We start from the raw sequence: 57,671 nt of genomic DNA on the forward strand, positions 1-57,671 counted from the left end.
CTATTACAGTTTTTCCACTCAAATTATATTTACTTGTAAATACTTCTTTTTTTTCATCTTTAGCTTTATTTTCCCAAGTCACAAGTTTTCTTTCCCCTGTCAAACTTCTAATTCTTGTAACATCCTGCATCATTTCCAGAACACCTTTAAACACACCATTTTCGTCCCTTACAGCCACATAATAGATGTAAATGAATTTTCCACGCATTTCCAGCCAGAAGTCAATCTCATCCTGTTCCCCTTTTCTAAAAGCATCTATTATTTCCAGCACCGAACTCACACTTTCCCTCGGATGACAATTTTTAACATCACGCCCAATAACTCCCGCACTTCTTGGGAAAACTCTATGTTTAGTGTCCGTATAAAATTTCACAATTTCATTTTCGTCAACAAATGACAAGTCCACAGGCATATGCTGAAAAATAAGATTAATTTGCTCAATCGTCAATTTCCCCTGCTTCACATCAAAAACTTCATTTTTCTTATTTTCATTTTGATTTCCCATATTATATTTTGCCATAAGGCTTGCAAGATCATTCATAAAGTTTCCAGCATTTTGATTATTCTGAACATTAGTTTCTGATTTTACAGTTTCCTCTTTTACAGACTGATTACTGTTGTCATCTTGTTTTTCTATGTTTTCAGAATAAAATCCAGTTGGTTTATCAATCAGGAAATATCCAATTTCATCATCTCCAGCACGCATTTGCTTAAATTCTTCTTCACTAATCATTTTCATCGAAGTTGGAAAAAGCACTTCTTCTTCCTTATGCATAATATCAAGCGTCAATTCCCATACATTTTCCTGTTTTTCCAAAAATTCTTCAATTTTATCATTTTCAAGCAATTTATATGCTTCACTTATGCTATCTCTCACATTATTATCAAAGCTCCACATTATTCTTGATGGACGGTCAAACCCTTTTTTCTCTAATATTGAAAATAATTGATGCTGTTTTCTTGCAAGATGGGTAGGATTAAATTGAGATAATTTTTCATAAAGTTCAAGCCATCTGTTCTTTATAAATTTTTTCCCAAACTCCTCTTTCATTTCCGCAATCAGCTTTCTAGCCGCTTCATTTTCCAAAATATACGTATTTATCGGATGCCCCTCAGGCAAGTCAAATTCATCCTTCACAATAATATCCTCAAAAAGCCCTAACACATCATTCATCTTATCATGAACCGTATTGTCATCAAATCCAAGTTCTTTAATTTTTTGCTCTGAATAAGCAAATTCGCTCGCTGTCATCTTGTCAAAGTTTTCTTTTATCAATTTTTTAGTAGTCTCAAAATCAGTCTTTCCTTCAATATAATCTTTTTTTATTTGAGTCATTTTCTCAATTTTCTCAAGATCTAATTTTAGATAATTTTTCATATCCTGTGCCATAATAACCACCTTCTATTTTTTATAATCTTTTTTCAACCAAATAAAATTTCTTTATTAAAATTTTAAAACCAAATTTTATATGATTTTATTGCTTAAATAATATACACTAGTAACATTTTATGCCAAATTTTTAAATTATAGCTATTTTTCTCAACTCTTAGAAATATTTAATTTTGTTAATTTATACTCAAACCTATTTAAAATTAAACTACTAAAATTATATAGATTTAGGGTTTGAGTAAAATAGTCATAGCCTTTTGAGTTTATTTTTAAAGCAGTTTTACTATAACATAAAAAAGTTCAATTATATTTTGATTCTCAAACCTATTTTAACATATTTTCATAAAAAAAAGTGTGATAAACAACACACTTTTACAAATATAAATCAAATTATTATTAATTTTCTCCCCATACTTCATCTGAAATTTCCTTAATAAATCTAAGTTTTGCCCATTGCTCTTCTTCTGTAAGCCTATTTCCTTCCTCTGTTGAAGCAAATCCGCACTGTGGACTCAAATAAAGCCTGTCAAGCGGCACATATTTTGAAGCCTCTTTTATACGTGCAATTACACTTTCCTTTTCCTCTAATGTTGGATTTTTAGAAGTTATTAATCCCAAAACAACTTTTTTATCTCCAGAAACTTTTGCAAGTGATTCAAAAGTACCTGCTCTTTCTGTATCAAATTCCAAATAATAGGCATTTACATCTTCTTTCCCAAAAAGCTCATCTGCAATTTTATCGTATCCGCCTTTTCCAAACCAGGTAGAAGCATAATTTCCACGGCAAACATGCGTATTAATTATCAAATCTTCTGGATTATTTTGAAATACCCTGTTGTTTATATTTAGAAATTTTTCTGCAAATTCTTGCCTAATAATTTCTTTATCCCTATCACTTTTTTCAATAAACGAAGCAATAAAGTCATCGTCTACAAGACAACCCCAAGTACAGTCATCAATTTGCAAAGTTCTAAGTCCTTCGTTATACAAGTCATTTATAACAGTTTTGTAGGCACTGACAATATCGTCTTCCAATCCTATAAAATCAGGATAAACTTTAAGAAGTGCCGCCACATGTTTATCTTCCCTTACTAATTCTGCATAAAATTGTGCTGGAGCAGGTATCGTAAATCTAGCTTCCACACCTTTTTTATCTTTTACTAAATCTCGCAAAAATGTATAATGTTTCACAAATGGATGATTTTCCCCACTAATTTTTCCAGTAACAATCGCAGTATCATCACGGGTAACAACACCATTAAATTCGTAACCTTTATCAGCATGCACATGCCCAATTCCATTGAATCCCCAGAAAAAGTCCAAATGCCAGTAACTACGTCTAAATTCCCCATCCGTAACACTTGTATATCCTAGTTCAATCTGCTTATTCACAATTTTTTTAATTTCTTCATCTTCAACTTTCGTCAATTCTTCTCTGTCAATTTTTCCCTTTTCAAAATCATTTCTAGCTTTTTTCAATCTTTCAGGTCTTAAAAAACTTCCTACTGTATCGTGTCTGTGAGGTGCATTTATTGTACACATATTTATCAACTCCCTTATTTTTCATTTTATAAAATTATCAAAAATTCTGTTAAAAGTATACTTGGCAACACTTTTATAATCTGCTTTTCACAATTTCCGTAGCTTTCACAAGATTTTCCAAACTTTTTACCGTTTCTACAATTCCTCTTGTCTTTAATCCGCAATCAGGATTTACCCATAATTTTTCTTTTCCAATTTTTTCAATCATTATTTCCAAAGCTACTACAATTTCTTCAACTGAAGGTACTCTAGGAGAATGAATATCGTAAACTCCAGGCCCTACTTCTGTTTCAAAATTATTTTCTTTCAAGAAATCGAGAATTGTCAATTTTGATCTTGAGGCTTCAAAAGTTATAACATCAGCATCCATATTATCAATATCTTTTATTATGTCTTCAAACTGGCTGTAGCACATATGTGTATGAATCTGTGTATCCACTTTTACTCCGCTATGGCAAAGTCTAAATGCCTTCAATCCCCAATCAAGATATTCCTTATGCCAATCTTCTTTTCTTAACGGTAATTTTTCCCTAAGTGCAGCTTCATCTATCTGAATTATTTTTATTCCTGCTTTTTCTAAATCCAATACTTCTTCTCGTATGGCAAGTCCAATTTGAAATGCCATTTCGCTTAATGAAATATCTTCTCTTGGGAATGACCAGTTTAGTATTGTTACAGGCCCTGTAAGCATTCCTTTAACAGGTTTTTCAGTTAATTTTTGAGCATATTCTGAATATAGAACTGAAATTGGTTTAGTTCTTTTCACATCTCCAAAAATTATTGGCGGTTTTACACATCTTGTTCCATAAGACTGAACCCACGCTTTTTCTGTAAATATATATCCTGCCAGATTTTCTCCAAAAAATTCAACCATGTCATTTCTTTCATATTCTCCATGCACAAGCACATCAAGCCCTATTTCTTCCTGTAATTCAATACATTCTTTTATGAAACTGAATACATTTTTATCATATTCTTCCTTATTAATTTCGCCTTTTCTAAATTTACTTCTATTTAGCTTCACTTCCTTTGTCTGTGGAAAAGATCCTATTGTAGTTGTTGCAAGTAAAGGAATATTCAACTTTTCTCTTTGTATTATCTGTCTTTCCTTTCTTGTACCTTTTCTTACAAAATCATTATCCGTCAATTTTTCAACTTTATCCCTGACTTCCTTGTCTTCCATGCCTCTTTCAGAAGTTATGATTTCCTGATTTTTTATATAAAATTCATTTTCCTGTGCTTTTTCCAATGAACTTTCCCAAAGAATTTGACTCAATTCTCCCAATTCTTTTAATTCTGATAATTTTTCCTCAGCAAACGAGAAATGTCTTAATATATTTTCTGATAATTTTTTTTCATTTCTCAAAGTATAAGGCACATGAAGCAATGAACAAGATGTCGTTATTACTACATTTTTAACCTTTTCCTTTAAATTATTCAATATATTTAAAACTTTTTTATAGTCACATTTCCAAATATTTTTCCCATTTACAACTCCTGCAAATAAAACTTTATCTTTTGGAAATCCCTTTTCAGCTATTAATTTCTCAGTTTGTCTTCCCTCAGCAAAATCAAGACCTATCCCATCAAAATCAAGTTCTGTTATTGTCTTGTAGCAATCTCTCACATCTCCAAAATATGTTTGAAGTAATACTTTTACATCTTTCTTATTTTTCAAAATCTCCATATAAATTTCTTCAAACAAATTAATATCTTCCTCTGTCTGATCTGTTACCAATTGCGGTTCTTCAATTTGAATCCACTCGATATTTTTTTTGTTACACTTTCTCAACAATTCTACATAAGCATTGACAATATCATCTAAATAATCTTTTTTATCTTTATTTCCAGTTGTTTTAGCCAATTTATAAAATGTAAATGGTCCAATCACTGACGGATGAGTATTCACTCCTAATTTCTCAGCTTCCTCAAGTTCATTAAATATTTTATCTGAATTTAACTTAATTTCTGCATAATCATCCAGTTCAGGCACTATATAATGATAATTTGTGTTATACCATTTTCTCATTGAAAGAGCCTTTACATCTCCTTTTTCCCCTTGATAACCTCTAGCAATTGCAAAATATGTATTCAGTTCATTTAACCCTAAATCTCTATAATGCTTTGGAATCGCATTCAATAAAATTATTGTATCCAATATTCCATCATAAAATGAAAATGTATTTCCTGAAATAAATGAAATTTTCTCTTCCTTCTGTTTTAACCATTGATTTTTTCTAAGCTCTTTCGCTATTTTCAAAAGTTCATTTTCTGTAATTTCATTTCTCCAATATTTTTCTATTGCAAATTTTAATTCTCTATTTTCCCCAATTCTAGGGTATCCAACAATTGCTGTTTTCATAATCTCATCTCCTTTATTATAGTAATATCTGTCCTTTTCAAAAGTTTATAAAATTATATCAGCATAACACCTTTCAATTTTAAAATTCTAATTTAATATTACTAACTATTTTTGATGAAATTATTATATACAAATATTTAATTTCTGTAAAATATATTTATTTTTCAGTTTGTTATAACTTTAGTTTATAACAATCTATTTAAATTTATGGAATTTCTGTATATTTCAAATGCTCCTTCAAAGCCTCAACATAAACTTTCCCATAAACACTCAGTTCAATATTTTTCTGCATTATAATTCCAACTTTCATATACTCGTCCACTTCCAGTGGTTTTGCAATAATATTTTCCCCATTCAGCTCTTTACTGATTATTCCTGTACTTACCGTATACCCATTAAGCCCAACTGCCAAATTAAACAAAGTCGCTCTGTCTCTCACTTTTATATTTTTATCCCTGTCAAGTGTACTCAATATTTCTTCTGAAAAATAAAAAGAATTATAATCTCCCTGTTCAAACGACAAATATGGATATTCCTTCAAATCCTCAAGGCTAATGCTTTCCTTTTTTGCTAACGGATGATTAAAGCTGATGAAAACATGTGGTTTTGCTGTAAACAGTTCGACAAATTTCAAGTTATTTCTTTTTATCATTTTCTCAATCACAGTTTTATTCGCTCCCGAAGTGTACAAAATTCCAATCTCACTTTTCCTCTTGCTCACATCCTCAATAATCTCATTAGTCTGCGTTTCCCGAAGCGTAAAATCATACTTATTCTCTCCAAACTTCTTAATCACATCCACAAAAGCATTCACTGCAAAGGAATAATGCTGAGTTGATACCGAAAATCTCCGAGTTATCTTATTCCCCTTCTTATACTCTTCCTCCATCAAATTTGTCTGCTCTAGAACCTGCCTTGCATACCCAAGAAACCTATCTCCCTCAAGAGAAACAATTACTCCCTTATTTGTTCTGTTAAAAATAGTTATATTCATTTCATCTTCCAGCTCTTTTATAGCTTTAGTCAATGCTGGCTGTGAAATAAACAGCTCTTTTGCCGCATCACTTAATGTTCCTTTTTCAGCGACTGTAACTACATACTTTAACTGTTGCAATGTCATTTTAACCTCCTTCTTAAATACAATAAAAAGCCAGCTTTAATGCCGACTTTTCATTATCTATTTACGTAGTTTGATTTGTCAAATTAATACTAAAATTCCATTTAAAAAATAATGTTTATTTATCCAAAACTGAATCAATCCTTTACTAAAAATAGTATGTTATTCAAGATTTATAACAATTCTGCTACTTAAACAAGGAATAGTATAAATTGCAAAAATTTATTAAATTATTTTATTATTTTTTTAACTACAATTGTTTCAAATATTCCATCAATGAAGTCGCCTTACGTCCCAAAACTTTTTCAATATCATTTGAAATTCCAGCTTGTTCACCTTCAGCGATTGCCGTATAAGTTGAAACCCACGAATCGTATTCCCATTGTTCGGCTTTCCAGATTTTACGTGACTCATAAGCCTCATCTACTGTTTCAGGAATATACTTAATTTCTTTACCTAAATATTTACTTACAAGTTTTGTAATTTCCTCCATAGTCAATTCCTCAGGCCCTGTCATATTCAAAGCCTGATTTTCCCATTTTTCTGGATTTTCCAAAATTTTAGCAGCCACTTCTGACACATCCGAACGTACCACAACCGAAACTTTCCCATTTCCAGCAGGCCCTTTTATTTCTCCATATTCTCTATATAGATTTACAAAGAAATCCGCATAAAAATTATCCCTCAAAAATGTATATTTGAAACCATTTTCCTTAATATACTCTTCTGTTGCAAAATGATCCCTAGCCAACGTGAATACAGAATTTTTTGAAGCATTATAAAACGAAAGATAAATAATGTGCGAAACTCCTGCTATTTTAGCCACATCAATAAAATCCTTATGCTGCTGAATACGATTAGGATTTTCTGAACCCGACACCATAAAAAGCACATCAATTCCTTCAAGCGATTTTATAGTATCTTCTGACTTGTCGTAACTTGATTTAAAAACATCAGAAAATCCCATTTTTTCAGCTTTTTCCTTATTTCTAGCCAAGTTTCTCACTTTTATGCCATTTTCTTTGCATAATCTTGAAACCATTCCACCTAAATTCCCTGTCACTCCAGTTACTGCGATTTTAGCCATTTTATTTTCTCCTCTTTTTCCATTTATCCCTTTACAACAATATTAACCAGCTTATTAGGCACAACAATTACCTTAACAACTTCCTTCTCATCAGTAAATTTCTGAACTTTTTCCGAAGAAAATGCTAATTTTTCAGCATCATCTTTTGAAATTCCAATTTGTGCAGGAATCATATCCCTAACTTTTCCATTTACTTGTAAAACCAAGTTAAAGTTGTTTTCCACAGTTAATTTTTCATCAAATGTTGGCCATTCTTCCTCAAAAGTAAGAGTTGTATTTCCTAAATCACTCCATAATTCATCCGCCACGTGCGGTGCAAAAGGTGCAATTAGTAAAATCACTTTTTCAAGAACTTCATGCCATACTTTTTTACTTTCTGATGAAATATCATTTTTATCAATTACATTTTGCTTGTAAGTTGTCATATCGTTTAGAAGTTCCATTATTGCGGCGATTGCTGTGTTAAAGTGGAAATCGTCCTCAATGCTGTCTGTAACTTTTTTTACAGTCTGATGTAATTTTTTCTGAATTTCCTTATCTTTTTCACTTCTCGCATCTAAATTAATTCCATAATTATCTTCCTTTGATGCATTTTTATCAGCAAAATCAGCTGTTGATGAAATTAACAGATAAAGTCTGTTTATGAATCTGTAAGCCCCTGCAAGTCCATTCATATTCCATTCCAATTCTTTTTCAGGCGGTGCAGCAAATAATGTGAAGACTCTTGAAGAGTCAGCTCCATATTCCTTCACGATTTCTTCAGGATCTACTCCGTTGTTTTTAGATTTACTCATTTTTTCAACTTTTGTTGCCAATTCTTCTCCAGTTTCCTTAGAAACAGGTTTTCCATCCTTCATCTCTACTTCTCTTGGGAACAAGTATCTTCTTTCATTTTGAGAATAATAAGAAGGCCCTAAAACCATTCCTTGTGTCAATAAACGCTTAAATGGCTCATTTGTGTCAACATATCCTAAATCTCTTAATGATTTGTGGAAAAATCTTGCATAAAGCAAGTGCATTACTGCATGCTCAATTCCACCTATATATTGATGAACTGGTGTCCAGTTATCTGCATCTTCCTTTTTAAACGGCTCTTTATCATTGTGAGAATCCAAATATCTCAAGTAATACCATGAAGAATCAACGAAAGTATCCATTGTGTCAGTTTCTCTTCTACCTTTTTTCCCATTTGGCAAAATTACATTTTTAAATTCCTCAGAAGTTTCAAGCGGATTTCCTTTTCCGCTAAACTCAATATCTGTAGGTAGTTTCACAGGCAAGTTTGCTTCCTCTTCCAAGTAAATATTTTCATCTTCATCATAAATCACAGGAATCGGAGTTCCCCAATATCTTTGTCTACTAATCAACCAGTCATGAAGTCTATAATTCACAGTTTTCTTACCAAGTCCAATTTTTTCCAATTTTTCAGTAATTTTCTCTTTTGCTTCATTACTATTTAATCCATTAAATTCTTCTGAATTTACTAATACTCCAGAATTTGTCAACGCATTTTCCATTTTTTCAACAGAAACTTCTTCCAAATTACCATTTTTATCAACAGGATTTACAACAATTTGCAAATCTAAATTATATTTTTTAGAAAACTGAAAATCTCTTTCATCATGTGCCGGCACTGCCATTACTGCTCCAGTCCCATAATCCATTAACACATAATTTGCAATCCATAACTGCACTTTTTCACCATTCACAGGATTAATCACATACAATCCAGAAAATACTCCTTCTTTTTCCTTATCTTCCGCTGTACGTGCAATTTTATCTTCATTTATCATTCTTTCAACAGCTTCTCTTATCGAAGGATTTTCTTTCAGAATAACTTCCTCAACCAACGGATGTTCTGGTGCAACAGTTGCATACGTAACCCCATAAAGCGTGTCAGGCCTTGTCGTAAACACAGAAATTACAACTTCTCCCTTGTCATTCAATTTTAAATGTGAATTTCCATCATTTTCAAATTTATAATCTAAAATAAAGTCAACTTCAGATCCTGTTGATTTTCCAATCCAGTTTTTCTGCATTGTCAATACTTGCTCTGGCCAATGTCCTCTAAGTTCTTCATGCCCTTGCAGTAATTCTTCTGCATATTCTGTAATTTTGAAATACCATTGTGAAAGTTCCTTTTGAATTACGTCAGTTTTACTGTGACGCCAACATTTTCCACCTTCAACCTGCTCATTCGCAAGCACTGTATTACAGTCAGGACACCAGTTTACATAAGATTTTTTCTTGTAAACAAGCCCTTTTTTATACATTTCAATAAAAAACTTCTGATTCCACTTATAGTATTCTGGAGTATAAGTGCTAAGTTCCCTGTTCCAGTCATAAGAAAGTCCCATAAGCTTCATCTGTCTTCTCATATTGTCAATATTCGCTTTAGTCCATTTCCCAGGATGAGCCCCATGATCAATCGCCGCATTTTCCGCAGGTAACCCAAAACTATCCCATCCAAACGGATGCAACACATTAAACCCTTTCATCTTCTTATATCTAGCAATCGCATCACCAATCGCATAATTTCTCAAATGTCCAACATGTAATTTCCCTGACGGATACGCAAACATCTCAAGCACATAATAATTCTCTTTCCCCTCAATCTTATTTTCCGATTTAAAAACATCTTTTTGTGCCCATTTGTCTTGCCATTTTTTTTCAATTTCATTAGGATTATATTCCTTAATCATTATTTTTTCTCCTTCATTTTTCAGTATTTATAATTTTGATTTTTTATTCATTTTACAAATCTGTAACTAAACTCCGTTGTTTTAACAGTACATAATGCAAATTACTACTTCAATTCATTTCACAATTCTATTCTCCTAATTATTAATGAATAAAATAATTTTTAAAATTTAAAGCATATGTATTTCCTATTTTTACCTAATAATTGTACTATATTTTGAAATTTTTGACAATTATTTTTCAATTATTTACTTTAAAATATTTTATACATTTACCTATCATTTTCTAATTTCTAAAAAATTTTTAACACCTTGAACATCAAGTTTATTATCTATAACATATTTAATTTTTAAATTATCTGGTACTAAAAGCATATATTTATTTGAACTTAAGTAAGCATCTACTAAACTTATTTTTTCTAACTTCCTTGACTCTTTTATATCATTTTCAAAAAAATTCACAATTTGTGTTTCATTTATCCCACTTTTTATAATATTGTTTATAGCTTCTTCTATAACATTATCATTTGATTGAATTGTATCATTTAATTCCCTAAAATCTTTTAAATCTAAAAAAATCAATAATAATATCATCAAAGTTCTGTCTATTTTAGTACTTCTAAATGTTTTTATATCTTTTCTATTTTTATCTAAATAAAAATAAATTTTTTGTTTTAAAATAAGATTTTTTGAAATAATTTCCAAATTTTTTCTTATTTTTTCAGAATATTTTTCCCAATTTTTTTTATCGAATAAAATTTCCTTCATTTCTTTTCTTAATTCATCAGTAATTTCTCCCTCTTCTCCCAAAAATCTAGGTGCTTTCCCATCTGTTGCCTTTTTTACAAATATTTTCTTTACCTTTTCATCTACTTTTTTTATTTTCCAAATTCCTGCGGCCAAATATATATTATCATCTATATTTACTCTTATACCTAGTGGAAGTTCCCCTACTTTATTTTGATTATTGTATACTGAATACATATCCTCTACTTTAAATTGAGTGTAAAACTCTGCTTTTTTTAACAATTTCTCAAGATTAATTCCTGCGATAACATTATTGTCCAATATTTCAATATATTTCTCTTTCAAAAGATAATTACATATATTTGAAAACTCTTCGTATTCAATATTTTTCCAAGTTTGATATTTTTCTCTCAATTTTTTAAATTCTGATAAATTTATTTCACTCTTTTCAACTATTAAAGATAATATTTGATGAGCCATTACATCATAAGGTTTTTTCACAACATCTATTTTATCAACTTTTCCTTTTTCATAAATTGAAATCGCTGCCAATCCTTGCAATAAATTCCATTTTTCATCTGAAATAAAATGCAAATTATTTATTCCTATTCTTCTTCCACTCCTACCTAATCTTTGAGCTAATGATGACACCGAATAAGGAGCATTGTATTGAACTATGCTATCAACAGCTCCTATATCTATACCCAATTCAAGTGTTGATGTACAACATATTGTAAATAAATTTTTATTAAATTCTTTAGCAAAATTTTCTACCATTGTCCTTATGTTTTTGCTTACTGAAGCATGATGAGAAAAATAACTTATATTAATTTTTTCTTTTTGAGCTTTTTTCTTCAGATTTGCCGCTATCATTTCTACATTTTGTCTTGTGTTCGGAAAAACTAACATTGTTTCAGTTTTAGAATATTCATAAATCTTATTTAATGCTTCTGTTTCATCAGAATAAAAATTATAATCTATTTTTAGTTCATTTCTTCCTTTATCTCTAATTATTTTTGTTGTTCTTTCATTTTGAAAAATTTCTTTTAAGTCTGAATAATTTTCTTCTGATACTGTTGCAGACATTCCAATAATCCTAGGATTATTATTTTCTATATACGAGTTCATTCTCTCCAGTAAAGATTTAAGCTGAATTCCTCGATTAGAACCAATAAAACTATGAATCTCATCTACAATTATATTTTCAATACTGTAAAATAACTTTTTCACTCTATCTGATTTTGTTACAAATAATGCTTCCAAACTTTCAGGAGTTATTAATAGTATTCCTTTTGGATTTTTTAAGATACTCCTTTTTTTACTTTGTGAAGCTTCTCCATGCCATCTAGTAACAGTTATTTCCATATATTTACATAATTCTGAAATTCGATTAAACTGATCATTAATTAATGCAATTAATGGAGAGATATATACTATTTTTACACCTTCTTCCCAATTTTTAATACTGTTAATTGCAGGTAAAAAAGCCGCTTCTGTTTTTCCTGAGGCCGTAGGTGCAATTAAAATTAAATTGTCTTTACTTTCGTTATAAAGTTTTATAGAATGAGTTTGTATTTTAGTAAATTGTTGCCAATTTTGATCATAAATGTATCTTCTGATTTCTTTTTTTAACATATTATAAATATCCATTAAAATACCTCTATTTCATCATCAAGATTATTTTCATCCTTTTCCACTTTATTCATTTTTCCTAATTTTGCTTCTATTATTGCTATTACTTTTTCATTTGGATTCTGTCTTATTAAATCTAAAATTTCGATATAATCCTTTATTACTGCTCTTGGTGTTAAAAATTCATCTGCTCCTGGAAGATTTAATTTTCCTTCCATATATAATTTTATTTCGTTTGTATCTAGTTCTATAGAAGTTTTATAATTTACATTGTAAATATCTCTCAGTCTTTCTAAAAGAATAAATATCTCTTCATTGCTCAAAGGTTTTAATAATAATACAGATTTCTTCGTATTAATTAAATTTGATAAATCATCATTTTCTGTTCCTAATCTCCCTTTTAATGCTTCATAACTTGACATTCCTCTAACTTTATCATATACTGTTTTTTTAGTTGCACCAAAATTTATAAACATTCCCCTCGCCTTATTAGATTTACATTCATTAAAAATATTCAATATCTTTTCATAATTTTTTTCTCTAGTTTGTGATTGAGGTATCTTGTATAAATTAACTAATTCATCAAAATTAACTACAAAACCCGAGTATCCCATATCTAAAATTAATTCTCCAAATGTTTTCAAGGCCTCATACCAGTTATCATCATTGATTATCTTCCCAATTCCTAATTCTCTTTTTGCTTCGGTTTTCGTTTCAATATTTCCTCGAAGCCATCTTAAAGCTTTTTCCTTTTTCTCATAGTCATCTTTTAATATTCCTCTATAATATTGAATAATTGCTTGTCCAAACTCATAAGATATTGATGATGTTGTAAACGAAGAAGTTAAATTTAGTATTTCTTTTTCAATAAATTGTGGATTTTCATTCAGTTCTTCTATTCTCAAATTTTTATTATTTACAATTTGATTCTTAACTTTTTCTATCCAAGTTTCTATTATTGTATTTATAGCTCTTCCATTTTGAGCAGTCTGAACTACTATATTATCTATTATTTCACTGTAAAGAGCCTTTGATTTCCCGTCTGTTGAATAAAATCTTCTTGTAGGATTCAAGTCAACTGTAGAAACAGCAAAATTCTTTTGTAAAGCAATAGATTCTATTGTTCTTAACATAAAACTCTTTCCTGAACCAAAATCTCCCACCCAAAATTTTATTTCACTGTCTCCTTCGCTTATTTTATCCAATATTTTTACTATTTCTTGAACTTCATTATTTCTTCCAACTAATAAATGCTGTATTCCTCTTCTAGGAGTTATCCCTCCTTCTATTGCCTTAATTACACTATCTGCTTCTTTCAAATTTATTTTAACCATTTTCTTTCAGCCACTCCTTCATATCATCAATATAAAATTCATCTATTTTCACCTTATTATTTTCAAAAATTACTACCTGATCATTAACAACATCATACACTTCTTTATTTATAAAATCTATATAAGCATTTAATGACATATTTTTTTCTTTAGCATAATTTTTTAAATCACTTTCTTCCATTTTTTGAGTTTCTATTATTATTTTCAATATTTCTTTTATTTTATTATCTTGAAAATTTTCTATTTTTTCTTCTTCTTTATTCTCAACAACTATATCTTTTTGTTCTTCATTATAAATTTTACCAATATCATCTTCTTCATTTTCTTCTTTTAAATATTCTTCTAAAATATTAACTGTTTCAGCAAATTTCTCTTTTGTCACTTTTACTTTTTCTAAATTCAAATCTATTTTTTTCATTTTCTGAAACTTTAATAATTTTAATTCCTCGTATATTTTTTGAGTTATTTCATTATCTTTGTCTAATAGTTTTTTATAATCTTGAAATCTATCAGCAGATATTATTTTTTCTAACATTTTTACTTCAGTTTTTTTCAATTCTCTATTTCTATTCAATAGAAATAAATAAAATAATTTATAGTCACTATTTTTTTCTTTTTTCAGTAATTCTTTTATTATTTTTTCCAAATTCTCATCATTATTAAATCTTATTATTAAATTTATTTTTTTCTCATTGAATAATTCTATGTATCCTAATTTTAATTTCCAATCTTTAGGATAGTTTTTTATCTCATAAGTTATAATTGATTCAATTTTTTCTTTGGATAACTTAAAATTTTCAATATTTTCTAATAATTCATTTAACATTGATTTAGGAAAAAATTTTTTTATACTTTCTAATTCTTTTTCTGTTTCAAGTATTTTGTAATTTGGTATAAAGCTTCTAATCTTGTTTTCAACTATTTTTAAAATTGCGTATAATCCTTCTATTTCATTATATTCAAAATAACCATAATCTTGTAAATTTAAAATAGCATTTATAATTTTTTTACTTTTCTTTTTTAGTTTTTCTTCAGTTTTTACTCTTTCTTCTATAATTTTCCATTCATCCAAATATAAAAGAATCATTTGCTTCTTAGCTTCATAATTATTCCAAATTTTAGTTTGCCTAAAACTAGTCCTTTCCAATATTCTTTTTTCTAACTCTGACAAATTATATTCTTCTCTAAATTTTCCATCTTTATCCCAATATCTATAAGGCAAACCATTTGGTGTTAAATTGTAATATTCAATAATTTCATTATTTAATCTAGGCAATTTTTCTAAATATTTATTTATTTCATCTATTACAACTTTACTTGTATCTTCTTCTAAAATATCCCAAAAATCTTTAAAATAATAATTATTTATATCTATTTCATTTCCTCTATATTTACTATTTATTATTCGTATTGCTCCATAAAAAATATTCTTAAAAGTTTCTCCTCTAAAAATATAATTTTTTCCTTCAAATTTTGCAATTTCTTTGACTAATATCTTATTTTTATTTTCCAATTCAACATTTGAAATTTCACATATTTTATTATAAAGATCTAAAATTTTTTCTCTTAAAAAAGGAACTTTTAATTCACTAAAACGATAGTATTCCATCCTACCTAATTTAGATTTCCAATTATTAACAATCTTTATATTTTCATTTCTAAATTCAGTATAGTCTATCTTTTCTTTTTTAAAGTTCGTAACATCTATTATATTATCTTCTTTACTATAAAAACTATCTTTTTTCTTATTCTCACTATTATTTATCAATTTTTTTTCAAAAATCTCATTTTTCAAAGTATAATTTTTATTCTTTAAAGATTTTTCTTCATTATTCTTAAACTTTATAATTTTAGTCATTTCTTTTATTAAATCTAAAATATAATTTTTCATATTTTTTTACTCTTCAAAATTCCTTTTCCTAAATTTTTAAATTTTATTATCATAGTTTTTCCTCCTTTCTTACATCCCGTTTATCACTCGTTCAAATTATTTCTTCAACTTCACAACTTTTTTCGATTTTGCCCCAGTTTTTTCCCCTAATTTACTGTAAGCCCAGAAAACATACATGCTCGTTCCAAACAAATATTCATTATCTGATAACGAGAACATAAGTTCATCGGTTGTAAAACGTCTGTATCTCATATCACTTATTTGGTTAAGATAAATGTCACCTCTATCATTCATTATATCTTTAAAGAATTTTTTTATTCCTTTCACATTTTTTTCAATTTTTTTCAAATAATTCGCCGCTTTAGCGGATTCTCCTTTTTTAAAATAAAGAACTGAAAGTGGAAGCAATATTTGTACTTCATCATGCCCACCGTATTTTTTATAAAGTTTTAAAGCATTTTCTTCATCTTCAAAAAAAGCATAAAGTGACATTAGTCTAAATCGTACTCCCATATTATCGTTTTCATTTAACTTTAAAATCTCTTCATATTCTTTAATGGCTTTTTTCATCATTCCATTTTCCACTAAAGTATTTGCGTAGCTACACTTTATTCTCATATATGGACGAGTTTCAAAAATTCCCCAGAAATGTCCAATATTTTCTTCATCAAAGTATTTTTCTCTTTCCATTATTTCATTCCCGTGCTTCATTACTTTTTCCAATTTCTTTAACATTTCAAGTGAATCTGCTGAAGTTGCACTAGCTATTAAATATTCAGCATCCAAATTATCTTTATCCAATTTTAATACTTTTTTTGCATATTTTACTCTTTCGCTATCAGTATCCGCCTCAAATGCCAAATCTAAATAGTCGTACACAATTTCTTTTTCATTTTCACTAAATTCTTCTTTTCTCAGAAAGTTTTCATCATATTGTTCTTGAAATTCATTTATTAATTGTTCTATTTCTTTTTCAGTCATTCCTTCCTTGTAAGCGTTTTTTCATAAATTTTTCAAATTCTTTGTGCATCTTTTCCATTTTTCCAAGCATAATTTACTATTTTCCTTTCAACAAATAATTTTATTTCTATTTAATCAATACCCAAAATTCGGATTTTCAATCATCCATTTTCCATTCTTCTTGTTAGCCTCTAAAATTTCTTTTCTTCCCACATATTTCCCGTTTTTCGTCATTTTAGCCATTTCTTCATCCATAATTTCCATTTGAATTTCGCCCATTATTTTAAAATATTTTTTCATTGCTTTTTCATCTTTTTCTGAAATTGACTTTGTATATTCTTCCATTGTTTTTCCTGTTCTTTTCTTAAAGGCCGCCTCAAGTTTTTTAGAACTCTCCTCGGCTTTTTCTAGCATTTTATCAATACTGCCCATGCTTTTTATTTCATCCATATTAATAGGAATTCCCAATTTAACTTTTACATACGCTTTATTTTCAGAAATATAATTTATCTTTTCTATTTCAATTTTATAATATTTAAACATCATATCCATCATTTTAGAAATATAGTCTTCTCCAAAAAAACCATTCATTAATTCTTTTAAGTCATTTCCCTCATTTTTCCCTTGAACAGAAGCTCCGTTCATCATTTTATTCATAATTCCAAACATTTCTTCTTTTGAATATATTTTACTAACTTCCTTTTCAATTTGAGAATTATAGCTCTGAACAACATTTTGAGATATTTTTGCAGATGGCTCTATTTCCACTTGATATTTTTCCTGCGTAAAAGTTGATAAACTTAGCAATACAAATAAACCTAAAATTATTTTTTTCATATTATTCACTTCTTTCTTTTTTCATAAATTTGACTTTATTATTGAAAAAATTTATTTTTTTATTTTTTTCACTCACTATTTCTTCTCGTCCCAATAAATCACAACTACATTCATCTCAAATTTCTCCTCAATCTTTACCATTTCTTTTGCTGAAAGTTCTAAAATCTTCTCATTTTCATAAGACAGATTTTCACCAACAAAAATAATAGCCTCTCCCATTCCATTTTCAATCAGTATTTCCGCTATCCTCTGCGGCGTATTTTTGTTATCTGTTAAAAGTCCGATTTTTCCAAATTCACGCAATTTTTGAACATACTCAACTTCTCGGCCGTGAACACTTGATACAAAAGCATCATTCCAATATTCAGAAATTCTGGCAAACATATACTGGATCGAAGAAATTCCAGGTATTACATTAAGTTCTTCTGCTTCAAAATGTTTTCTCATAAATGTGAGCATGCTGTAAAAGCCCGTGTCGCCAGACAGTATCAATGATATTTTTTTATTTCGATTTTCTTCAATAAAATCCAGAACTCTTTGCAAGTCAGCCTTTATATAGCAATATTCCTTATTTTCAGCATATTTTCCAAGACTTTCGATGTGTCGTTTTCCGCCAATTATTATATCCGATTTTGCAATTTCTTTTAGTACAACTGGCAAAGTATAGTCCAAATTTCCCGGCCCCAAACCAAGTACATTTATTTTATTTTTCATTTTTCTCCTAAATAAATTTTACATTATTTTATGTGTCTATTATACCCTAAATACGTGAAAAATTAAAGAAAAAATAATTTTAAAAACCTATTTTTATACTTACTTTAATCCTCTCAAAATCAAATTGAAATATCAAAATAAATCTAAAATTTGAATAATTCTATCACGTTCAACTTTAAAACGGCAACAAAAAAAGACTGATTTTTACAGCCTTTTTAAAATTAACTTAAAATTTAAACAATATCTTATTCGTAATTTTTTTATTATTTATCTAAATAGCGGTAATGAAAGTCAAAAATCCTAATATTACTCCTGCCGCATTTGGCACAATTAAAATATAATCTTTTTTAGGTTCTTTAGTCCATCCGTAAATTACCCATATTAAACAGGAAACTGAGGCAGTAAGTGGTTGCCATGGCTGTGCTTTTTCTCCACCTATATTAGCAATAATTTGAGGAATATATGTTATAAATACAAATATACCTATAAATGCTCCTATTGAGCCAACGATTGTGTTAATTTTCTTTTTGTTCACTTTTTCCTCCTTGTATTTAAAAAATTTAGTAATTTTTGCTATATTTTATATTATATCACAGATTCCATCATTTTACAAATTAAAAATTTGACAAATATACTTCTCAAGATATAATTTATTATAAGGAGGCTTTTATGAATAAACAAAAAAAATATATAATAGCTCTAGATCAGGGAACAACTAGCTCACGTGCAATTATTTTTGACAAAAATCTGAACATCATCGGGAAAGCTCAAAAGGAATTTACGCAGATTTTCCCACAGCCGGGGTGGGTTGAGCATAACGCTATGGAAATATGGGCAAGCCAGCGTTCCGTGCTTACAGAAGTTATCGCACAATCTGGAATTTCCCTAAAGGATGTAGCGGCAATCGGAATTACAAATCAAAGGGAAACTGTAATCGTGTGGGATAAAAATACTGGTGAACCTGTTTATAACGCAATTGTCTGGCAATGTAGACGAACAGCTGAAATTTGTGAAGAATTGAAAAAACGTGGACTTGAAGATTATGTAAAAGAAAATACTGGACTGATAATTGATGCTTATTTTTCAGGAACAAAACTAAAATGGATTCTTGATAACGTAAAAGGTGCAAGAGAAAAAGCTGAAAATGGGGAACTGCTTTTTGGAACGATTGATACTTGGCTTGTATGGAAATTAACTGGTGGAAAGGTGCATGTTACTGATTTTACAAATGCTTCCAGAACTATGCTTTTTAACATAAAAAATTTAGAATGGGACAAAAAAATTTTAAAGGAGCTTAATATTCCAGAAAGTATGCTTCCAGAAGTTAGAAATTCAAGTGAAGTTTACGGCAAAACAAGAATGGGAATTACAATTGGCGAAGAAAACGGTACTTCCATTCCAATTTCAGGTATCGCTGGAGATCAGCAGGCGGCATTATTTGGACAGGCTGGATTTCATGCCGGAGATATAAAGAATACTTACGGAACAGGCTGCTTTATGCTTATGAATACAGGAAACAAATGTATAAAATCAAATAATGGATTACTTACAACGATTGCTATTGGAATTGATGGAAAAGTGGAGTACGCTCTGGAAGGGAGTATTTTTATTGGTGGAGCTGTTATCCAGTGGCTTCGTGATGAATTAAAATTTTTTGACAAGGCTTCTGATACAGAATATTTTGCACAGCAGGTAAATGATAATGGTGGCGTTTATCTAGTTCCAGCATTTGTTGGATTAGGCTCGCCATACTGGGATATGTACGCCCGTGGCACAATTGTTGGGCTTACCCGTGGATCTAATAAAAACCACATAATTCGTGCTGCCCTCGAATCCATCGCCTACCAGTCCAAAGACTTGATAAACGCAATGAAAGAAGATTCAGGTATTGAAATAAATTCGCTAAAAGTCGATGGTGGTGCAACAGCAAATAATTTCCTGATGCAATTCCAAAGCGATATTTTAAATACAAAAGTTTTACGTCCTGAAATCACTGAAACAACTGCATTAGGTGCTGCCTATTTAGCTGGACTTGCCGTTGGATTCTGGAAAAATAAAGAAGAAATTCAAAAGAACTGGCAATTAAATAAAGAATTTTCACCAAACTTATCCGAAGAAATGAGGAAAAAATATTACAAATGCTGGAAAAAGGCTGTTGAGAAGGCGAAAAGTTGGGAAGAAGAATAATTTATTAATCTTTGCAATACCCAATTTTCTTAACTTGAACTAAAAAAAGCTTTAATTTCATGAATTTATTTCTACTATTTAAATGGAAAATAATATTCGACAATATCAAGGTTTAAATAAAATAGCTTTATATCTAAAAAAGAACAGTGAAACTTCAAATCTCACTGCTCTTTATTTTTTTAGTAAATTTTTGATTCAAATTATCTAAATTAATAATCAGAATTAGTAAATAGCCCTAAATCCTATTCCACCCCTCACATTCTTACCTTTAGTATCATAACCACCATTTACCGTTACTCCAAATTTTATGTTATCCACTCCAATGTTCAAATCAAATTTACCATTTCCTTTTCTGTCATCCTTTTCACCTCTGATTCTAAACCAGTCTGCTGTCGTATATCTCACTCTTGCCCTGTTGTTTACATCTCCAACTTTTCCCAACTCATTTTCATAGACAACTGTAAGTCCTACTGTCAAGTTTGTTCTTACTGCAAGTGGTTGCACATATTTGAATTCCATTCCAACTTCAGGCTTAACTGAAAAGTAGTCGTTTCCTTTTACCTCTAATCTTATCTGTCCTGAATCTTCTTTTATGTCATTAAATCTGCCATATTCCATCTTCAAGGCTCCATAAGGACGGAAATGCGTTCTCTCACTTAATCTTACATCGTATCCTAAATCTGTTTTTAATGCAGCACCATAAGAATGATAGTCAGATTTTGCTTCAAAAATATCATCTACAACCAGGAATTTACGTTTCATATCATTAATTCCCACAAATACATCTCCACCGATTGTCCATTGCAATGCTCCATTATGATCAGCTTTTGGTGACATTGTTTTGAATATTCCAGCTTTAAGTATTGTTTGGTTTTCTTTCGATTTTCCGATGTCTTTAAATTTAAATCTGTTTGTTACAGTACCTGCATACCATCCACTTGAGTTACCCATCTTGATTTTTTCATCCTCATGAACATAGGCTACACCATAAGCATTGCTTGTATAGTCAATGATTCCTGCTGTATTAGTATTATATTCATCTTTCATACCAAACACTTTGATTTTATTGTTTTGTTTAGATGGATTTCTCCAGTCGTGTTTTAGATATTTAAACTCTTTGTCCAGTAAACTTCCTGTTGCGTTGATTCTTTGCTGCACATTGGCATATTGTTTTCCTTTCATTTCATCAAAGGCCTGTGCTAATAAAATTGATTCATTCTTTCCTATACCATTTAATTTTTGGAATACTTGGTTTTCTCTGCTTCCTAATGCTTCGACTCCGTATCTTTGTTCCAGTCCATCTGTGAAAGGATAGCTATATGAGTCTGATTTCTTTATAAAATTTGTATAAGGAATTTTTGCCATAATTGCATTTTCCATTCCATCTAAATTCATTTTTGCTGTCGCTGTCCAAGTTAAAGAGGCAGAATATATTTGCCATTTCTTCCCTGTTGCTTGCGACATTGCATCATTATATGGTTTTAAAATCTTTTCTCCTATTTGAATTACTTTTGCATTTGTATACTCTGCTGCTTCTATTCCAAAAATTAAATCCACTTTTATTTTAGGACTTAATAAATTCAAATTTTGAATAGGATTAGTATAATTTACTCCCGAAGTATCTACATACATTCCGATAGAATCTATTTTTCCATTATTTTTTCTATTTGTTGTAAATTTATCTTCTATACTTTTTTCTCCAGGATTTACTGAAAGATAATCTGGATTTGTTGCTGAATTAGTATCAACTTTTGTTGGTGATACAACTTTTCCATTTATTTCTACTTTCGTTGGATTTTTCTTAGTTTCAATTTTTACAGTAGGATTTCCTGTTTCATCAACTACTGTCTTTTTTGTTTCGTTACTTGCTGTTCTGCTGTAATGCTTAGTTCCTGCTTTAACTGTTCCTGTTTGTCCTCCTGAAGTTGCATTATCTTCAGTAATTGAATCTTTTCCGCTATAAGTTCCGATACTTCCTGCTGCTGGCAATAATTTTATTTGACCATAGTTTTTAAATCTGGCTCCATTCATGGCAACTGCTCCCACTGCCCCTATTGCATCAACCGTTGCTTCGATAGTACCATAATTTTCTCCTGTGGCATGCTGATCTAAATACATTCCAATGGAGCGTGCACCTATCAATTTAATATGTCCCCTATTTACAGCTTTAGAACCATAACCTGTGGCATACATTCCTATTCCATGTTCTCCATGCACTTCAATATTACCTGTGTTTTCTATGTTTCCTATATTTACAAGAGTTTTAGTGTCAGTGTTATAGTATCCTCCTGCCATACCGATGGAGTAATTTTCTCTCGGCTGTGAAGCACCTACATAAATATTACCGGCATTTTTTACAACCCTGTCTTTATTTGTACTGTATAGCCCCACATTTCCTTTTCCATTTCTAAAATCAATACTTCCATAGTTAGTTGCAGTCCCTGATGAATAAATTCCATAGTTTTGATCCCCATTACTTCTTAATGCAGTATAGTTTATTATGCTTCCAGAATTATCTTCCGAATACATAAACATATTTCTATTATTTAAAGTTACCTGATTCACTGTGGAAGTAATTGTTTTATTTTTCCCGATATTTACAAGTCCAAAAGAATCATCACCAAGAGTAACATTAGAAAATTTATATGCTACATTTTGTGCAGAGTTTCCTACTAAATATACTCCCTTAGCTTCTTTAGCTCCAATTTTTAAATCTCCATCCAAGTCTAAATTACCTTTACTTGAATAAACTCCTATTCCCGAATCTCCGACAGTAATTTTAGAAGTATTTGTAGTGGTAATTTGATACCCATACAATCCTACTGTATTTTTCCCACCTGTAACATTTCCACTATTTTGAATAAGTGTTTTTTCATTTTTAGAAAATATTCCTATATTTGCATTTATTAAAGAAGAAGCATTTCCTAAAACAATTCTTCCTTTATTTTCAGTTAAATAATTTCCATTTCCTTCTGCAAACATCCCTATTGAATGTTCTCCTGATAACTGAATAAGTCCTGCTGATTCATTTATATATTTCTTATTATTTGTTGCTGCCACATTATCACTGTTAAAATACATTCCTATTGTATTTTTAGAAGAAGATAAAATATTTTTTAAATTATATACTCCTCCAATAGTATTTGCATTAGAACCTGTAAAGACATTTCCATCCTTATCTTTATCACTGTAATAAATCCCAATAGAACCTTTACCCAATGAAATATCCCCAAGATTGCTTGCCTTTCCTCCTGTTGTTGTAGCTTCATTATCTTCTAACAGATACATAGCAGCTGATTTTTTCCCAACTGATATTTTTCCTGTGCTATCATTTAAAAGTATTCCTCTTTTTCCATATATTCCAGTTGATTTATCCCCTGTCAATTGGATATTTCCTTTATTAGTCAAAGAAACTTTATCAGCATTTTTTGTACTTCCATTTTCCTGTGCTATTGCAACCTGTTCCAATTTCGTTCCTGCTATTGTTTTTTCATTTACAATAGAAGATTGGGTAATTTGCATTTTATTATATGAATCTGTATTTGAATCTAAATCAACATCTCTATCAACTTTTAAATTACTTTCAATTAAAGAATATGGAATATAGTTTAAAGAACCTGTAATTTCCAATTTCCCAGCTAAACTGCTTAACGCCCCTGAACCAAAATCCATACTTGGAAGAGACGTTAAATTAACTTTTCCATTAGCAAGAAGTAACACTCTTCCTCCTTCTCTCATATTTAAAGTTAATTTCTTACCGGCACTATGATTAAAGTTTGCATTATACCAGCTTACAAAATCAAAGTTTCCACTATCTGGCAATTTATAGTAAAAAGCTGTTCCATCTTTTTCTATTTCTGCTCTAAGGTTTCCTTGAATATTAAATTTTCCATCAGCTACTCCATTTTCATAACCTGTCAAAAATGTAAGAGCATTCTTTTTTGTAAATAAGACATTATTATCTCCAAAATTAATTATTCCTGACTTATTGGCAACAGCATTGATAGCTCCATCTTCTGCTATAACTTTAGCATTAGATATTGTAATTTCAGGACTTATATTATCCTTTGCCTGACTTGAAAACAAGCCTACAGATTTTTTATCTTTAACACGGATATATGTCACTCCATCTGATATAATCTTTCCTCCATATTTAGCATTCATTCCATAAGAACCTCTTTCAAGATATTTGCTAAAAAACTTCACTTTAGTTGAATCATTAGGATCATCTCCATAATATTCAGCATATCCTTTATAATGTCCTCCATAGAATAAAAAATCTCCATGATTTGTTAAAGTTGCCTTATTATTTGACAAAAATCCTCTCATTCCTTTTCCAGCTTCTGTCAAATCTTCTGGTTTCATATCATTTATGGATTTTGTGCTTATATTTCCAGTCATTACTAATTTTCCTCTATTAGTCAAATTAGAATCCGCCCTTTTGCTATTTTGAATTGTTATCCCTATAACATTATCTGAATTAAAAACACCCATTTCCATCTTTTCATGAATTTTAACATTAGTGGAATCATGTGCAGTAATCAAACGACTTTTCCAACCTTTTTCATTTTTCATCAATAGGTTATGATACTGTCCATTTCCACCTAGGTTAAAATTGTCTACTCTTTCTAATCTAATCAATGTATTATTTTTAGCATTCTCTGAAATAATATCAACACTATCAATATTAAAATTTTTATGGCTATCTAAGCTATAATTAGTCCTTGCTTGTGCAAAATATAAGGCTGTATTCTCCTCACCCGACATATGAATACGGAAAATAGATTTTTTTACATTATTCGGATTATATCCTGCTTCTCCCCTAGGAGCCATAATTTCATAAGAACCTTTATTTACAATAGTTCCTTCAGTATAAAAATTCTTTCCTATATTATAGAATGTCATTCCATAGCCATCTTTTCCTAAAAGTTTTATAGGTTTATTAAACTCATAAATTTCTGTTCCTTGACTATTGCTTGTGAAGAAACCAAATTGTCTATATCCTCTTAATTCAAAAATTCCATTTTGAATAAAATGATATCCACTTTTAGTATTTCCACCTGCAATCTTACGCACAAGTCCAACATTCCCACCATCCCCTACAAATTCTCCTCTTTTAATTTTTAAATAATCTTCTTCTGTTGTCGGTAAATGTCCACCTCCAATAATTTTACCTGTTGTAGCATTTTCAACAATAGGATGAAGATTTTCTGGAGGGTTATCTGGATATAAAAAATCTATTGCACTACCTTTTTTCCCTGTTACTTCTATCGTTCCTTTATTAACTAAATTCCCATATCTTCCTTTGAATGTATTAAAAAGAATTGTACTCCCATTAGTTTTTTGAAATATTTTAGTATTTTCTCCTATGGTTAAAGTTGTTATTTTATTAGGTGCAGAAGCTCCAGTAGAAAAATAATCACCTTCTATTGAAATAGCACTTCTCAAAAGTGCAGAATTTTTTCCTCCCACTGTAATTGTAGTATTATTAATACTAAAATCATTATGTCCCATAACATAGTTAATAATTGAAGCATAATTTTTATATTTAAACTTTTGGGAATTATGAGTATGATTTGAGTAAGTAAAATTTGTTGTTCCTCTAGTTTTTCCTACAAAATTTACTCCCTGAGTATTATACTGCATTGTACTGTTTTCTTCATCAATTTCTTTGTTACCACCTACAGTCTTAATTTTCCCGTCAAAAGTAATATCTATCTTACCATTGGAAATATCTGTATTTTGTATTGGAGCAATAGTTTCATCCTTTGCTTGTGGTCCTGTTACTACTCTAGGGGTTAAATTTTTACTATTAAGAACACCTGCTCCAAAATTAGGAATTTCATCTCCACTACTAGGAGTAGTTTTTCCTGTTATTACTTTTTCATCTGGAACTTCAAAATCTGGAAGTTCTGGTACTGAAAAATTCAAATTATGATTTATTCCTATTGTTAATGGTTCCATTTTCTTTGGCTGTCTTGGCTTTACTCCCGCTGACACTTCCACTTCTACTATTGGTTCCTCTACCATTCGTAAATCAGTTGTTCCAAAGTGTAAAACATTTTTTCCATTTAGGTTGGAGCTTGCTTGTGTAGAATCATTTCCTGTAGCTAGACTTGAATAATGTGTACTTGATGTGTGAATGCTTCTTTGAAAAATATTATTACTTCTAGTGAATATACCTCTGTAATATTCCTTGTCTCCACGTCCTTTAAAAGTCCTATTCCAATTGTTACTAAAATAATTTACACCATATTGCCAGTTACTCCACGGAGATTTTACCACATGCTCCCCTTGTTCCATAAGCTGAATGAGTTCCAGATTTGTATTTTTCAATAACTTGTCATTTTCCATTTTTGTTTTTTTCAAATTTTTATGAATATCCTTAATTGATATTGAAATTGTTTGTCTTTGAATTTTTAGATCTGAATCTTCTGTTTCTGAAAATGAATTATTTGTAGAAAGGAATGTGCCTGTTATTAGAAACGTAATTAGTGCAGAATCAGTATATTTAAAATTTTTACATCTTTTTGCAAAGGAACACAGATCCTTTTGCAATTTTCTAAGATTATTTGTCATTTTTAACTCCTTTGTGTCTCATTTGTTTAATTTTTTTTATTTGTTACAATTATATCATATAAAATGAAAAAAAATTTATAAATATAATCGTTTTTTATATCACTTTTATAATATTTTCATACTATTTCCCATTTAAATAGTAAAAAACAGTTAAAACCATTTTTTACAAGATTTAGTACAAATATATAAAATTTAATTTTTATTTTTTAATTAAATTTAGTATTAAATTATTGTATTATTTATAATAATATATATAATTTTAAAACATTTTATTATAAATATATTATACCATTAAAAATAAATAAAGCAATATTTTTTATGATTTTTATTCTAATTTTAAAAAATCCAAATAAAAAGAACAGCAAAACCTAAGTTCTACTGCCCTTTTATCCATTTTCAAATAACCTCTCCCTCACATTATTCCACTATCTTCATCCCTTTTTCCTTCAATTCCCCTGCGTATTTCTGTGCCGTCGTATAATCAGTAATAATTACAAGCTGGCTCCCGCTCTGAATCAATGTATCTCCACGTGCAATGCTGTCCTTTCCAGCTTTACGTACACTCACAATCAGCAGTTTCTCTGGCAAATGCAATTCTTTCACTGTCTTATTGTCAAATTCTGAATTTGCGCCCACTGGAATTAAAAGAGTAACTATCTTGTCTTCCAAATTTTTCCTGTTTGATTTCACGCCAATATCAATTTTTTTATTTTTCCACCATTTCTCAAGTATTTCCAGCCTTTTGGCACGTTTTTCATTTTCACTGTTTTCTTTATCTTCTGCCAAAATCTGTTTGTGAAACATATTGAAATAAAGCCGTTCGTAAATTGGCTCCATTTTCAGTAATTCTGTAAAAATATAAGTTATTGTACAGACAATTATTAACATATACAAATATGAAAAGTTTCCAGTCATTTCCAAAATCAATGTAATTCCTGTAATTGGTGCCCTTACAACAGCTGTAAAATAAGCCGCCATTCCCAATAGCATAAAATGTACAATTATATCATTCGGAATTGAAAAATAATGGTTTAATATCTCTCCATACACTTTTCCTGTCAAAGCCCCTATTACAAGCATTGGCAAGAAAATTCCACCTGGTGCCCCTGTTGCATAGCAAAGCATTGTATAAAAGAATTTTAGAACTAAAATTATAATAAGTGTTCTAAGAAGCACATTCTTACCAAACATTTCCTCAATAAGCTCATGCCCTCCACCTGTTATATCGCTAAAAAATACCGCTATAACATAAGCCAGTATCATAAATATCGCCATTTTCACATATTTATTCAATTTTATTTTTCTGTAACGTCTTTGAATAAGCAATAAAAAATAGCTGAACGCCTTTCCAGTAATTGTGATTATAATGCAGAAAATAACTGTTATAAGTGCAAATATATAATATGGTATGTCTTTTGGAAGTATAAAATTGTATTGAAAGGAAGTTTGTGAGCCTAAAATCATTCTGGAAACAAAATTTGAAGTTCCACTTGCCACAAGAGTACAGATTAATAATAACGGCGAGAAAAATTTGTGAAGTTCTTCAAGCGAAAAAATCACTCCTGCAAGCGGTGCGTTAAATGTTGATGAAATCCCGGCACTTGCCCCACACGTCACCAAATATTTTTCTTCCACTTCTGAACGCTTTGTAACTTCCTTGACTCCAGAACCAACCAAAGCTCCCAAATGCACCGAAGGCCCTTCACGCCCCATAGACATTCCAGCTCCAATTGCCAAAATTCCTCCCACAAATTTTGTAATCAGTTCCCCAAACCATTTGAATTTCACTTTTTTAGTAAGCAGCCCGCTAACCTGGGGAATTCCGCTCCCGCTGATTAACGGATATTTTGACAGCATAAACTGTACTGCCATTCCCATCAGAATGAAAACGGTTATCCCGATAACTATTTTTGAAAATTCAAGATTTGTTGTAAAAAATCCCCTAAATATTGACATTTTTTTTAATAACAATGTATAAGTTCCAACAATTATTCCTGAAAAAATTCCTACAAGAAAACATAAAAATATCAATATCACATTATTCCGTCGTGATTTTAACGAATTTATATCTCTTAATTCATGTAAAACATCTTTTGCCAATTTATTTTTCTCCTTTCCAATTTATTTTTTATGTCCTAATAAAATTTAAAAATATTTCTCCATATTAAAATAAAAAATCTCCCCATCCTTATCAATCAAAAATCCAGAAATTTCCATTTCCTCAGATAATTTCTCCATAATTTCATAAAATTTATGGGGAGTCTGGTTATATAGCCCTGTCGAAATAATATCACCAAAAAAGGCACTTTCTGTAATTACTCCAACTTGCTTATTTTGTGCTGGAAAGCCTGTTTTCGGGCTTATGATATGTCCATATTTTTCATTGTTTATCAAAAGATAAGTATTTTTCTGATTAGAAGTTGAATAACTTCTATCTTTTATTTTTATTTCAAATAAATCATTGTATTCATCATCGCCAGTATATTTATTCTGCGATATTTTAACTGGTATGCCTTTTTCGTTTCGTATTATTTCCCTTTCCTCCTCAGGATTTTCAGCGATAATCCCCCATTCGTCAATGACAATGATACTGCTCCCTCCAGCATTCACAATCGCATCCTTTATCCTGATTTTTCTCATTTCCTGAGCCATTTTTTCTATTGCGTATGCCTTTATAAATGAACCTGTTATAATTTCCTGATTTTTTTCAATTTTCACCCGCTTTTTCTTTTTATCAATAATTATTTTTTTATAATCCACAAGCTTTCTAACTTTTTTTATTTCTTCTAAAGACGGCAAAATGGGATTTTGCTTATAAAATCCCCAGAGCCTTATGAGAGGCATTATTGTAATGTCATACTCTCCACCAATAACATTTGACAAATGAATAATTTTACTCAAAATATTTATAGTTTCATCGTTTACTTTTACAAAATGCCCATTATTTTTATTTATTTTATCAATGTACGAATTTTTGGTATAAGAATTATACTTTTCATTCACATCTTCCAAAATTCCAAATAATCTGTCAAAAACAGAATCATCATAAATTTCAGGTATTTTTATTTTTATATCCGAATGAAATAAAAAACGCACTTGAACTTTATACATCATATTTTTTCCACCCGCACTTATTTAGCTATTAATTTTTCTCACTGGAAGAAGTTGTCTTTTTTTTATCTGATTTCGGTTTATCAAGTTTGTACTTATTTTCAACATTTTTATTTTTTTTGATTTTTAATTTTTTAGCATCCTTTTGTTTATGTGCAGGTTTCTCAGGTTGTTGTTTTGGGTTTTCTGGATTTTCTTTTTTCTTTGAATCATTTCCAGTTGACGAAGTTGCACGTTCGCTATTCTTGGTTTCAGCTACGATATTCTGCTTTGTATCAGTATTTGATTTATTTTGTGTCTGTTCAGCTGAAACTGGCTGTAGCTGAGATTTTGGAACAGACTTTACTTCTGCCATAACTTCAGTATTTTTAGCATTTTGATTTGCATTATTTCCTGCAGATGAAGTTGCTTTCTCGCTGCTCTTACCTTCTTTAGATGTTCCGCCTTTGGAAGATGTGGCTTTTTCACTTTTTTTCTCTTCAACTGTCGTTTTCCCGTTGTTATTCTTTACAAACCTTGTATAATTTCCAAAGGCAACTAACATAACCGCTCCCAAAAACAATAGTACCTTCTTTTTATTGCTCATTATTTTCTCTCCTTTTTTTATTTTATTTAAACAAATCACTATGTGTTCCTGTCAGACACAACTAAAGTTATTATTCTAATTAATCAGAATTTCTGCCATAAAACAAGCCAAACTTAATATCCGTTCTGGAACTTCCTTTAGTTTCAAGAATTTTGCATTATGATTTTTAGAGGATTTTTCAAGTTGAATTGATGTGCTGTCTTTTAAAAATAATATTTTTTCTATTTGCAATGTTTTTGTATATTCGCCAGGAAAAAATGAATTTGTTAAAATCATTATACTTATATTTGTCTTTTTATCATAGTAATAACTTCCATATCCCAACTCATCATTTCCATAACTAATCTTAAAGCCCAATTTTTCAGCTTTTTTTCTCATTTTATTAACTAAAAATTCCTTTTTATTATAATCCAGAATTTCTATTTTTTCCTGATTTTTTTCTGTGATTTTATAAACAGGGATATTAATCTGATTTATTGGCTGTTTTATTTTATCATTCTCCAGATTCTTTTCCCAAAGTTTTTGTTCCTCTTCTGAAGATTCAGGAAAATATAATAAACATATAAAGCTGTTTTCATTTAATTGACATTCCTGATTTTGAGCCGTTTTAAAAATTCCATCTTCCGTATATCTGAACGTCTTTATTAATTTGCCATTCTCATCAGTTTCCTTCCATATAAGCTGAATGGCAAACGCCTGCATAACTGGATTATGGATAAAAGTTTCAATCCATTTTTTCACTTGCCATTTCCGATCCAAAAATAACGCATTTAAAAGATTGTCCGTCTGTGAAACTGTAATTTCCTTTAACAGTTTTTTTATATGTTTTATTTCTCTTCTGTATTCTTCGACTATACTTTCCACATCGTTAAATTTTTTACTTGCCTTAGGAAGCCCCTTTAATATCTTTTCATTCTCATCATAAGCAGTAATTTTGACAGGCATACTCATAACATCAAGTTTTGCCTTGATTTTTCTTTCACCATAATCAAAAATTCTTATTCTATCCTGCCCAAATCCAAAATCAGGAACTAAAATATCATCCAATTCATCACGTGCAATTTCACTATTTTGTGCAATCATGTCAAGTGACTGCTCGGCAGCCATTTTTATTCGCTTATCCTTATAATTATTAAAAAAACCTTTTACTAGTATCCCGATTTCCCTCGTTTCACTTCTTAATGCAAGAACCCGTATTCCATAAGCTGCAACTGCCACTTTATTGTACTCGCTTACAAGTACATCAACAATATTTATCATATCGTGAACCTGTTTCATATTAGCCGTCATTATTAAAGGAATAAAAATATTTTTATATTTCGGATTAAATCTCTGTTCCTTCCATTTTTCAAAAATCTTTGCAATAAAATTTTTTAAATCGCTTTTATCAACTATTTGCTCAATTTTATTACAAACTTCAATAAGTTTTATATCTTTTGCCAAAATATACTCTGAAATATAAAATTTCATTAACTTTTCAGGAACTTTTTCCTCACTTTTTCTTATTCTCACCATTCCATAATCAACTAAATTACTAAATATGGCATTTTCTTCGTGTTTTTCCAGACAAATATTTTCAGAATATTCAAAAATTTCCTTAGGATCCGTCAAGTTTTTTAATTCCTGTTGTGCTTCCACATTGTCCCAATATCTAATTAAATTTTTGGCAACTTGTGACGCTGGTGTAAATTCCCTTTCCAGCAGTTTTTCCACTTCTTCCCTTATTTCAGCTTTTTCTCTTAAAATTTTTTCGATTTGCTGTCCTGTCTGTTTATCTGCCTTTAACAATAATTTTGGCAACTTAAAATAATCAAAGTTATTATTTTTTAAATATAAGATTTCCACATACTTTTCAACACTTTCAGCTGACTCGACATTATTTTCAAAGCTCGCATACAGTTCCTTCTCGTGCTTATGCAAAAATTCCATCCAGATTTTATTATTTTCATCATCAAAATTCGTTTTTGCAATATATTCAAAATATTTTTCATTTATAAAATTAATTGATAAATTATAATTCCACATTTCATCCAATATTAATTTTAAATCATTCGTATCATAAATTACATTGTACCATTCAATAATATCTTCAAATAATTCTATTTTCTTTACCCCGTTTACAAAAAACTGAAAGATTTTCTTGTATGTTTCAGAATACTTTAGTAATGAAAAAATTATTTTATCCTTACATATCACTACCTTTTCTGACTTGTTTCTCAGACATTGCACCTGAATATTTTCCCAATTAATATTACTTTTTTCCAAAAATTCAAGATTTTTAAATTCCCTTGGTTTCCATCTCCACACTTTTGCCTTAAATAATTTTTTCAAATCACCAATTAGCATATTTTCAGCTTTTATAATAAATTTAGATTTTTCCTTTTCATTAATCAAATTATATTTTATTAAAAAATGAAGTAAAAATAAATATACTACCTTATTCCCTTTCAAACTATCCTTTAAAAATGCCTTAGTATTTGCAACATTTTCTTTTATTGTATCTAAAAATAAATCGTACATTTTTTTTGAATAATCAAAGTTGTAAAAAATAACATTTGTCCCGTAATTAACAAGCATATAAAGTTTCTGTCCATGTGAAAATGAATATTTTTTAAAAAATTTTTTTAAATTGTCAAATATTTTATTTCTATAATAGTAATTATTATTTGTTGATGAAAATTCTATTTCAGAAAACATAATAAAAAGTTCAATCCCCTCAGAAATAATTATGGACATATCTGTATTCTTTTTCAGTACCCCAAAAAAGACTTTTTCAATATATTTTCTAGATTTTTCTAAACACAGCTCTTCCACATCCTCAAAATATTTCCTAAAATTTCCCTTATCCAAATATTTTTCAAATATTTTATTTATATCATATTTATTAATCTTATTTTTAATATAATTTATAAATATATTTTCCAATTTCTCTATTTCTTCACTATTTTTTTTATCAATATTTCTAATAATTATTAAAATTCCAATTTTTAATAAACGGTTATTGCAATATCTCCTATAATTTTGTACATATCCATCTGCCAGATTTTTGAAATAATTCAAAAAATATTCACAACTTTCAACAAAAACTTCTTTATTCCTCATTTCTAAATTATTTTCAAAATCCTCTTTTACAAAATCCTCTGAAAAGTTTAACATTTTAAATATTTTATATTTTAATGGAAAATTTGAAAACTGATAACTCAGCTCACCAGGAAAATTATTGTACATGTATTGAAAATATTTTAACAATACTTCCCCCGCTTCACTTTCAAAAAATTCATCTTTTTCCATAAAATCTTCCATTTTAAAATTATTAACAAATTTCAAATCTTTTTTATTAATATCTAAAAAATTATCTATCTCCCCATTTAAAAACTTTTTAATCCTGTTGCGGTGGGACTCTTCCCCTACTTCACCAACAAGGTTTCCAATCACCTCATTTTTCGTCATTTAGATACCTCCATTTATTTAAAAAATACTTTATAATTTTTATTTATTTTTTTAATAATTCAATCTGTTAAATTTATTATAAAAAAACTTTTATTATATTATACACCATTTTTAATTTTTTTTCATTAACATTTTTTTAAAAATTATATAAATAAAAAGAAAGAGTTATATCATTTATTTTGAAATAACTCTCTCTCATATAAATATATTTTTTTATTTATCAGTTTATGAATAATAGTTAAGATTAAAACAGAATAAAATTAGTAAATTACTCTAAATCCGATTCCACCTCTTACATTTTCACCTTTTGTATCATAACCTGCATTTACTGTTACACCAAATCTTGTGTTTTCAATTCCAAGGTTCAAGTCAGCTTTTCCGTTTCCTCGTCTGTCATCCTTTTCACCTCTTATATCAAACCATCCAGCTGTTGTATAACGAACTCTTCCCTGATTGTTTACATCTCCAACTTTTCCCAGTTCATTTTCATAAGCAAGTCCCAATTTAGCAACAAAAGTTGTTCTTACTGCCATTGGCTGTTGATATTTGAATTCTATTCCAACTTCAGGTTTTATTGAATAATAGTCATTTGCTTTTACTTCCAGACGCATTTGCCCAGTATTTTCTTTTATTCCATCAAATTTTCCATATTCAAATTTTAGGCTTCCATATGGCGAAATACTTGTTCTTTCACTTGTTCTAATATTTTTTCTAAGTTCATTTTTTAATCCAAATCCATATGAACGGTATTCAGATTTTGCTTCAAATATATCATCAACAACAAGGAATTTTCTCTTCATTTCACCAGTTCCTACAAATCCTTCCGCTGAAACAGTCCAGTTCAAGTTGTTATTATGATCTTTTCCAAGCGGCATTGATTTAAATATACCTGCTTTTACAATATTCTGATCTTCTTTAGATCTACCTATATCGCTAAAGTCAAATCTATTTCTTACTGCCCCTGCATACCATCCTGTCGATTCTCCAAGTTTAACAGTTTCATTTTCATTCAAATATGCAAATCCGTAGGCTTTATTTTTATAATCAATGATTCCAGCTGTATCTGTCTTATATTCGCCTTTCATTCCAAACGCTTTTATTTTATTTGAATTTTTTGATTTTGTATCCCATTCATTTCTTAAGTATCCAAATTCTTTATTTAATAAATTACCTGTTTCAAAGATTCTTTGCTGTACATTCCCATACTGGTGTCCCATCATTTCGTCAATTGCTTGAGCCAATAATGCTTCTTCGCTATTTCCGATTGTATTTAATTTATTAAATAATTCTTTTTCCCTCGAATCCAGGCTGTTGACATCATATCTCTGTTCCAGCCCATCAGTAAAGTTATATTCATTTGTTTTTCTATCCACAAAGGCTGTATAAGGGATTTTTGTCATAAGTACACGTGAAATTTGCTGTGTAGCTGGATCCACTTCAGGTGTTGCTATCCAAGTTAATGAAGCTGAATACGGAGTAAAGTTAAATATTCCAGAATTTATCTGATTTAAGAACGGCTGCAGTATTTTTTTACCAATAATTACATTTTTAGAATTTGTAAGTACCGAAAATTCTGTTCCGATTAATAAATCACTGTTAATTCCAAGAGAATTTGCCCCATTTATGTTAATTGGACGTGTTCTTCCCAATGTATCCACATACACTCCAAAGTTTGAGAAAGCATAGTTTGTCTGAGGAGTAGTATAATCTAGTGTTTGAACTTGGCTATCATTCAATGTTACACCATTTTTCTGAATTGCAAGCCGTCCATTTGGCAATTGAACAATTCCTACTCCACCGACAGTTTTACTTGGATCTGTTGGTGCATAATAATCTTTTGCTCCATTTCCAGAGGTAATACTTCCAGCTCCAGAGTTCAATGCTGGTAACACATTTCCAGGAGTTGCATTAGCTGCTATTGGTAAATCTCCAGCTGTTCCTTGAGAATTTCCGTCATATCTTACTCCGTAAGATTTGGAACCATTTATGTTAATTTCTCCATAATTTTTAATTATAGATTTATTGGTTGCAGTACCTTTTATCAGCACGCCATAACTGCTGTCCGCATCAATATTTATCTTTCCGTAATTTTCAAGCGTACTTCCATTTAATACGGCTACTCCCACAAGTCCCTGAACATTGCTATTTCCGTGATAAGAACCTGTTGTAGTAATATTTCCTCTATTTACAAATTTTGCTCCATTATTTACAAATACTCCCATCATTGTCTGAATTTTATCAGAAGCTGTTGCTTTTGAAGCATCCAAATATATATTTCCAGAGTTTCTCAATGTTGTTCCCCTATCATCTCCGTACATTCCAATGCTTAAATGTCCTGAAACATAAATATCTCTTTCATTTGAAATGCTTGCTCCGCCTACAGCTGCCATTCCGATTCCATAAACAATGTTATTTGGATCAGATTTGTCAGTTTTCCCAACTTTTATTATTCCTTTATTTACAGCATTAGACGCCCCTGTTACAAAAATTCCCTGATTTCCGATTCCTTGCGACAAGTCAATTGTTCCGTTATTTACAATATTTGCTCCATCTTTTCCATAGATTGCAATAATTTTTCCATTTGTTCCAGATGTAATTGTTGCATTATTTATAACTTTTGAGGCTCCTTCTGTATAAATGAATGTTGCTTCTTTCCCTAAAGTTACATTTGATGAAGCTGAATTTGAATAAACATTTGTTTTATTCATTCCTGGATTTGCCAAAATTACACCGTAAGATTTATCTCCAACAGTAAAGTTTGATGTCGTATCATTAATTGTAACTCCGCTTGTTCCATAAACTCCCACAGGCTCACTATTGGCACCTGTCGCCACATGATTTGCAACATTGACTGTTCCGCCCACATTAACATTTCCACCTTTTTTATACACACCGATAGCCTTGTCTACAACATTAATTACAGAACTTCCTGTAGTTTCCACATTTCCATTTTCACTAAGTGAATAAACTCCAAATGAAGCCTCTCCAACATTTATTGTTCCACTGTTTTTGATATTAATTACTGATCCATTTTGTGCATAAATTCCGACAGTAGAATCATTTTTAACAGAAGTTGCAGTTCTATCCACATTTATTGTTCCACTGTTTTCAAATGTCTGATCCGATGTTCCTTCCAGATACGCCGCAATCGAACGTTTTCCAGTAATATCAATATTTCCGCTATTTACAATCGTCTTTGCCGCACCTGATTTATTTTGTGAAAAAATTCCAACTGAATCATCATTAGAGAATTTCATATCAGCTTTGTTTGTGACATTTGAATTTATTGAAACAATTCCTTTTGCCTTATTAGATACACCTGTTATTTTCTTACCATCTATTGCAGCATTTGAATTATCCACATAAATTCCAGTAGAACCGTTATTTAGAGTCATATTATTCCATCCGCCGAAAGTAGATGTTCCAGCCATATAAATTCCAGTTCCTTTTGAAGATACAACAATGTCATTATTATTCATTTGTGCCTTACTGTTAATAAGGTATAACATTGGCTCAGAAGAAGTTGTCAATGTTCCAGCATTATTATAATTCAACACTGCATTATTTTCCAAGTATGCTAGACTTCCATTATTTGCAAAGTTGTAATTTCCACCATTTACAGTCAATGTCGAATCATTTCCATATAATGCAAATCCTTTATTTCCAACTGTTATATTTCCAGTAGTAGTCAAATTAGTTTTATTTTTTACAAATATTCCAACCGAAGTAGATTCAACACTACCACCAGAATTGAATGTAGAATCTCCAACCGTAATATTTCCACCATTTACAACTGTTGCATTTGAAGCATTTGTAGTTTCCGGCGCAATATAAATTCCTGCCGCTCCTTTTCCTAAAGTGATATTTCCTTCATTTACAACATTTATCACTTTACTGCTTGTAGCCGTATTTTTAGCATAAATTCCGACTGATTTGTCCTTACCGGCTATTTCCCCTTTATTTTCAACCTTATCATATCCAATTGAGTAAATGGCGGAAGATTCATCTCCAATTGTTATTTTAGAATTTGCTGTTGTGGTAATTGTCCCTATATTTACAGTTCCTGCTGGAGCAGCACTATAAACTGGCGTTGTATTTTTATAAATTCCATAAATTCCAGTTGATTTATTTCCTACAAGAATATCTTTCGAGTTAAGCCCTCTTGCTGAATCAAGGTACATCGCCGTACTTGTTTCGGCATTTGACAAATCCAGTTTTCCTTTATTTTCAGCATCATATCCGGCAGTTCCAACCCAACTTAATGAAGGATTGCTGTTACCATCCGCCATAAGCCCGATGATATTCTTAGTTGCAGGTTTTGCCTCAACTGTAACTCCTGTTTGTAAAATAGCTTCTCCATTTATAACGTGTGAAAGTATATTTCCAGTATCCAGTGCATTTCCCGCTGCTACTGTCAAATTTTTTGAAGTTACGGAACTTCCTTCAGTAACCCGTGTTCTTTCCACAGAATGTCCGTTAGTAACCAATGTTCCACCGTTATCATTAATAATGGCTCCCTTTTGCCCAAAAATACCTACTCCATCGCCACCAAATTCAATTTTTGCACCACTTTCAAAATTAATTGTCGCTTTAGTAGTAGCTATCGCTCCAACTCCATTTTTTCCATTTAACTTAATGTCCGCACCACTGTCAATTGTTACAGTTGAAGCCTTCGTTCCATCACCGCCATTTCCAACATAAATACCAGTTCCAGCAGTCCCATTAGCTCCAATGTTCATAGTTCCTGTATATTTTATATGGCTACTATTTTCAGCAAATAATCCAACCCCATTTGATCCTGTCGTAATAGCAGTCGATATTACTTTTGGAGTTCCAGAAGTCCCCTGTCCATCAGTATAAATTCCTATTGCATAAAAATCTTTTAATCCGCCTATTACAGAATCTCCGACTTTTATACCTCGGTTATAAGCTGAAATATCAGCAGTGGCACCTTTCATAAGAAGTCCGATTAATCCATTTCCATTCATTCCATTGACAGTATAATCCAATTTAGAAGTATTTGCGTCTAAAATTCCACCATCAAGATAAATTCCGACTCCATAGCCTTTCACCTTACCGATATTTCCTCCATAAAGAGCTCCTGTATCAGCACTTCCTGTACCTTTCACATAATATGCAACCTGATTTTGAGATGCATTGTTCAAGTCGATTTCCCCTGTTGAAGTATCAGCTTTTGCAGTATCAGACAGATAAACAGCCACAGAAGAATCTGCGTTATTATTTAAGTTTATTTTCCCAACTTTCTGTATATCAGATTTTGGAGTATAAATTCCAACTGTATTTTTTGTATTTTGATTTATTGTTCCTTCATTTTTTACAACTGAATCTGTCAAACTTCCAGGATTTTTTGTAAACATCCCCGTAGAACGTTCAGATTCTATATTAATTACACCATCCGCTGTATTTGTCAAACTAATTTTCTTCCCAGCCGCACTTGCTGAACCAAACATTCCAACTGAATTTTTAGAAGTTGATGTTAAATTTATAGTTCCTGAATTTTCTGCTTTCGCATCATCTTTTGAGAATATTCCTGTTGATTTTTCACCAGATAATTCGATAGTAGCATCTTTTGCGTTTACAACTGCTGTCCCATCATCTACACCGTACACTCCAATTACTGATTCTGCAGTTCCTTTTATCTCTTTTTTATTTGTTACTTTAGCTTTATCAGTTGCAAGCATTCCAGTACCTTTTTTACCTTTTACAGTAACAGTCCCTTTGTTTACACCTTCTGTAATTTTTGATGTCGCTGTATTTTTTCCAGTTGCATAAATTCCTATGCCGCTTTCACCAGTACCTGTAATTTCAATTTCTGCACCTGAATCATTTGTTATTAATGAACCATTTTTTCCATACATTCCAGTTGATTTTTTATTATTTACTATTATTTTGTCTTTATTATTTGCAAGCGAGTTATCTGAAAGCATTCCAACTGATTCTTCTGAATTCACTTTAATTTCTTTTTCGTTATTTGAAACTAAATTATCCCTGTTATTAGTTGCATTTGCCCCAAATATTCCAACTGACTGTTTCATGCTGACATCTATTTCATTTGTATTAGTTATTGTCAATTTCTTAGTTGTCGAATCATCAAGTTCTCCGTAAATTCCTGCACTTTGTACTTGTCCAGACGTTGCACTCAAAATAATTTTACCATTATTTACTATTGTATTATTTTCTGTTGCATCTTTTGTAAACTTACCATAAATTCCTGCTGAAGCTCCTTTATCCACAGTTATTTTACCCGCTGCTGCATTTGTAGTGTTACTATTTTCCAGATAAATTCCAGCCGACTCCTGTTCTTTCATTTCTATATCTTTATTATTAGTCACTTCTGAACCAGATTTACCATAAATTCCTGCTGATTTTTTCCCGTTCATCGTAATTGTTCCGCTGTTGTCAACTGTACTTTTCACTGCTGAAATTCCAATTGATTCTTCCGAATTTACTGTTATTTTCCCAGTAGAACTATTTATAGCCTCTATTTTATTCACACCATTATTAACATTATTTGAAGCAAATATTCCCACAGATTTCAAACTTCCAGCAGCAATATTTATTTCATCATTGTTTTGCAATGTCAATTTATAATCTATACCACCTTCAGTTTCACCATACATTCCAACATTTCTCAAGTCGCTCTGAAGATTTATTTTCCCTTTGTTCAATATTGTATAATCTTTTGTTGCCGCTCTAATTATTGGTGTCGCATTTTTGGTTAATTTACTATACATTGCAGCTGATCCATTATCATTAGAGCCAGAACCTGTTACTGTTATCGTAATAACTCCATTTGCTTCATTTACTGCTCCCGAATTTATTGCATACATTCCAGCCGAATTTTTATGTGAAATATTTATATTTTTATTATTAGTTATTTCAGAATCGTTAATTCCATACATTCCTGCTGAATTTCCATCTTTTACATTTATTACATTATCATTTTGTCCAATAGCATTATCTGTAAAAATTCCAACTGTACTTGCAACATTCAAATCAATTATACCAGTTGTAGCATTATTTACAGCTTTTCCTTTCGTATTTGCATTACCTTGAGCATTTTTTACAAACATTCCTGCTGATTTTTCCTGCCCTACAGTTATTTTGTTCTGATTATCCAATGTTGTAATTCCAGCAGCTCCACTTCCAATTTCAGCATACATTCCTGCCGATTCTGATGAAGAAGGTGTAGCACTTCCTGGTTTCAATTCAATAGTTCCAGTATTTATAATATTACGGGTAACATTATCTGTAATTTTAGCAAAAATTCCTGCTGATTTGTTACCTTCAACATTAATAGTTCCAGCATTTGAAGATGTTGAATTTTCTGCATAAATTCCTGCTGATTTGTCACCTTCCATTGTTACAGTTCCTGCATTGGAAAGCGTTGCCCCATTTTGTCCTAAAAGTCCTGCTGAAGCTCCGCCTTTTACTGTAATCGTACCAGTGCTTGTATTTGCCGCTTTACTATTATCCGCAAGTATTCCCACTGAGGCTGAATCACTCTTTGTATTTTGAAGTAAAATATTTCCTGAATTTTCAATTTCGGATTCATTTTTTCCATAAATTCCTACTGATTTCTTTCCTGCAAGTTGTATCATTCCATTTGGTGTAGCATTGGTAACCTTAGCTTTTTCAGCCATTATTCCTATTACTCCCTCAACTACACCAGAAGTTATATTTCTTTCATTTGTTATTGTTAATGTTCCAGTAGCATTCTTCCCATAAATTCCTACAGAATTTGCCATTTCAACTTGTATTTCCTGCTGATTTGTTACACTTAAAGTACCACTGTCATTAGTTTGTGCATAAATTCCGACACCTTTAGTTTCAGTAGTCCCGCTCATTCCAATATTTATCGCTCCTTGATTTAACACACTGTTACCGTTACTATTGTTAGAAACAGCATAAATTCCTGCTGAACTACCTTTTTTAGCAAGTATTGTTGCACCCGAGTTGTTTGTCACATTACTGTTATCAGCATAAACTCCAGCTGAATCTGTTTCTTCTGTAGTTATCTTCCATTCATTTGTTATTGTTGAATTATTTTTCCCATAAATTCCTGCTGAATTTGTTCCATTTGTTGTTATTATCCCATCTGTTGTTATTGTACCTGTCTTTTTTTTGTTTTTCACTGTACTATTATCAGCAAATATTCCTACTGATTTATTTCCAGAAGTTGTTATCACATTATTATTTGTTAATGTTGAACTTGCTTTTCCATAAATTCCTACAGAGCTTTTATTAGCAGTTGTTATTGTACCTGTATTTGCAATAGTTGAATTATTTAAATAAAAACCTACCGCTTCATCTTTTCCAGTTAATGCAAGGGTTCCAGCATTTGTTATTGTTGAATTTTTTAACCCTGAAACAGTCGTCTTCAAATTTGAAGTTATTGTTTTTCCTGTGTCAATTTTTGCAGTCCCTTTATTCATTACTAAAAATTGGGCACTGTCACTTAAATTACTATATTTAGTTGTAATCGGAATATCTGTGTCTATGTTTAATTTTGAACCTTCATCTCCGTAAAGTATTGCACTGTTATCCCCCATTTTTGTAACAGTTATATTTTGTAATACTTCTTTTGTTCCTGCAAAAGTTGTTCCAGCTCCAGCATAAGCAAGTACAGCTCCATTGTCAAGACTTGCTTCTAACCCATTTACTACAAAAGTATCTTTTAGTTTATCAGGATTAGCAGAGTAAAGCCCTACAGTTTTAGGCCCCAAAGTCAGTTTAGCTCCACTATTAAATGTTGTTACAGAATTACCATCAGAATACACACCTATACCTGTTTTATCCGTAGAACCATTTACTTTAATCTCAGATGAAATAGTTCCTGTTGTTCCTGAGCCAATCGTATAAATACCAACGGCTCCTGCTCCTGCTGTTATCTTTTTACCACTTCCAGTATGTGTAAATTTTGAACCATCCTGAGCATATATTCCAACTGTTCCGGCTGTATTTACTGTTATATTCCCTGTATTGTTGAATGTCAAAGTTTGTGTTGCTGTTGGAGTTGTTCCACTTCCTGTATTTTGTAAAACAACAGCATGGCTTTCTTCTCCAGTTGTTGTTATAGTTCCGCTATTTTCAAATTTACCTTTATTTCCATAAAATCCTAGTGAATTTTTAGCATTTACAGTTATATTTCCAGCATTTGAACCTTCTCCTTTAAGTAAAACATATCCAAGTGATCTATTCCCGTTTACTAGGATATTTCCATCACTTGTAATATCAATTCTTCCTACTTTATTTTCTGTTGTTCCAGCTCCGCCTGTTCTCTTATTTCTAATATAATTATTTCCATCAACTACAGCACCATAATTCTCTTCAGCACCAGAGTCTATTGTAATATTTCCTTTTACAGTTACCGATCCTTCTTTTTGGATTCTAGCTCCAGCACTTTTTGTCGCATATTGTCCTATATTAACATTTCCGTCTAATTCAATTCCGTGTGTTCCAACTATAGTTCCTTTATTTTGTCTTGCATAATCATCATATTCATTCGTATCTACTGGTGTCGTCTGAACTTCTGCATAAACTCCTATCGCTCCATCAACTTTTCCAGTAGTAGCTGTTTTTGTTCCAACTTTTTCATAATTATTATCAGTTAAAGTTGTTGGATTTACTGTACCAATATTTATAACCCCTTGTGATGTATTGTAAACTCCCTGTATATTATGAAGTAATCCAATCCCAATAGAAGTATCACTATTTACATTAATAGTTCCAGAATTTACAATTTTACTTTCAAACTTAGAATCTTTTGTACTTGCAAATTTTCCACCTCTTCCAACTATAGTTCCTGCATCAGAATTAGCTTTATAATTATCATAAGTTACAACTGCTGTTTGTCTTGGGTTTCCTACAGTAGTTATCCCATAACTTCCATAACCATTCAATGTTATTGTTCCACCTACATTAGTCCCCGCCATCATATTCAATCCAGATGTTTTATCATTTAAATCTTGATTTGAATTTTCAGGTTTTAATTGAATACCTGCACTTTCAATCCCAGCTATTACTATTTTCCCTTTATTTATTATTTCATTTCTAGTATTATTACTTGATTTATCATTGTTATTAAATCCAAATCCTACTTGATTTTTTAAAACATTATTTACAGAACCTTTTCCAAATCCAATAATATTTCCATTTTCTCCATTTATAATTTTTATATTTGCAACTTTATCAATATTAGAAAATTCAGAGCCTGTATTTACACTAGTTGATGGAGAGTATCTCGTATGAGTTCCCTGGACATCTATTCCAACTGTTGCATTATTTTTTAAATTTATCGTTCCAGAAAATGTAAACGGTGCATAATTACTATCGTCAACTCCTTCATCTATATCAAAAGCTCTTGTATTTGTTCCAGTTACATTTACTGTTACTTTCTCAAATTTATCAAGATTTTTTACATATCCCCAACTGGAAATCCAATCTCCTGTTGGAAATCCAGTTGCTGCAGGATTTCCATTTGTAGTAACCTCAATTGTTTTATTATTTAAAGTATTGTCATAACTTCGACTATGATATTTACGGCCTGGTTCACTACTTTCTCCCGCTGCTCCTATACTAAAGTTTACCGGATTTACTGCATCAAATTGTGGTGTATTAACAGTTACTGCTTTCGGTTTAGTTACACTTATTGTACTAACTTCTGAAACATTTGGAGCATCAATGTTCAATGGGCTCACAGACGGAGTTGGTGGAGTAATTGACAAAGTTAATTCTGGAGGTGTTATATTTACTCCTATCGTCGGTGCTGACAAATTCATTGAGATAGTCGGTACTGTCACTGTAGGTGGTGTATCGGGTTCCTGTGGATTTGGCACTTCAATTTTTACAGGATTGAGTGTAGGCAGTATAATTGAAGGTGCTGTTATCGGTGTAGTCACACTCAAATTAATCGCAGGACGCACTACTTCCCTTGGCATATCAATTTGTGGATTAATTGCTATTTCCTCTTTTGTAACAGATTTTGGACGTACATTTGCCATTATCTGAATTTCCACTTCCGGTTCCTGAACGTGTAACAATGAAGCCAGCCCATAAGCTCTTGAATCCACATTTGAAGAATTTAATGCCGCTTTCCCAAATCCTTTACGTCTATTTGACAAAATTCCATTATCTGCCCAGTTTCCACGGGTAAAGATTCCATTAAACGGATATTTTGTAGCTTTATCTCCTCTACCTTTGTAAGTTCCGTTGCTATTTGATATAAAAGTATTTGCCCCAAATTGCCATGAAGCCCATTTTGATTTTACAACCTGATCCCCTTGTTCCATTAATTGAACCAATTCTAAATTTAAGTCTTCTATTGCCTCTTCATTCGCTTTTTTCTTTTTCTTAATTGCAGTACGTGTCTTATCAGCCGACATTACCAGCTCCTTGTTCATACGCTCATAAAGAACATTTGAAGATGTGTTCAAACCAATCGAAAACGTTATCATCCCTGTTATCAAATACGAAAACAGCAGTGATTCCGTGTATTTTACATTTTTTGCCCTTTTCGCAAAGGCTTTCAAATCTTTTTTTGCCTGTTTTAAATTGTTACTCATACTTTCTCCTTTTTTACTTTATTTTTCAAAATTAGACAGAAAAACACATAATTTTCTAATTATTTCACTATCTAATTTATCATTTTTAAATTTTTAAATTTTTAAATCTTTATGACTCTGTAATAATTACAATCTAAAATGTTTACATAATTATAGCCAATCAATCTAAAATATTTAATAGTGTATCCAACTTTATTCAAAATCATGCAAAAAATAAGGAAACTATGAATTTGAGCAAAGTTGCATAATAACTTATGAATTTATACTAAAATTATTTTAAAACTGAACTCAAAAATTGTAAATTAAGTCCTAAATTAATATGATTTTGTGTTAAATTAATTTTAAAATATTCAAAGTATATTCCAAAAGTTTTACTATAATAATTTTAAATTGATTGACTTTTTAAATTATATTATTTTAATTTTCAATTATAATTCAAATTTAAATCTAAAATTTGTTTCGTTTTCGTACTATTATAACATTTTTTTATTTCTATTACAACAAAAAAATCTCTCTTTTTATATAAATTTTAGAGAGATTTCTTTAATATTGTTATTTTTTAACTGTATATTACATTATTTTTTGATTATAAGACGTTTATTTTATAATTAATGTACTTCCATCCATTTCAGCCGGTTTTTCCAATCCTAATAAATCAAGCATTGTTGGAGTGATGTCAGCCAATTTTCCGTCTGTTCTCAATTTTGCATCTTTCATATCATTTGTAATGAAGATAAATGGAACTGGATTTACAGTATGTGCTGTGTGAGGTTCTCCAGTTTCAGGATTTACCAATAAATCAGCATTTCCGTGATCCGCAGTAATTAATACCGCACCATCAAGTTCCAGCACTTTCCTTACAATTTGTCCCGTACAATTATCCACAGCTTGACAAGCCTGAATAACAGCATCAACATTTCCTGTATGTCCAACCATATCAGGATTTGCAAAGTTTAATACAACTGTATCAACTTTTCCAGTATTTAACTCTTCAATTAATCTTTCTTTAACTTTGTAAGCACTCATTTCAGGCTGCAAGTCATAAGTTGCAACTTTTGGTGAATCAGACAATAATCTTATTTCCCCTGGATATGGTTCTTCTTTTCCACCGTTGAAGAAGAATGTAACGTGTGCATATTTTTCAGTTTCTGCTGTTCTTACTTGAATCAATCCAGCTTCTGATACCACTTCCCCAAATCCGTTTACAATTGTTTCAGGCGGGAATGCCACTGGTGAACTGAATGTCGCATCATATTGAGCCATTGTAGCAAAGTTCACTTTAGGATAAACTTTTCTTGCAAATCCAGTAAACTCAGGATCAACAAATGTTCTAGTCAACTGTCTAGCTCTATCAGGCCTAAAGTTTGCAAAAATTACACCATCCCCATCTTTAATCAATCCATTGTCTTTTGAACCAATTTTCACAGGTTTTACAAATTCGTCTGTAATTCCTTCTGCATAGGAGTTTCTAATGGCTTCATCAGCAGTAGCAGCCAAGTTTCCGTCTCCAGAAGTCAAGGCATTGTAGGCAAGTTCCACTCTGTCCCAGTTATTATCCCTATCCATTGCATAGTATCTTCCAACAACTGTAGCGATTTTTCCTACACCAAGTTCATCCAACGCTTTTTGCAACTGTGCCAAGTATTCCACTCCACTTTCAGGGGCAGTATCTCTTCCATCCATAATCGCATGAACATAAACTTCTGTAAGGCCTTTTTTCTTAGCCATATCAACTAATCCAATTATATGGTTAATGTGACAATGAACCCCACCATCAGAAGTCAATCCTGTAATATGTAAAGCTTTTCCGTTCGCTTTTGTAGTTTCCATAATATTTGATAACACTTCATTCTCTAAAATTGTACCTTCTTTAATAGCCTTTGAAATTTTTGGCAGCATTTGATAAACTACTCTTCCCGCACCAATATTTGTATGCCCAACTTCTGAATTTCCAAACTGTCCCTCAGGCAGTCCTACAAATTCTCCATCTGCTCTCAATTCAGTATGAGGATACTCTTTAAGATAATTGTTAAAATTAACTGGATGTGCCAATTTCACCCCATCAACTTCATTATCATGATGGTTCATTCCCCATCCATCCAAAATTATTAAAACCACTGGTTTTTTCTTCATAAGCATTCTTCCTTCCATTTTTTTAAATAACTTTCTTTTTCTATATCTATTATACAGATTTTTTAGAAATTTATCAAGGAATTTGAATAAAAAATTTCTCTCTATCTATTTATATATTTTAGTAAAAAAATTTTAGTAAATAAATGTTTTTTCTATAATTTTTATGTTTTTCTTTTTTATAAAGTAAGGAAAATCAATCGCCATTTTAATTCACTTATGAACAATTATTTTCAATTAAAATTATAATTCTTTATTTAATAAGCAAAATTTCGTTAGAAGAAAGTTTTGCGTTAAGCGGGGATGCAAGGGCATGGCGTCTGATGCCCTTGCGTTAAAATAAATTAAAATATAAAGGAAAAAATACTTATTAATCAAAATAACTTTTAACAGAAAACAGAAAAATTTATTCTTTATAGCTTGATTTTTATTGAAAAAAATGATAATATATTGTGTAATTTGCATATATTGAATTATATAGCATTTTATTTCATAAATAAAAATTATTGAAAGGAGAAATAAATGGCACACTCAAAATCATCTAAAAAAAGAGTTTTTATCGGTGAAAGAAATGCAGCTAGAAACCAAGCTATTAGAAGCAGAACTAGAACTTTCGTAAAAAAAGTGCTTACTGCTGTTGAAGCTAAAAATGTCGACGAAGCTAAATCAGCATTACAAGTAGCATATAAAGAATTAGATAAAGCTGTAACAAAAGGTGTTATTAAGAAAAACACTGCATCAAGAAAAAAATCTAGATTAACATTAAAAGTTAATTCATTGGCAAATTAATTTCTTTGCCATTGATTGATTTTAAAAAAATTTTTTTAAGATTAACAAAACAAAAGACTATCCTTCAACCTCTAGATAGTCTTTTTTTATTATATAATTTTAATTACTCTTCCTAAACAATTCTCTTATCCTCAAATTATTTTTTCGTGCTTTCAAAATCCATGAAATTGAACCTTGTAAAAAATATAAACTTCTTAGCCAGTTTGGATTTATATAAATATCTTTTTCACTTTTTAAAGTTAAAATATTGCTGGAAAATTTGGTTAGTGCATTTCCTAAGTTTTTGAGCGGCCCTTGTCCCAGCGTATATTTTTTCAAATATGGCAATAATTCTCCTGCACCTATGCCAATACCTTGCCCCCATTTTGCTTTGACTTTCTCACACCAGTTTTTCATCTGCAAAATTGCCAAACGATTTTGTTTCCCTTCATAAAAACCATTATTAACCACACAGTAAACACTAGTTTCCGGATTTACTACTTTTTCCTTCTCAAGTTCTACAAGTAATTTTAATAAATTGGAAGGGAGGCCATCAACATACAAGGGAAAAAGAAATATTAAAACATCGCTATTATAAATTTCACTTTTAATCTTATCATTTAACTTAAAGGAAATTGAATAATATTTTTTTATTTCATTCTCTTTAAGCAGGGATAAAAGATAATTTCCTAATATTTCAGAATTACTTTTAACTGCTTTTGGACTCCCATTTATTATACTAATTTTCATATCTTATCATTCTCCTTAATTTTCAAAAAAAGAAACCTTAAAATTTTTCACATTCAAATTTATACTGTTAGCCTTTACTATTTCTTTAGCAACTGCCCTTTCGTTTTGCGTCAAATTTTTTCCGTAAAAATAGACATTCAAGCCAAATTTCGTTTTGTTCCGTGTAATATGGTGCATTTCCCTATTTTTAATCTTGAAAAATGGCAGTAAATACGGGATTGTCCTGTCCAACACATTTTTTACGAACGGGCTGTAGGAACCGTAAAAACATTGACTTATAATAATGATTTTTTCCACTTCTGAGTATAATTTTCCCAAACTTTCATATCCATCCCTAATTTTGCACTTCCCTGGTGTTTTAACCCAGCATTCAAAACACCCCATACAACTTTTTATTTTTTTGTTATCACAAATTATGGACACATCTTCGTCAATTATTATTTTATCTTGATTTATACTTTCCTTTATTTTATCTATAATTTTCTCTTCTCTTTCGATTTCACACTTTAATTTTTCTAATTTATTATCAGTTAAATCGTGTATAATTAATTCCATACTGCTCACCTTCCATCGTCAATACTCACATTTATTTTAAAAAACAAATCTCAAACTTGAATAATTTTTAAGTTTAATTTTAAAGAGGGGCTATTATACAAACTGAGCTTATTATTTCTTCCACCTTTTTCTCCCAGCTTTCAGAATAATTTATATTATTTGTAATTACTATCGTTGCTAATCCCTGCACTAACGCCCACATTGCTATAATTTTATCTTGTATGGCCTGATTTGATACGCCTGCCTTTTGCAACACTTTAGTTGCTTCAACTTTTAATATGCTAAAAGCGTTTTGGTTATTATTTTCCGTTTTTGAAAATTCTGACAATAAATCTATTTTTGTATTATTTCTTGAGATTATAAAATGATAATACCTATGATTTTTACAAAAAAACATAACATATGTTTTTCCTAATTTTACCAATAAATCCTCTCTATTTTCATATTTTTTTCTTGTTTTATCCAATTCCATTGCCAATATTTTCCAAATATGATCACTCATCGCATAAAGCAAATCACTTTTTTTCTTAAAATACGTGTAAGGTGCCGCATTGCTTACTCCACACATTTTAGCCAATTCTCGCAGAGATAACTTTTCTTCCCCTACTTCATTTATCACTTCTATCCCCTTTTCAATTAGTTCTTCCCGTAGATTCCCATGATGATAACTCTTTTTAAATTTTTCCATATTTCCCATCCTTCCACTCATCTTATCACTGTAAAGATTATACACCTTAATCTTAACAGTGTCAAGTTTATTTTTAAAATTTTTTTACGAAACAAAAAAAAGACTGTTTTATAAAATTACTTTATAAGACAGCCCTTTATACAAATAAAATTTTTATTAACAAAGAATCTCTTCTACTTTTTTACTTAATTCTTTTACATATTTATCCACGGTTTTTTGACTTTCTGCCTCAACCATTACTCTTATAAGCGATTCTGTTCCAGAAGCTCTTACTAGAATTCTACCTTTTCCAGCGATTTCTTTTTCTTTTGCCTTGATGAAGTCAATTAATTCCTTATTTGTTTCCCAAGTCGCTTTTTTCTCTTTTGCAACAAAGATATTCTTAGAATCTTGAGGCCACAATTTAATTCCTTCTACAAGTTCATGTAAAGTTTTTCCACTTTCCAGAATAGCTGCAACAAGTTGAATTGACGATAAAACTCCATCTCCAGTTGTATTATAATCCAGCATTAAAATATGCCCGGATTGTTCTCCACCAATGTTTAGTCCATATTCCTTCATTTTTTCAAGAACATATCTATCTCCAACATTTGCACGGATTAATCCAATTCCTTTTTCATCCAGATATTTTTCAAATCCCATATTGCTAAGAACAGTTGTTACAACCTTATTATCATTTAAAAGCCCTCTCTTTTGCATATATTCAGCAATAATCGCAATAATCAGATCTCCGTTTATAATGGCACCCGTATTATCAACAGCAATCAATCTGTCGGCATCACCATCATAAGCAAGCCCTAAATCAGCCTTATAAACCTTGACAACTTCCTGAAGCAGCTCTGGATGAGTAGATCCGCAATTTACATTAATATTTTTCCCATTTGGAATATTGTTAATTACAACAACATCTGCTCCCAAGGCTTGAAAAACTTTTGAAGCAACTCTATAAGCCGCACCATTTGCTGTATCAATTACAATTCGTAATTTTGAAAAATTAGTTTTCACAGTAGAAGTCAGATAGTCCAGATAAATTCTCATATCATCTTCCACATACTTAAATCTTCCTAAATCATCTCCTGGCACCTGATGTTTTAAAAGTTCATCCTTTTTCTCCATTAATTTTTCCAGTTCCTCTTCGACTGAATCAGGCAATTTATAACCATTTTGACTGAATATTTTTATTCCATTGTCCTTTACGGGATTATGTGAAGCTGAAATCATAATTCCTGCATCAGCCTTTAATTTTCTAGTTAGATAACAAACTCCTGGAGTAGGCAGCACTCCTACAAAATCAATATTTACTCCCATAGAATTTAGTCCAGCTGTAAGTGCAGAACGAATCATATAACCTGAAATTCTTGTATCAGTTCCAAGAATAATTTTTGGCTTTCCAGCTTTTTTTCTATGTTTTTTTAAATAATATCCAAGGGCAAGCCCTAGACGTGTTACCAAGTCGATTGTCAAGTCTTTGTTGGCTTCCCCTCTCATTCCGTCAGTTCCAAAATATTTTCTAGCCATTATTTTTCCTTCCTATTCTTTTTTCTTTTATTTTCTTTTTCCCGTTCTTTTTTTAAAAAATTGAAAACGACTTTTTTTTCTGTCTTATCTCTTTTAACAGTTTTTGCTGTTTCTTCTGATGCGGTTTTGATAATATTTCCGATTGGCAGTACAATTGAAATTTCCGTTCCTTCATTCATTTTAGAGTCAATTTCAATTTTTCCATTGTGAATTTCTACAATCCGTTTTACAATTGCAAGTCCAAGTCCAGTTCCACCAGTTGCCTTTGTTCTTGACAAATCAACTCTGTAAAATCTGTCAAATATTCTTTTTGCATCCTCGTCAGAAATTCCGACACCTTCATCCCGGATGGAAATTCTTCCAAAACCATCTTTAATAACAGATTTAATATAGATATTTGTATGTGGTTCAGAATATTTTGTAGCATTTTCTATTAAAGCTCTAATTGCTTGCTGCAACAGTGTTTCGTCCCCTTTAATCTTATAATTTTCGCCCATTTCCAGATAAAAATTATGAGTTTTGGTAGAAACTACAGTGTCAGAATGAATTTGATGAACCATTTCATTTGCGTCAATATCTATAAATTTTGTATTAATTTTCGTAATTTCACCTTTAGCCAGAAATAAAAGTTTTTGGATTAAATTACGCATATTGTCGGTTTCACTGATTATTGAATCAATTGATTCCACAAAGATGTCAATGTCTGTAGTTCCACGTTTTCGTATAATTTCCGCATAACCTTTTATTATTGCAAGTGGTGTACGTAATTCGTGCGAAGCATCTGATACGAATTTTGTCTGATTTTCAAATGAAGTTTCCAGCCTATCCAGCATTTCATTTATAATAAGTGTCAAATTCTGTAATTCATCTTCCCCCTTCGGAACTTCTATTCTTTTACTCAAATCGTCAGTTGAAATACTTTTTGCTGTTTTTATTACGTTATTAATTGGCTTTAAAATTCTTCTGCTCATTACTTTTGATACAATAATCGTTATAACAACACCAATTATTGTAAATAAAATAACAAGATATTCCAATCTTTTATAAATTTGATTTTCCTGCGTCACATTTTTTAAAGTATAAATATTAAATTTGTAATTTTTAATTTCCCTGCTGACTTTAAAGACAAAATATTTATTTTTTTCAATATTTATTATCTTTCCTTCTGAATCATTGTCTTCTAAATGAAAGGTTTCAAGTAACTTTACCATTTTTTCATTAGTCATGGAGGCTTCTTCCGTATCAGTGTCCCCAAGTGTATTAATCGGGATTACAGAATCTTTATTTTGCTTTATTTCCAATACGTATAAATAGTTATCCTCTCCTGGATTAAATGGCTTTACGTGAATAACTTTTTTCCCTTCAATAATTTCAGGATTAAAATCAAGCGTAAGAACATTTGTCTTATCAGAAAAAATCCCAACTTTATCCAAAAAACTGTTTATTTCATCCATTTTATTACTGGCTGAAAGCTCACGTACTTTATTGGACTGCCTTTGCAGTGAATAAACAAGAATAATATTAGAAACTAATATTAATACCAAAAATAGAAGAGCGTAATTCGCTGAAATACGATCTTCTAATTTCAAATTTTTCATCCTTTACTCCTTATTTAAAAATAAATCCAATTCCTCTTACAGTCTGAATAAATTTTCTTTCATAAGGTCTGTCAATTTTATCCCTCAAATATTTAATATACAAATCAAGAATATTGTCATTTCCGATATAATCAAATCCCCAAACTTCTTCCAAAATTTTATCTCTCGATAAAACAATCCCTTTATTTAACACTAAAAAGTCAAGAAGTTCAAATTCTCTTTTTGATAATTGAATCAAATTTTTTCCGTAATCTCTGAATACTTCATAAGTTGAGTAGTTGATTGTTAAATCTTCAAATTCAAATACACCTTTGTGAACAACAGATTTTTTAGTTCTTCTAAGAAGAGCCTTTATTCTTGCAAGCAATTCTTCATTTGAGAACGGTTTTGTCATATAGTCATCTGCTCCATAGTCAAATCCTACTACCTTGTCGCTAATTTCATCTTTTGCAGTAAGCATGATAATAGGTACTTGCGATGTTTCCCTTATTCTTTTACAAACTTCCATTCCACTCATTTTAGGAAGCATTACATCCAGAAGGATAATATCATATGAGCCATATTTAGCCATATTCAACCCTTCCTTACCATCATAGGCAAAAAATACATCAAACCCTTCAAATTTTAATTCAATTTCTAATAATCTTGAAATTTTAGGATCATCTTCAATTACTAATATTTTTTCTCTCATAATTATCTCCAATTCTATTTTTAATTTTTAGATTTATAGTTTTCTACTCTTCTTATTTTAAAAAATAAAAAGTGTTTAAACATATAGATAATTATAACCTATTTTTTTTGATTTGTATAGTATTTTATCTTTCTTTTTTAACAATTTTTGATAAATAAATAATTTATTTAACATTAAAAAAAGCTGGTTTTTATTCTGAATACTTTTTATTAGTTAAAGTAAAGATTAAACTATTATTTATATTTTTTAAAACTCAGTGGTGTCCATATCGCTGTCAGACTGTCCTTCAGGCAGTTTTATTCTGATCAGATCCATTGGCCCCATTTCCACATCTGTTTCGATAATAGCGATTGTATTTGGATTTACATATTCCTGAAGTTCGTCATTCTTTGTATTTAAAAAGTTTTCCACCTTGAATTTGATGGCATCTCCAATTGGACGTACCAGTTCCAAAGTTTCTGTTGCGTAAACTTTATTTCTTATTTGAATTTTGTATTTATTTGTATCAACTTTTTCAAGTACATTTGCGACAAGTCTGTAAGTTTGGCTATAAGACAACCCAGTTTCGTAATTCTGATCCTTTTCAGAAGTTGGCCCTAGATAAAATCCGTTTGAATATTGTCTGTGACTAATAGTTTTAAGCTCTTTTAACCAGTCTGGATTGTATTCGTAATTTCCAGAATAGTAGTTATCCAATGCTCTTTTGTATTGTTTCACGACAGTCGAGTTATAGTAAATACTTTTCATTCTTCCTTCAATTTTTAATGAATCCACACCAGTTTCTAGCACTTTGTCAATAAATTCGATAGAACATAAGTCTTTTGCATTAAACATATATGTTCCTTCCTCATTTTCAACAATGTCGTGAGCCCCAGTTTCCTCATGCCCTTCCGCAATCACTTTATAGTTCCAGCGACAATCCTGTGCACAGATTCCACGGTTCGCATCACGGTTTGTAAAGTAGTTACTTAGTAAACATCTTCCTGAGTAAGCCATACACATTGCTCCGTGGATAAATACTTCTATTTCCACATCCGGTACTTTTTCACGGATAGTTTTTATTTCTTTTAGTGACATTTCTCTAGCCAGAATAACCCTCTTTGCACCCATATCCTTCCAAGTTTTCACACTCATCCAGTTTGTGTTGTTTGCCTGTGTACTTACGTGAATTTTAAGATTTGGAGCGTGCTGTCTAACCATCTGGAAAACTCCCAGATCAGCCACAATTACTGCATCTACGCCAAATTCATCCAGTTTCTTTATAAATCTTGGCATATATTCGATTTCTGTATTGTGTGCAAAAATATTTAGTGTAACGTATATTTTCTTCCCTAAACTGTGAACATAATCCACAGCCTCCTTTAATTCCTTATTTTTAAAGTTTGAAGACATTCCTCTTAAGTTAAAGGCACTTCCTCCAACAAAACAGGCATCAGCTCCAAAATGAAAAGCAGTTTTCAGCTTTTCCATATTTCCAGCCGGTGCCAATAATTCTACTCTTTTTTTTGTTTCCATTTTCTAATTTTCTCTCCTTAATTTTTCTTTATTTTTATTATTCAGCAGGCGGTATAAATTCATCATCCACAACGTTTACAAACTGCTGATAGCTTGGCCTGAATCCTAATTCTATTGTTCCTGTAGGCCCACTTCTATGTTTCCCAATTATGAGTTCCACTTTCTCAAGTTCATTTTCATTATCTTTCGGTGGTTCCTGTGGAGCACTTAAATATTTTTGTGGAACATTCATATTATCCACTTCGGGAGCGGTATCCTTGTGATAGTATTTCTCACGGTATAAAAACATTACCATATCAGCATCCTGCTCGATTGCCCCTGATTCCCGCAAGTCTGATAGAATTGGCCTTTTATCCACTCTCTGCTCCACTCCACGTGATAACTGTGAAAGTGTTACAATGGGAATATTCAGCTCTTTTGCCAATATTTTTAATGAACGTGAAATTTCCGATATTTCCTGTTCCCGACTCTTTCTTGAATTTTCTGACGGGCTGATTAGCTGCAAGTAGTCAATTAACATAAAGTCCAGTTTACCCTCGGCTTTTAGTCGCCGTGCTGTAGCCTTTATTTCCAGCATTGTTACACTTGAAGAATCTGAAATATAAATTGGCATTTCAGAAAGCCGCCCCAGTCCATTTCCAAGATTTACAAGTTCCTCCGGCGACATCGTACTGTCTTTCAAAGCCTTTAACCGTATTTTTGCCTCACTTGCCACAAGCCTGTCAAACAGCTGTTCATTCCCCATTTCCAGACTGTATATGAGCACACCTTTCCCCTGTCGTGCCACGTTAATTGCAAGATTTAGGGCAAAGGCCGTTTTCCCCATGGCTGGACGTGCCGCCAGAATTAACAAGTCTGAACCATGAAATCCGCTCGTTATGCTGTCATATCTGTCAAATCCCGAGGAAATGCCTGTTATCTTCCCTTTACTCTCACTATAGTTGTCCATTTGTGTAACTTTACTTTGAACTAGCTCAAATAAAGGAACAATATCCTTTTTCTGCTTGGATTCAGCAATTTTAAAAATCATACTTTCAGATTTATCCAGCATTGTATCAATTTCTTCGTAACCACGCATGGCCATTTTGACAATTTTTTCCCCAATACCTATTAATTGTCGCTGAACAGACTTATCCTTTATAATTTGTGCATAATTCATGGCGTTTGCCGCAGTCGGCACAACTTCTGTCAAATCGTAAATGATGTCCTCGCCACCGACTTCTTCCATCAGTTCCTGCTTTTTCAGCGATTCAATAATTAAAAGCACATCAATTATTTTCCCGACATTATAAGCCTTTACCATCTCAGAAAAAATCAGCTTATAATTATTTTTGTAAAAGTCCTCAGATGTTATAATATCAATAACATCTCCAATAACGTTAGGATTTATAAAGACAGAGCCAAGCAGCGCCTCCTCAGCCTCAATACTGAAGGGTTTGCTGTTTTCCTCTTCTTCCAAATCATATAATCCCATTTTTTAAATTTCTCACTTTCTATATTCTATTAAATAATTACATTTTAAAACCAAACGTAAAAATTATGACTATTTCATAAAAAACTCCCAAAATATTTAATTTTAGCAGCTCAATATTCAATATTAAATAATATTAAGTATATTTTGCATACAGTTTGATTTTAAGTTTAAATT

Annotated in this window: 31 protein-coding genes (2 of these 31 only partly in view); 2 read left to right on the forward strand and 29 right to left on the reverse strand. The window is 30.8% G+C overall.

The window, feature by feature from the left end:
* From K324_RS0102080 to K324_RS0102145, 13 genes are all read right to left on the reverse strand, one after another.
* On the reverse strand, positions 1-1,390 hold the 5' portion of the coding sequence (locus tag K324_RS0102080; protein ID WP_026747687.1) for a PAS domain-containing protein. It extends 206 nt beyond the left edge of the window; the window shows 1,390 of its 1,596 coding nt (coding positions 1-1,390); its start codon is at positions 1,388-1,390; its stop codon lies off the left edge, out of view.
* Positions 1,391-1,786: 396 nt separating this feature from the next.
* Positions 1,787-2,932 carry a 5-methyltetrahydropteroyltriglutamate--homocysteine S-methyltransferase gene (locus K324_RS0102085; protein WP_026747688.1) on the reverse strand — a complete coding sequence of 382 codons (1,146 nt, stop codon included), beginning with the start codon at positions 2,930-2,932 and terminating at the stop codon, positions 1,787-1,789.
* Positions 2,933-3,005: 73 nt separating this feature from the next.
* The gene (gene metE, locus K324_RS0102090) at positions 3,006-5,294 is read right to left on the reverse strand and encodes a 5-methyltetrahydropteroyltriglutamate--homocysteine S-methyltransferase (RefSeq protein WP_026747689.1); all 2,289 of its coding nucleotides are present in this window, start codon (positions 5,292-5,294) and stop codon (positions 3,006-3,008) included.
* A 205-nt stretch (positions 5,295-5,499) separates the two neighbouring features.
* A complete protein-coding gene (locus tag K324_RS0102095; RefSeq protein ID WP_026747690.1) occupies positions 5,500-6,414 on the reverse strand; it encodes a LysR family transcriptional regulator in 915 nt (304 codons plus the stop codon).
* Between the two features lie 247 nt (positions 6,415-6,661).
* Positions 6,662-7,498: an SDR family oxidoreductase gene (locus tag K324_RS0102100; protein ID WP_026747691.1), complete on the reverse strand. Its 837-nt coding sequence runs from the start codon at positions 7,496-7,498 to the stop codon at positions 6,662-6,664.
* Between the two features lie 23 nt (positions 7,499-7,521).
* Positions 7,522-10,200 (reverse strand): leucine--tRNA ligase, encoded by a 2,679-nt coding sequence (leuS, locus tag K324_RS0102105; protein WP_084533524.1) that lies wholly within the window; start codon positions 10,198-10,200, stop codon positions 7,522-7,524.
* Between the two features lie 276 nt (positions 10,201-10,476).
* On the reverse strand, positions 10,477-12,594 hold the full coding sequence (locus K324_RS0102110) for a DEAD/DEAH box helicase (RefSeq protein ID WP_026747693.1): 2,118 nt from the start codon (positions 12,592-12,594) through the stop codon (positions 10,477-10,479).
* Positions 12,594-13,910, reverse strand: coding sequence for an ATP-binding protein (locus K324_RS0102115; RefSeq protein WP_026747694.1), 1,317 nt, complete (start codon positions 13,908-13,910; stop codon positions 12,594-12,596). Before K324_RS0102115 ends, K324_RS0102110 begins: the two co-directional genes overlap by 1 nt.
* Positions 13,903-15,801: a tellurite resistance TerB C-terminal domain-containing protein gene (locus K324_RS0102120; protein ID WP_026747695.1), complete on the reverse strand. Its 1,899-nt coding sequence runs from the start codon at positions 15,799-15,801 to the stop codon at positions 13,903-13,905. The genes K324_RS0102115 and K324_RS0102120 overlap by 8 nt, the downstream gene beginning before the upstream one ends.
* A gap of 96 nt (positions 15,802-15,897) precedes the next feature.
* On the reverse strand, positions 15,898-16,782 hold the full coding sequence (locus tag K324_RS14150) for a tetratricopeptide repeat protein (protein WP_051354372.1): 885 nt from the start codon (positions 16,780-16,782) through the stop codon (positions 15,898-15,900).
* A 114-nt stretch (positions 16,783-16,896) separates the two neighbouring features.
* Positions 16,897-17,598: a hypothetical protein gene (locus K324_RS0102130; RefSeq protein ID WP_026747696.1), complete on the reverse strand. Its 702-nt coding sequence runs from the start codon at positions 17,596-17,598 to the stop codon at positions 16,897-16,899.
* 75 nt (positions 17,599-17,673) lie between these two features.
* A complete protein-coding gene (cbiE, locus tag K324_RS0102140) occupies positions 17,674-18,312 on the reverse strand; it encodes a precorrin-6y C5,15-methyltransferase (decarboxylating) subunit CbiE (protein WP_026747697.1) in 639 nt (212 codons plus the stop codon).
* 271 nt (positions 18,313-18,583) lie between these two features.
* Positions 18,584-18,847, reverse strand: coding sequence for a SemiSWEET family transporter (locus tag K324_RS0102145; protein ID WP_026747698.1), 264 nt, complete (start codon positions 18,845-18,847; stop codon positions 18,584-18,586).
* A 134-nt stretch (positions 18,848-18,981) separates the two neighbouring features.
* On the opposite strand from K324_RS0102145, the gene glpK reads away from it, so the two are divergent.
* Positions 18,982-20,499: a glycerol kinase GlpK gene (glpK, locus tag K324_RS0102150; protein ID WP_026747699.1), complete on the forward strand. Its 1,518-nt coding sequence runs from the start codon at positions 18,982-18,984 to the stop codon at positions 20,497-20,499.
* Positions 20,500-20,721: 222 nt separating this feature from the next.
* Here glpK and K324_RS0102155 read toward each other — a convergent pair whose 3' ends face one another.
* From K324_RS0102155 to gpmI, 7 genes are all read right to left on the reverse strand, one after another.
* On the reverse strand, positions 20,722-27,078 hold the full coding sequence (locus tag K324_RS0102155; RefSeq protein WP_026747700.1) for an autotransporter-associated N-terminal domain-containing protein: 6,357 nt from the start codon (positions 27,076-27,078) through the stop codon (positions 20,722-20,724).
* A gap of 417 nt (positions 27,079-27,495) precedes the next feature.
* Entirely contained in the window at positions 27,496-29,178 is a 1,683-nt protein-coding gene (locus K324_RS0102160) for a ClC family H(+)/Cl(-) exchange transporter (RefSeq protein WP_026747701.1), read from the reverse strand.
* Between the two features lie 45 nt (positions 29,179-29,223).
* On the reverse strand, positions 29,224-30,192 hold the full coding sequence (locus K324_RS0102165) for an FAD:protein FMN transferase (protein WP_026747702.1): 969 nt from the start codon (positions 30,190-30,192) through the stop codon (positions 29,224-29,226).
* A 28-nt stretch (positions 30,193-30,220) separates the two neighbouring features.
* Positions 30,221-30,775 carry a hypothetical protein gene (locus tag K324_RS0102170; RefSeq protein ID WP_026747703.1) on the reverse strand — a complete coding sequence of 185 codons (555 nt, stop codon included), beginning with the start codon at positions 30,773-30,775 and terminating at the stop codon, positions 30,221-30,223.
* 75 nt (positions 30,776-30,850) lie between these two features.
* On the reverse strand, positions 30,851-34,225 hold the full coding sequence (locus K324_RS0102175) for a DUF4132 domain-containing protein (protein ID WP_026747704.1): 3,375 nt from the start codon (positions 34,223-34,225) through the stop codon (positions 30,851-30,853).
* A gap of 260 nt (positions 34,226-34,485) precedes the next feature.
* Entirely contained in the window at positions 34,486-45,810 is an 11,325-nt protein-coding gene (locus K324_RS0102180) for an autotransporter-associated N-terminal domain-containing protein (RefSeq protein WP_026747705.1), read from the reverse strand.
* Between the two features lie 597 nt (positions 45,811-46,407).
* A complete protein-coding gene (gpmI, locus tag K324_RS0102185) occupies positions 46,408-47,943 on the reverse strand; it encodes a 2,3-bisphosphoglycerate-independent phosphoglycerate mutase (RefSeq protein ID WP_026747706.1) in 1,536 nt (511 codons plus the stop codon).
* Between the two features lie 519 nt (positions 47,944-48,462).
* Between gpmI and rpsT the strand changes: the two genes are divergently transcribed.
* Complete coding sequence (gene rpsT / locus K324_RS0102190; protein WP_026747707.1) at positions 48,463-48,729, forward strand: 30S ribosomal protein S20; 267 nt, start codon at positions 48,463-48,465, stop codon at positions 48,727-48,729.
* 99 nt (positions 48,730-48,828) lie between these two features.
* Here the strand turns inward: rpsT and K324_RS0102195 are convergent, their stop codons facing one another.
* From K324_RS0102195 to rplI, 9 genes are all read right to left on the reverse strand, one after another.
* Positions 48,829-49,458 carry a hypothetical protein gene (locus K324_RS0102195; protein WP_026747708.1) on the reverse strand — a complete coding sequence of 210 codons (630 nt, stop codon included), beginning with the start codon at positions 49,456-49,458 and terminating at the stop codon, positions 48,829-48,831.
* 15 nt (positions 49,459-49,473) lie between these two features.
* Positions 49,474-50,013: a flavodoxin family protein gene (locus K324_RS0102200; RefSeq protein ID WP_026747709.1), complete on the reverse strand. Its 540-nt coding sequence runs from the start codon at positions 50,011-50,013 to the stop codon at positions 49,474-49,476.
* A gap of 79 nt (positions 50,014-50,092) precedes the next feature.
* Positions 50,093-50,701: a TetR/AcrR family transcriptional regulator gene (locus K324_RS0102205; protein WP_026747710.1), complete on the reverse strand. Its 609-nt coding sequence runs from the start codon at positions 50,699-50,701 to the stop codon at positions 50,093-50,095.
* Positions 50,702-50,857: 156 nt separating this feature from the next.
* Positions 50,858-52,219, reverse strand: coding sequence for a phosphoglucosamine mutase (glmM, locus tag K324_RS0102210; RefSeq protein WP_026747711.1), 1,362 nt, complete (start codon positions 52,217-52,219; stop codon positions 50,858-50,860).
* Positions 52,219-53,817, reverse strand: a complete 1,599-nt coding sequence (locus tag K324_RS0102215; protein WP_026747712.1) for a sensor histidine kinase — start codon at positions 53,815-53,817, stop codon at positions 52,219-52,221. Before K324_RS0102215 ends, glmM begins: the two co-directional genes overlap by 1 nt.
* Before the next feature lie 10 nt (positions 53,818-53,827).
* Positions 53,828-54,508, reverse strand: coding sequence for a response regulator transcription factor (locus K324_RS0102220; protein WP_021744742.1), 681 nt, complete (start codon positions 54,506-54,508; stop codon positions 53,828-53,830).
* Between the two features lie 246 nt (positions 54,509-54,754).
* On the reverse strand, positions 54,755-56,023 hold the full coding sequence (locus tag K324_RS0102225; RefSeq protein WP_026747713.1) for a peptidase U32 family protein: 1,269 nt from the start codon (positions 56,021-56,023) through the stop codon (positions 54,755-54,757).
* 37 nt (positions 56,024-56,060) lie between these two features.
* Positions 56,061-57,497 (reverse strand): replicative DNA helicase, encoded by a 1,437-nt coding sequence (gene dnaB / locus K324_RS0102230; RefSeq protein WP_026747714.1) that lies wholly within the window; start codon positions 57,495-57,497, stop codon positions 56,061-56,063.
* 172 nt (positions 57,498-57,669) lie between these two features.
* On the reverse strand, positions 57,670-57,671 hold a 2-nt sliver of the coding sequence (gene rplI, locus K324_RS0102235) for a 50S ribosomal protein L9 (RefSeq protein WP_036094986.1). Its footprint extends 451 nt past the window's final position; a 2-nt sliver of its 453-nt coding sequence is all that appears in the window; its start codon lies off the right edge, out of view; only part of the stop codon is in view: it crosses the right edge, with 2 bases visible at positions 57,670-57,671.

The organism is Leptotrichia trevisanii DSM 22070, from assembly GCF_000482505.1.
In the GTDB taxonomy this organism is placed as follows: Bacteria; Fusobacteriota; Fusobacteriia; order Fusobacteriales; family Leptotrichiaceae; genus Leptotrichia; species Leptotrichia trevisanii.

Bases quoted from the DNA above. Each gene is read 5' to 3' on its own strand.
- K324_RS0102200 (WP_026747709.1), bottom strand. From the start codon at position 50,013: ATGGAATTAATTATACACGATTTAACTGATAATAAATTAGAAAAATTA.
- rpsT (WP_026747707.1), top strand. From the start codon at position 48,463: ATGGCACACTCAAAATCATCTAAAAAAAGAGTTTTTATCGGTGAAAGA.
- K324_RS0102195 (WP_026747708.1), bottom strand. From the start codon at position 49,458: ATGAAAATTAGTATAATAAATGGGAGTCCAAAAGCAGTTAAAAGTAAT.
- K324_RS0102120 (WP_026747695.1), bottom strand. From the start codon at position 15,801: ATGAAAAATTATATTTTAGATTTAATAAAAGAAATGACTAAAATTATA.
- K324_RS0102220 (WP_021744742.1), bottom strand. From the start codon at position 54,508: ATGAGAGAAAAAATATTAGTAATTGAAGATGATCCTAAAATTTCAAGA.
- gpmI (WP_026747706.1), bottom strand. From the start codon at position 47,943: ATGAAGAAAAAACCAGTGGTTTTAATAATTTTGGATGGATGGGGAATG.
- K324_RS14150 (WP_051354372.1), bottom strand. From the start codon at position 16,782: ATGACTGAAAAAGAAATAGAACAATTAATAAATGAATTTCAAGAACAA.
- K324_RS0102180 (WP_026747705.1), bottom strand. From the start codon at position 45,810: ATGAGTAACAATTTAAAACAGGCAAAAAAAGATTTGAAAGCCTTTGCG.
- K324_RS0102170 (WP_026747703.1), bottom strand. From the start codon at position 30,775: ATGAGCAATAAAAAGAAGGTACTATTGTTTTTGGGAGCGGTTATGTTA.
- K324_RS0102130 (WP_026747696.1), bottom strand. From the start codon at position 17,598: ATGAAAAAAATAATTTTAGGTTTATTTGTATTGCTAAGTTTATCAACT.
- K324_RS0102155 (WP_026747700.1), bottom strand. From the start codon at position 27,078: ATGACAAATAATCTTAGAAAATTGCAAAAGGATCTGTGTTCCTTTGCA.
- K324_RS0102175 (WP_026747704.1), bottom strand. From the start codon at position 34,225: ATGACGAAAAATGAGGTGATTGGAAACCTTGTTGGTGAAGTAGGGGAA.
- K324_RS0102165 (WP_026747702.1), bottom strand. From the start codon at position 30,192: ATGATGTATAAAGTTCAAGTGCGTTTTTTATTTCATTCGGATATAAAA.
- glpK (WP_026747699.1), top strand. From the start codon at position 18,982: ATGAATAAACAAAAAAAATATATAATAGCTCTAGATCAGGGAACAACT.
- dnaB (WP_026747714.1), bottom strand. From the start codon at position 57,497: ATGGGATTATATGATTTGGAAGAAGAGGAAAACAGCAAACCCTTCAGT.
- leuS (WP_084533524.1), bottom strand. From the start codon at position 10,200: ATGATTAAGGAATATAATCCTAATGAAATTGAAAAAAAATGGCAAGAC.
- K324_RS0102215 (WP_026747712.1), bottom strand. From the start codon at position 53,817: ATGAAAAATTTGAAATTAGAAGATCGTATTTCAGCGAATTACGCTCTT.
- K324_RS0102095 (WP_026747690.1), bottom strand. From the start codon at position 6,414: ATGACATTGCAACAGTTAAAGTATGTAGTTACAGTCGCTGAAAAAGGA.
- K324_RS0102115 (WP_026747694.1), bottom strand. From the start codon at position 13,910: ATGGTTAAAATAAATTTGAAAGAAGCAGATAGTGTAATTAAGGCAATA.
- K324_RS0102100 (WP_026747691.1), bottom strand. From the start codon at position 7,498: ATGGCTAAAATCGCAGTAACTGGAGTGACAGGGAATTTAGGTGGAATG.
- K324_RS0102110 (WP_026747693.1), bottom strand. From the start codon at position 12,594: ATGGATATTTATAATATGTTAAAAAAAGAAATCAGAAGATACATTTAT.
- K324_RS0102085 (WP_026747688.1), bottom strand. From the start codon at position 2,932: ATGTGTACAATAAATGCACCTCACAGACACGATACAGTAGGAAGTTTT.
- glmM (WP_026747711.1), bottom strand. From the start codon at position 52,219: ATGGCTAGAAAATATTTTGGAACTGACGGAATGAGAGGGGAAGCCAAC.
- K324_RS0102225 (WP_026747713.1), bottom strand. From the start codon at position 56,023: ATGGAAACAAAAAAAAGAGTAGAATTATTGGCACCGGCTGGAAATATG.
- cbiE (WP_026747697.1), bottom strand. From the start codon at position 18,312: ATGAAAAATAAAATAAATGTACTTGGTTTGGGGCCGGGAAATTTGGAC.
- metE (WP_026747689.1), bottom strand. From the start codon at position 5,294: ATGAAAACAGCAATTGTTGGATACCCTAGAATTGGGGAAAATAGAGAA.
- K324_RS0102205 (WP_026747710.1), bottom strand. From the start codon at position 50,701: ATGGAAAAATTTAAAAAGAGTTATCATCATGGGAATCTACGGGAAGAA.